This is a genomic window from Tellurirhabdus bombi (genome assembly GCF_021484805.1).
Lineage (GTDB): Bacteria > Bacteroidota > Bacteroidia > Cytophagales > Spirosomataceae > Tellurirhabdus > Tellurirhabdus bombi.
The window spans coordinates 4,093,743-4,151,413 of the sequence record NZ_CP090557.1 but is presented as its reverse complement, the minus strand read 5'-3'; the positions used below and the strand labels follow the sequence as shown (position 1 = coordinate 4,151,413).

Genomic DNA, 57,671 nt, shown 5'->3' with positions numbered 1-57,671 from the left:
TAGTTTCATAAAATTTGTGTGTTTGTGGGAGTTCTATACCTACTAGATGCGGCTCAGAAACGAAAAGTTGCATTGCACCTACTTTCTCTTTGTCCTTGTTGAAGAGGTCATTGCCCACAAATTCCGTATCTTTACGCAATGAATCAAGTGCTTAGTCAACAAACCGAAACGGCTGTGGAGCAACTGCCTGTGATGGAAGCGTTTTACACGCTCCAGGGTGAAGGTGCGCATACGGGCCGGGCGGCGTATTTTATTCGCCTCGGGGGCTGCGACGTAGGTTGCCATTGGTGTGACGTAAAAGAATCGTGGGATGTCAACGCGCATCCCAAACTAGAGTTGTCCGAAATCATTGACGGGGCTTTACAGTATCCGGGCCGCATGGCGGTCATTACGGGTGGAGAACCCCTTATGCATGACCTTACCCAGCTGACGGCTGCCCTTCAGGTAGCAGGCTTTCAAACCAATATAGAAACATCGGGAGTATATCCGGTTACAGGCACCTGGGATTGGATTTGTTTTTCGCCCAAAAAGTTCAAGCAGCCGCATCCAGACATTTACCAGAAAGCCGATGAGCTTAAGGTAATCATTTATAACAAGTCGGATTTTGCTTTTGCCGAGTCATTTGCGGCTCTTGTTCGCCCTGACTGTAAATTGTTTTTGCAAACCGAATGGGGACGTTCAAACGAAATGTTGCCGCTCATCGTTGAATACGTAAAAGCGCATCCGCAATGGCAGGTTTCGTTGCAAACTCACAAATACATGGATATCCCCTAGATGGGATACAAAAAGGAAAGAAAAAAGAGCGGTCAAAAAGAGGACTACGAATTTTGTTGTTCGGCGTTCTTTTTTCTTCCCTTTGTTTTCCGTCCGCTGCTCAGAACAAAAAAGCAGTTGAGCTATATAATAAAGCTGTGCAGGCCTTTGCCCAGCGCCAGGCTGTCGAAACCATCAATTTGCTGAATCAAGCGATTGAGCGGGATACTGGCTATACCGAGGCACACCTGAAGCTGGGGCAGGTGTATGAATTTACCCGGCAACCTGAGCAGGCTTTAGAGGCCTACCAGCGGGCAATTCGGCAACAACCCGACAAACCTTCGTCTGGTTTAGCTTATCAATTTGTCGGCGTTTATCTGTTGAAACGTGGGCAATACTCGCAGGTAATTCCGTATCTGGAACGATTTAGTAAGTTCTTTGCTCCGCATTCGGCGCAGGGCAAACGGGTTGAGCGTTTGTTGCAAACTGCCCGGTTTGGCCAGCAGGCCATTCAAAATCCTTTGTCCGTAAAACCTCAGCCTCTGCCTGCTGCCGTACAGGCGTATCCCTCGCAATATTTTCCGGTATTAACGGCTGATGAACAGACCATTGTCTTCACGGTGCTAAAGCCGGAAGGAGATGAAGATTTAATGACGGCTACCCGGCAGGCCGAAGCCTGGAGCGCCCCGGTTTCGCTGGCAGCCAACATCAACACGGTTCGCAACGAAGGAACGCCTTCGCTCTCCGCCGACGGACGAACGCTGGTTTTCACAGCCTGTAACGAACGGAATGGGTTGGGAAGCTGCGATTTATACATTACCAAAAAAACAGGCAATGCCTGGTCTGATCCCCAAAACCTGGGCGCGGTAATCAATACGAGCGGCTGGGAGTCGCAGCCGGCTTTGTCGGCAGATGGGCGACGGCTTTATTTTGTGTCGGATCGGCCTGGTGGTGTTGGGCGTCGGGACATCTGGTGCAGCGATTTAGGCGACGATGGCGAATGGAAAAAACCGTATAACCTAAAAACAATCAACACGCCCTTTGACGAAGCGTCACCGTTTATTCACGCCAATGGCCGGACCATGTTTTTTGCATCGGATGGATTGGTAGGCATGGGCGGTTATGATTTATTTATGGCCGACAGTACCGCGAATGGTTGGTCCAATCCGCAAAATCTGGGTTATCCCATCAATACCGCCGACGACCAGGCCGCTTTGTTTGTAACCGCAAACGGGACGCGGGCATATTATTCCCACGAAGAAGCAGGCGATAAGCAGCGGTCTAAGCTTTATGTATTTGACTTGCCGGAATCCATTCGGGAAAAAATAAAACCAGTCAGCTACGTGAAAGGCATTATTGCCGATGCAAAGTCGAAAAAGCCACTAAATGCCACCATTGAACTGATCGATCTGGCCACTAATCAGGTGGTAACTCGGGTTAAATCGGATTCGGAAACCGGGCAGTATACCGCCGTTTTGCCATCGGGAGGCGAATATGCGTTGTACGTACAGGTTCCCGGCTACCTGTTTAAAAGCCTGTCCTTTGACTTTACGCAGAAGCGGGAAGGCGAGGCACTGGCTTTGAGTGTGCCCCTGGAACCGATTGTAAGTACTGACAAAGGCGGACCCAAATCAGAAACACTCAATAACATATTTTTTGAGACAGGCCGGTTTGACTTAGCCGAAAAATCACGGACAGAGCTAGAGCGATTGGTGCAATTTCTGCAACAAAATCCGAAAGTGCAGGTCGAAATAGCGGGTCATACCGACGACCGGGGCGACGCGGCTGCCAATCTGGAACTATCGAAAAAAAGAGCGCAGGCCGTGGTAAACTACCTGGCTAAGGCCGGAATCCCCGCAACGCGCATCCGATCGGCGGGCTACGGCGAAACGAAGCCGCTTGTAGCCAACGATACAGACGAAAATCGCCGTCTAAACCGCCGAATTGACTGGCGAATTCTGTGATTGAATTTGATAATGGAGGTATAAAAGTGGATAATATAGGGCCAATGTCTAATAAATAGCTAGCTATCAGCTAATTTGTAGTGCATTATTCCTTGTTCTTTCAGGCTTGGGTAGCTTGGTTTCGCCCGGATTTTTCGCGAACTTTGCCGCTGTTTTTTCTGTATACTAAGTAAACAAAAGGTTTGGTACTCAAAGAATCCATACAGAAATCAGCTCTTTCACAATGACCACCGAAAACGTTAATTGCCTTATCATAGGCTCCGGCCCAGCCGGATACACTGCCGCTATTTATGCCGCACGCGCGGGAATGAAACCTGTCTTGTATCAAGGGGCTCAACCCGGCGGTCAACTTACGATTACAACTGAAGTAGATAATTTTCCTGGTTATCCGGACGGAGTGCAAGGCCCTCAGTTAATGATGGACCTGGAAGCCCAGGCGCGTCGCTTTGGGTCTGATATCCGGTACGGCGTTGTCACGGATGTTGATTTTTCGGGCTATCCGCACAAAGCAATTGTTGACGAACAACACGAAATTACGGCCAATGTAGTCATCATTTCGACGGGTGCATCGGCGAAGTGGCTGGGCTTACCTTCCGAAATGCGCCTGAACGGTCACGGAGTATCTGCCTGCGCGGTTTGTGACGGCTTCTTTTTCCGGGGGCATGATGTGGCCATTGTCGGTGCGGGCGATACGGCTGCTGAGGAAGCTAGTTACCTGGCAAATCTTTGCCGCAAAGTATACATGCTGGTTCGTCGGGGCGAGATGCGTGCCTCTAAATTCATGCAGAACCGCTTAAAATCATTACCCAATGTCGAAATCCTCTGGTATACCGAAACCGAAGAAATTCTGGGTGAGCAGGAGGTAACGGGTATTCGCGTTAAAAACGTAACGACGGGTGAAGAACGGATTATCGATGTAACGGGCTTCTTTGTGGCAATTGGTCATAAACCCAACACCGGCATTTTCAAGCCGTTTATCGAGCTAGACGAAAACGGGTATATCCTGACTGAAAAAGGAAGTTCGCGCACAAATGTACCGGGCGTTTTTGCCTGTGGCGATGCGCAGGACAATATCTATCGTCAGGCCATTACGGCTGCTGGAACGGGTTGTATGGCTGCCTTGGACGCAGAACGTTTTCTGGCTATGAAAGAAGTAGAACTGCATGAAGTGCAGACTGTATAATTTAATAATAACCACCCTGAGAGGTTAGTGAGCCGTGGCCAATGTCCGACGAACAAGAACGGGTTTCCGTTGAAAACCATTTTTCCTTGTTCGTGGGTCATTCATCATGGCTCATCCTTCTTTGTAAATTGAACTGAGGATGAGAACACTGGCAGTCTGGTGGCTGTTGGCCAGCTTTTTATTTTTTGGAAGCATAACAAGTGGGCAGGCGCAGGAGCGCGGAAAATTCAAAAAGAACGTTCGGATAAAACCCAAAAATGATCTGGGTTCACCCACCGCCGAGCAGCCCGAAAAGCCAGAAGAAGAATTTGAACAGGAAACATCGAAGTTACGCTTTAACAGCCAGTTTGAGCCAAAGCAGGAGATAAATCCCGTTGTTAGTGAAGATACCACCGAGATAGATGAGGGTGAGGTCAGCGTTGTCGAAATCGTTGACTCGGTACAGGTTGGAGATGATTGGGTAAAGATTGCCGATTATTATGCGGTTTGGGATTCTCGGGCGATTGACCCCTACGGGATAGATCCGCTCGAATTTGACGAAGTCATCGATCTGAAACTGTATGATCCGGCGCAGAATCGCTACTGGGCAGCTCCAACTACCGACGGTAAAGTCACCTCAATTTTTGGCCCCCGCTGGGGACGCTGGCATAAGGGAATGGACCTGGATCTGGAAACAGGGGATCCGGTGTATGCTGCTTTCGACGGCATTATTCGGATAGTAGGCTGGGATGGAAGTGGGTACGGTCGGTTCATTCTCGTACGTCACTACAATGGGCTGGAGACCTTATACGGACACTTATCCAAAGCGTTGGTGGAGTCGGGACAGTTAATTAAAGCTGGTGATCAGATTGGTTTAGGCGGAAACACAGGGCGGAGTTTTGGCTCACACCTGCATTATGAAACCCGCTACGAAGGGAATCCCTTTAGCCCAACGCATATGTATAACTTCCCGACTAATTCGCTGATCTCAGATCATTTTATCCTGACATCGCATGTTTGGGATTATTTGCGGGGTCGGGGCAGTAATGTATCGGGCTTTAAACCTACTTATAAGCGGACGGTATTGCACAAAGTTCGCTCGGGCGAAACCCTGACCAGCATTGCGCGACGCTATGGCATGACAATCTCCTCACTAGCTAAAAAGAATCATATTTCAACCCGCTCGCGGCTTCGGCCAGGCCAGAAACTGCGGGTTCATTAATTTATTATAGGCATAGCGTTTGCCTTCGCTGTTCGGCTCTGTAGCTACCTCGTATGAAACTAGATATTCTTGTTATTGCTGTTCACCCCGATGATGCCGAATTAGGCTGCTCCGGAACGATTCTTTCGCACATTGCCCAAGGAAAAAAAGTAGGGATTGTTGATCTGACACGCGGAGAATTAGGAACACGCGGAACTCCCGAAATCCGGTTGCAGGAAGCTGATGCGGCCGCGCAGGTTTTGGGATTGTCTGCCCGGGAGAACATGCATTTTCGGGATGGTTTTTTTCGGAATGATGAAGAACACCAGTTAGCCCTTATTGCAGCTATCCGGCGCTATCAACCCGAAATTGTTATCGCAAATGCCGTGCGAGATCGCCATCCTGACCACGGGCGCGCCTCAAGTTTGATTGTTGACTCTTGCTTTTATTCGGGTTTACGGCAAATAAAAACAAAGGAAAAAAACGGCGAAGAGCAGGCTGCATGGCGGCCCAAGCTGGTTTACCATTTCATTCAGGATCGCTACATCAAACCCGATATTGTGGTTGATATTACGGCACACTACGAAAAAAAGCTCGAATCGATTCGAGCTTATAAAAGCCAGTTCTACAATCCCGAGAGTGACGAGCCGGCCAGCTATATCTCTAGTCAGGATTTTTGGGATTTTCTGGATGCCAGAGCGCAGGAGTTTGGCCACATGATTGGCGTTCGGTATGGCGAAGGCTTTACCGTAGAGCGAGTCATTGGTGTACAAAATCTGTTTGATCTGGTTTAAGTGCCTAAACTGCTCGACTAGCAGTTTAGGTATACGAATTCTAAGGGGATAAACGTTCAATAATCCAGAGTCCTTCGCTTGAATTGCGGTAGACAACGCGGTCGTGAAGGCGGCTGGGGCGACCCTGCCAGAATTCGATCTGGGTAGGAGTGACGCGATAGCCGCCCCAGTGTTCAGGGCGTGGAACAGGCTGATTCTCGAACTGTTTTTCTATTTTGTTTTGTTGCTCCTCCAGCTCTTCGCGACTCGAAATAACGGAGCTTTGCCGGGAAGTCCAGGCACCAATCTGGCTGCCACGGGGGCGACTAGCGAAATAGGCATCCGATTCTTCGGGGCTTACTTTTTCAATTGTGCCCTCGATGCGGATCTGTCGCTCCAGTTCGGGCCAGAAAAAAGTAAGGGCAGCGTAAGGGTTGGCGGCAATTTCACTCCCCTTCCGGCTCTGGTAGTTGGTGAAGAACGAAAAGCCCCGCTCGTCTACTCCTTTTATCAACACAATTCGGCCCGAAGGATGGCCATCGGCATCGACCGTGCTGAGGTGCATGGCATTAGGTTCCAGAATGGCCGCATTCATTGCTTCATCGAACCAGCGTTGAAATTGCTGGTACGGATTTGTTAAAACATCTGTTGGGTCTAACCCGTTAAGAGAATACTCTTTTCGGAGGTCAGCAAGTGAAGAATTCATAGGTATTTGTGGAACCGGTTATTTTATTAAATACAGAAAAATCCGCGATATTTATATAGTTTTGCAAAGGTAATCGTTTACAAGCATCGTATGGCGAGCGAAGAACAAGAAATCACCGAACGTGATGATCTAACCCAAGAACCTGCGGATACTATTGAACTGGAAATGGAGGAAACGGCCCAGCCGGTTGACTACAGCCAGTTCTCTAAACAGGATTTTGTGGATTTATTGGACAAGCAACTGACTGCTTTAAAAACTGAAGAAGCGACGGCAACTGAGTACCGCCAGGCTGATGTGGTTTTGAAGGAGGCGCGTCCTTTTTTTGATCAGATAAAAGCATCCGAGCGAAGCAGCGCCCTGGAAAAATACATCCAGGATACTGGTTCAGAAGAAGGGTTTGAATATAAGTACGACGATTTAGTCAGTCAGTTTGACGCGTTGTACAAGCAGATAAAAGACAGGAAAAATCAGTATTTCCAGCAGCTGGAAAAAGCCAAGGATACTAATTTTGCGGTGAAGACGGACTTGCTGCGTCGGTTGCGGGAATTGGTTGAAAACGACGAGAACAACGCGGGCGATCCTAAGTCAAGCTGGAATGGTTTCAAGCAGGTGCAGGATGAATGGAAGGCGGCAGGAAATGTGCCTTCGCCCCATAATGCAACACTGTGGGCAACCTATCATGCTCTGGTGGACCGTTATTATAGCAACCGGAACATCTATTTCGAGCTGAAAGAACTGGACCGGAAGAAAAATCAGCAACTGAAAACAGAGCTGTGTGAGAAGGTAGAGGGTCTGGTTCAGGGAGCAGAAGGCAAACCTGTCACAAAACAGCTGATTGACGAAGCCAACAACCTGTTCGAAGAATACAAGCACATCGGTCCGGCACCCAAAGCGGAGCAGGAAGTGCTCTGGCAGCGTTTCAAGAAAGCTCTTGACACGTTGTATGATCGCCGGCGTGGGCAAAACGAAGAGTTGAAAAAAGAAGGTGCCCAGTTATACGAACAGAAATCAAAACTGTACGAAGAACTGGTTCCGCAAACGTCCTTTACTTCGAATAGCATCAACGACTGGAACGAAAAGACCCGGGAGGTGATGGCGCTTCAGGAGCGTTGGAATGCGTTGCGTGGTGCCATGCCGCGCGAAGAAGGTCGCGAACTAAGCAAAAAATTCTGGGCTGCCCTGAAAACGTTCTTCCACCACAAAGGAGAGTTCTTCAAGCAGCTAGAGGCCAAACGCGATCAAAATCTTAAACTGAAAACTGAGCTTTGCGAGCAGGTGGAAAGCATTCTGGAATCCGGCGAGGAAAGCCAGGAGGCAACCCAGCGTGTCATTGACCTGCAACGCCAGTGGAAGAGCGTCGGCCAAGTGCCAGAGAAATTTAAGGACTCGATCTTTGATCGGTTCAAGTCGGCCTGTGATGCCTTTTTCAATAAGAAACGGGCAAAAAATCAGGAGGTTGAGAAGGAGTTTGAAGAAAACCTGGCTAAGAAGATCGCCCTTTGCGAGCAAATCGAAGCAATGGCAGGGAGTGAAAATCCTGATCTATCCCAACTGAACCAATTTAAGCAGCAATGGGCATCGATAGGTTTTGTGCCTAAAAAAGAGATGCAGGCTATTCAGAAGCGCTACATCAACGCCATTAATTCATTGGTAGGTGCGAGCGGTAAATTATCGCCGAAGGAAAAAGAGCGCCTGACTCTGGAAAATGAAACGGAATTGGTGCGTGACTCTGGATCTTCACGGGATCTACATAAGAAAGAAGGAGATATTCGCCGGAAAATGTCATCATTGGAAAACGACATTGCTGTCTACCGGAACAATATTGAATTTTTTGCTCGTTCAAAAGGCGCTGATAAACTGCGGGCGGAAATCGATAAAAAGATTGCCGTCGCTGAAAAACAACTGGATGATCTGAAGCACCAGCTGAAAGTAATTCGGGAGGCTCAATAGTTGCCCTGAGAAGCAGCCAGTTAGCTTTTTTTAGAAAAAAATATTTAAAAAAGCTTGCTGTGAATATCTAAAACGCATACTTTTGCACCACGATCAAGGAGATAAGCAGCCAGCCAAAAGCTACTGAAGATCTCCAAAAATCAAAAGCCTCCATAGCTCAGCTGGTAGAGCAACTGACTTGTAATCAGTAGGTCGTTGGTTCGATCCCGACTGGGGGCTCTTAAAAATCAAGCACTTAGCAGAAATGTTAAGTGCTTTTTTGTTTTGCCTCGTTCACAAACTCGCCCAGCAATCAACCGTATAAACTAACACCTACTTTGCGGTTTTAATGAAGCTAGAGAAAGCGAAGCAGGCTAGCAACTGTTCATTCATTTTGAGCCTGATTAGCGCGCTTAAAATGAACAGTTGCTTGCCTGCTTTTAACTCGTTAAGAATTATATATGCTTTACCCGGAAAACACCACGTACTGAGGCCGTCGTATAAATAGGGTTCTGGGGGACAGTAAAGTCCAGGTAACTGGCCGGTTGGACTTCAAAATGGCCTACGACTATGTCTCGACCGAGGTATTCGCTCCGTGGTTCAACCGTTAGCGAGCCACCACTGATAGACGCCTGCATACCGTAAACGTGGGTATATTGAACACGTTCATTCGGCTTGTAATGAAAAGCGTTCGTTTCCAAAGTCCAATTGAAGTTTCCGGCTGGTTTTCCCTGCCACAAGACTCCCGCGGTTTCGCCGCCCGACATCGAATTAATTATGTGCCTGTCACCCTGGCTGTTCATGCCAGCCCCTGAGATGGTACGCCATTCGCCACCGTTGATTTGAATGGAAACCCCCATCGGAGCGACATAGATCCGTGAAATGAGAATCCCAATCTCCTTCCCATTTATATTTACGCGTACCGACACTTCAATTGGGTTTTTGTTTGGAATTCGACCGGGAGCCTGATATTGAGCCGTATTCTTTTCCGCTTGTAAATTGCCTTCGCCGATCAGTTGCCATTGGTCAATGTACTTGGGGTTCAGCAATAGGCCGGTTTCATTCACTAACGCTGCTTCTTTGCCTTCTGGAGTTAAGGGGCTGAGGGCGTCCTTCTTGAAATAGTTACGAACAACTAGCGTAACTTTCTCACCGGGGTCGATTACTTTGATTCCAGGTTCTAGCTGTAAGAACGCTACAAAACTCCAGTCGCTAAAATGATTTGTCTGGATGGACACCGTACGGTTTGTGGTAGCTATTTTAGAGTCTCCAACAGCCATCCAGACCCGGTTATCATTCTGGTAGGCGATGCCCAGCGCTTCTGGTAGAGTTCCTTCTAAATCGTCAGCGGTATACTGAACAGTCATCGTAATAGGCTTGGTAAATTGCTGGCCGTGGGGCGTCAGGCGGTAGGCTTCTCCTTTCCCCGCAAAGTTTGTATTATTCAGAGGCTGAAGGCCAATTGTGACGTCGCTTGCTAAGGCTCCCGCCGGAATCTGGACCTTGAAACGCCCGTCGGCTGACTGAATGGTTCCACCACCCGCACCAATGATCTGGCTAATGGCTGCACCGCTGGGTTGTCCAACTTCCGTTGCTGTACCTGTTTGTTCAATGGGCGCCGTATCTGGAGGGGTAACCGGCGTAATAGGGTTTTCGTCCGGTTTACAACTACTAAAAGCGGACGTAAGGAGAGCCATGATAACTAAAGCCCGTTGCGAATTCTTCTTGAAAAAATGCATGGTGTTTGTTTGACTTAAAATGATCTGAAGAAGGTGTCCGGTGTGCCGAACAGTCGCAAAATTGGGCACTGGATGAGGGTATAGGAAGTCAATTTTTATTCAAGCAGCACAGAATTTCACCGAAGCGGTACGAATTCCACGCTAAGCCGCCATGCCTTATTAGCGGGTAAATAATGGCTGGAAAAGCACATGAAAATGGAAAATTCTAGACCGCAGATTGGTACGGACGAAAAGGCATTAAGGCCAGTTCCAGCCTAGATCCCTATCTGATTGCTTAAGACCTAAATTGTGCTGCTTCAGATAAATTCGATTCGGTAATGGGCCGGGGAGGGTACAACTTTGTGTCATCAACAACCTGATCGCAGTCATTCCAGAACCTGTTCAAGCGTTGAGGTTGTGCCCAGATATTAACCCCAATCACTCCTTTAAAAACAGTACCATCATGAAAACAACAAATGCAATGAACACGAAATCAACCGTAGCCCGTACCATTACCAATCCTGTCTTGAGAGATTCAGTTACATTCATCGAAACCAGCCAGGAATCCAACGGAGCCCATACGCTGGTTGATGTAACACTAGCGGCAAAGGGGGGGAATTCACTTCATTACCACGAAGAGTTTTCGGAAGAGTTTACTTGCCTGGAAGGTGAGCTAAGCATTCAGGTAGGTAAGGAGATTATCCGCCTGAAGCCGGGAGAGTCGGCCCTGGCCCCCGCCCGGAGCAAGCACCGCTTTTTCAATCAGACTGCTGAACCATGCCGTTTCCAGTGCCGGATTGAACCGGGCTGTCCCGGCTTCGAACAGACGCTCCAGATTTCTTACGGATTAGCCCGGGATGGCCAGGCGTCGGCGCAGGGGACACCCCAAAATCTGTATGCCCTAGGATACACCGTGATGATCAGTGGCACCTACCTAATAGGCTGGATGGCTACGCTCCAACCGTTACTAAATTGGCTGGGTCGGCAGGCCATCAAAAAAGGAATCGCTGCCGAACTACAACGCCGCTACCGGACCGTTTGGTGAGCTTAAAAGCAGGCTACGCGCTCGTTGTAGCCTGCTAACTTTTTAGTCAAATGCGCAATTTTGGTAGCGTTTTACCTTCTTCATGTATGAAACAGTGGGCGCGGTTCGACCGTTACGACATTCTGGTTTATCTGATCAATTATCCAGCGGTTATTATTGCCAACTACATTGTTTTTGGGCCGGCCTATTTTCTGGATAAATCACTGTTTATACCAACTACACTAATTATTAACGCCTGGGGTCTGGTTGTATTCGTGATGCTGACGCTGTGGATGAAATACATGCGTTTCTGCTATGGCGCTACCGACCAGTTTGGCCAGCGACTCTTGTATTCCATGTTAGCCTATGTGGGTGCAATGATGGTGATGATTTTGCTGCTTTACTGGATCTATGACCAATTAGGTTACCCTTATAAACCCGAAACGATTCCCTGGCTGCTGATGATTGGAATGGCAACGAATGTTATTTCGGCGGGTAGCCATGAGTCCATTTATACGTATAACCAGTTGCGGGAAAGCACCCGGCGTGAATTTGAACTCAAGCAGTTGCACATGCAGCAGCAAATGGATGTCTTGAAGCAGCAGGTTAGTCCGCATTTTCTCTTTAACAGTCTGAATAGCCTGGTTGCTCTCATTGGTGAGAATCCCCGCCAGGCTGAGGTATTTGCGGAGGAGCTAAGTTCGGTTTACCGCTACGTACTCTGGGCTAATGAGCAAAATCTAACCGATTTGAACACGGAATTGGCGTTTATTCGCTCTTATGCACATCTGCTACGTACGCGATACGGTACGGGCTTTCAGATTATCACAGCGGTAGACCAGCGCTTTGGCCATTACCAATTACCGTCCCTGACCTTGCAATTGCTAGTGGAAAATGCAGTTAAGCACAACGTGGTGTTAACCAGTAAACCCCTGAAGGTCGAAATACGTACTGATGCGCTGGCGAACCTGCACGTGTGCAATAATTTACAGAAGAAAAAGCAAGGGGTTGTCTCAAACGGGGTGGGCTTAAGTAATATCATCGCCAAATATGAAATGCTGGGACAGCCGTTTCCTACCATACGTCAGGAAGGCGGCCAGTTCACGGTTGCTTTGCCTTTGATTCCAACCTAAAGGGGCAGATCAGACGCCTTTTTGCTTATTTCAGAAGGCACTTTGCCGCTTCGAAAACAAATCTGTTTGGAACCTTGCCCCAAGGTATTTTATCTTAAAGCCTCAATTCAGAAGTTAGTTAATTGCAGACCCAGTATGAATGTCTTAATTGTTGAAGATGAAGAGTTGGCAGCCCGTCGATTAACCAAGATGCTGGCGGAGATCGATCCGCAGGTACGGGTGGTGCATACGGTTCCAAGTGTGGAAACGGCAGTTGCCTACCTGCAAACTCAACCAGAACTGGATTTGATTTTTATGGATATTGAACTGGCTGATGGACAAAGCTTCGAGATCTTTGAACAAACGCCGGTTACTACACTCGTGGTCTTCACAACTTCCTACGACGAATACGCCATCAAAGCCTTCAAGGTCAATAGCATTGATTACCTGCTCAAGCCCATCAAGCAACCCGAACTGGCGGCGAGTTTGCAGAAACACCACCAGCTCAATCGCAAGCCGGAAGCCGCGCCGGTGCAGGTTGTGGCCATTGATGCCCTGGTGAACCAACTGCGTCAGCAGACGCAGCTGCCGGAATACCGCCGTCGCTTTTTAGTTCGGCATCTCACGCAGTGGCTGCCCATTGAAGTGAGCGAAATCGCGTATTTCCAGGCGGACGAAGGCGTAACGTTGTTTCGCACGCTTACGGGGCAAAAATACAACATCGATTATAAGCTTGATGAGCTGGAAGCCATGCTCGACCCCGCCTTGTTCTTTCGGGCCAACCGACAGTTTCTAACCAATATCAATTCCATTCAGCAGATCCATTCTTATTTTAATCACAAGCTCAAATTAACGCTGCAACCGGCTCCGTCAGGCGAAGTATTGGTCAGCCGGGAGCGGGCCACCGAGTTTAAGAAGTGGATGGGGAAATAGCCCGTCCTTTTCGGCCACAAGGCTGTAATTTCGGCTTATTAGTCCGGCGGAAAGTTGCGAAAATAATCGTCCTAAAAATGTAGGAAATAGCTTTATCCTCGGATTGTTTTCAAAGGTAGAATGCGTCTTGATAAAATACTTATTTTTGACGCTACATTCACCGAAATGGAAACCCCAACGATGAGAACTATTTTAATGTTTATTTCCGGAGTAACGTTTACTCTGGCTGCCTGCGGGCAAACGTCTTCTGAAAAAACAAATGCGCTTAAGGGTGATGGGGCCCCGGTAGAAACCAAAAAGCCCAACTCAGACTATAAATCGGCATTTCCCGGTCAGACAAGAGTGGCGGGTGTAAAAACAAGCACCGCTTACGAAGGCAAAGTACTGACCAGTGACCTGAAAAGTCCTTGGGGTTTAACCAGCCTTCCCGATGGCCGACTCATCATCACCGAGAAAAAAGGCACGATGCGCATCGCAACGGCAGCAGGGAAATTGAGTGAGCCAATCACGGGCATACCCGCCGTCAATTCCGATGGACAGGGCGGCCTTCTGGGGATTCGGGTCGATCCCGCGTTTGAGCAAAATCGCATGATCTATTGGGTGTTTTCAGAAGCCCTTCCCGAAGGAAATCTGACGGCTGTGGCCAAAGGAAAGCTTTCTGCCGACGAGAAGAAGATTGAAGGTGCTACCGTGATTTACCAGGCTACTCCGGCTTACAAAGGGACACTGCACTACGGCGGACGAATCCTCTTCGACAAAGCTGGAAATCTGGTGATCAGTACCGGAGAGCGTTCTGATAAAGTAACCAGACCCCAAGCGCAGGAACTAAATTCCAGTCTGGGAAAAGTAATTCGGATTACCAAGGAAGGTAAACCCGTAGCTGGAAATCCGTTTGAAGGCAAAGCCAACGCTAAACCAGAACTGTATTCATACGGTCACCGGAATGTGCAGGGACTCGCTTTTCATCCAGTAACGGGCGACCTGTGGGAACATGAATTTGGTCCAAGAGGTGGCGATGAACTCAACCGGATTGAGCCAGGCAAGAACTACGGATGGCCTACCATTACGTATGGTATAGAATACAGCGGCGACAAAGTAGGCACGGCCATTCAGCAAAAAGAAGGCCTTGAGCAACCTGTTTATTATTGGGACCCGGTTGTCTCACCAAGCGGAATGACGTTCTACAGCGGGGATAGAATTCCGGAATGGAAAAACAACCTGTTCATTGGTGGCCTTAGTGGGATGCACATTGTGCGGCTAGTGATCGAAAACAATAAGGTAGTCGGTGAAGAGCGCTTACTGGCCGATCAGTACCAGCGTTTCCGGGATGTTACGCAGGGCAAAGATGGCGCCTTATACGCCATTACAGACCAGGGTAGATTATACCGAATTGACAAAAAATAAGGCCTGATTTTCAGCGTTCTCAATGCCGCTTCTGAAAAAGAGAAAACCTAACCTTTAGTTCTCGGTTCTACTTCATCGTTAGTGGAAGGTACTATGAAAGATTCGCTTGACGCCATTTCGCTGCTGGCTATTTTTGAAAAATCGGCCAATTCTTTAGTGATTAAGGCGGACCCGCCCCGTTTTACGATCTTAGCCGTGAGCGATAAATACCTTGAAATTTCGCGGACTAAACGGGAGGATATTATCGGTAAAGGCGTATTTGAAGTTTTCCCTGACAACGAAAGTGACCCAAGTGGTGCATTGAGTGCCTATAAGGCATTCATGAGCGTTATTGAGACAAAAAAACAAGTCGATTTACCCGTTTATAAGTACGATATTCTGGTGCCTGAAACTGGCCTGTTAACGCCGTTTTACTGGTCAAACACCAATGTGCCTATTTTAGGTGGTGATGGACAGGTCGCTTTTATTCTGAACACGACAGCGGATATTACGGATAAAGTCCTGCTTCAGCAGAAAGAGGAGTTGGGTAGAAAGGAACTTGCGCGCTATCAGCAGCGTCTTAATGAACTATTTACCCAAGCGCCCGTTGCTGTTGCTACTTTGATAGGCCCTGAACACGTTGTTGAAGTTGCCAATGAACGCATCCTTGAAATTTGGGGTAAGAAGTCCGAGGATGTGCTGAATAAGCCAATTTTCGAAGGGCTACACGAAGCGAAAGGGCAGGGGCTGGAAGAGTTGTTGACCCGTGTGTATCATACGGGTCAACGATTCGTGGCCTATGACCGGCCCATTACCTTACCACGTAACGGACAGTTAGAGGAAAGGTACGTCGACTTTTTGTATGAACCCCTTCGGGAAGCAGGCGGAACAGTTACGGGCATCAGTGTGGTTGCGATTGATGTTACCGATCAAGTGCATGCCCGGAAGAAAATCGAAGAAAGCCAGGAGCGCCTTAATCTTATTTTAGAAGCGTCTGGCCTGGGGAACTGGGATTTTGATATAGTTCACAAGCGCAGTACGCGTTCGCTGCGTCATGATCAGATTTTTGGCTACGAAAGCCTTCAGCCGAATTGGATACATACAGACTCATTTAACCAGATCTATCTGCCGGATCAGCCAAGAGCCCGTCAGGAATTTGAAAGAGCCTTTAAAACAGGTTCCTTACAGCTGGAAGTGCGAATTGTCTGGCCGGATCAAACGCTACACTGGATCAAAATTTACGGTAAAATCTTCTTTGACCAGCAGCAGAACCCAATCCGGATTGTCGGCACCGTGGCTGATATTGATTTAGAGAAAAAGCAGGCAGAACACCTGGAAGAGCAGGTTACCCAGCGTACCCTTGAGTTGAGTCAGGCCGTTCAGAACCTGCAACGCTCCAACACAAACCTGGAGCAATTCGCCTACGTAGCTTCCCATGACTTGCAGGAACCGCTGCGTAAAATTCAGTCTTTCAGTAATATTCTAGAAAGCCAATACACGGCTGAGTTGAGCGCAGACGTGGTGAGTTTGATCAAGCGGATGGCTTCGGCAGCAGAGCGAATGTCAGGTCTGATACGGGATCTGCTAACCTATTCCCGACTCACGACCCATCAACAGGCTTTTGTGCCTATTTCTTTGGGAGCATTGATCCATCAAGTGCTGGAAAATCTGGAAGTGCAGATTTATCACGAAAAGGCGCATATGCAGATCGACGATTTGCCCACACTTAACGGGGATGTTTTGCAGTTGAGTCAGCTCTTTCAGAATCTAATTTCCAACGCCATTAAGTTTCACCTTCCTGATGTCGTGCCTCAAATACACATTGGCTACCGTTTGGTTTCGGCTACTGAACTGCCGCAGAACCTAAAACCAGCCAGTCAGGCAACGAGCTTTCATCAAATTAGCGTTGCTGATAACGGTATTGGCTTTGATGAAAAGTATCTGGACCGAATTTTTGAGATTTTTCAACGATTGCACGGACGTTCTAATTTCTCTGGAACGGGTATTGGATTGGCAATCTGTCAAAAAGTGGTTATTAATCACGGTGGAGCCATCACGGCAAGCAGCCAACCGGGAAAAGGAGCGACATTTGTTGTGTATCTGCCCGCATAAAAAGAGCCGGTAACGCGGGAATGGTTCCTCTGTTACCAGCTTGTATATCAATAATTGTTTTGAGTAACAATTCCGGTGTTGCCATTACCAGCTTGCTGAAGCTGAACCAGACCATCGATCCCTGTTTGAATAATGGCTAATTGGTTGGAATTTCCTAGTTGGGCAACCGGAGTGCCCGAGCCACCCAAACCACTCACTTCGTGAAAGCTGCCCGATTGGGTAATGGTTGCAGCGTTGTCGTCGCCATACTGTTCAAGCAGGGTAGTCTGGTAGGTATTGTTCTGAGTAACAGTAATATCATTCCCATTTCCGGTTTGTCTCACGCCTGCCAGGTTACCTCCATCGGGACTATCTCCATTCTGGGCAACGCGGATGGAATTGCTGGCACCAAATTGCTCAATCAGGGTCCGGTTCAAATTATTTTGCACACTCACCTGGACAGAATTGCCTGTTCCGTTCTGAAAAATATCAACCAGATTCTCGTCGCCACGAATGGCAACACCTGTGTTAACCTTATCATTAAAGGTGCCTGATGTATTGCCGAATCCTGATTGAGTAACAAAGAGGTCATTGGAACTGCCTTGTAGGCTAGCCGTAAAGACGTTGTCTTCACCGGATTGGTCTAAGCCGACGTTATTGTCATTCATGTTGCCAAACGCATAAACGCCAACAAGATTCAGATAGCTCCAGTTGTTAACGCCTTGCTGGTTTACGTCAACTTTATTGCCATTTCCAAAAAGATCAGCAGTAGACATATTGTAACTTCCGACCTGGTTCATGGTAACAAGATTATTCTCACTATTGTCAATTCCATCAACCGAAGTTGGCCCCGATAAAAATAGGGAGGAAGCGTTTGAGAAGCCCAACTGGGTTTGGGTAGTCGTATTACCAACACCGCCGGCATATAGAAAACTGTAATTGGCCCCCATCGCGGTTGGGTCAGGCGAAGATGGTGCCTGCATGATGGTACTTACATTTTGAAATCCAACCTGGGTAGCATGAGCCGAGTTTCCATAACCATGCTGATCAAGAGTTAAGCGATTGGTCTGGGCAGTCGCTGCGGTGGCCATCATAAAGAAAAGGAAACCCGAAAGATAAATTCTTCTCATAAAACGTCGTAGTGCTGTGAATAGATGATGAGACAATTGCTATCAGCTTTAAGAAAATGCAAAAGATAAATTTTTATTAAGTCTGATTATGCTCTATCTGTAAAGCTGGCTCAATATAGAAAATATTTATACAGACAATATTATATAGGTTATTCCGTCGTGGCATTCCGATTAAATGGGCTTACTTTTATATATTAATGTCTGATAAATAAAAGATTATTATTAGAATAGTTAAAAAATGTTCAATTCTAAGATTGGTTTTTCTTGAAATGATGATCAAAAAAATAGGCAAGCTTTTGGGCTTGCCTAAGAATAATCAAGAGCTAATGTGGCTATTTTTTTACCGCTAACTGAGGGCGCATGCTAAGTGGCTTTTTCAAAATATACTGCGCTACCAGCGGATAATGATCAGAGAAAGTAATGCTCGGCATGGTCTGGCATGATTTTACCTGCCAGTCAGCACTAAAAAATTGCTGGTCAATACGGGCACAATAGGGGTGGCGATTAAGCGTAAAACCAAGCCCTTCACCCGCCTCTTCGAACGCATTTCGGAAACTCAGACTGAGTTTGCCGTACGAGTAGCTAAAAGGAATTTCGTTGAAATCGCCACAGATAATCACGGGATATCGACTCCCAGCTACATATGATTCTACTTCTTTAACTTGTTCGTCCCGCTTCTCAAAGCCTTCTTTCAAGCGTTTGAACGTATCAAGTATTTCAAAGGTAAAAAGATTGAAATCTTCATCTTTCAAGGCATCAATCGCTTGGTTAATGCGTACGCCCATAGACCACAAATGAACATTAACAACCCGAACAGTATCTAGACCATAGGCAATATCAGCGCACAAAAAGCCATTAATATCGGGTCCGTTATCACGAGCCCAGATGCGCCCATATTGATTAACAATTGGATAACGAGAAAAAAGGGCTAAGCCAATTTCTCTATCTGCGTCAAAGCAGGATAATTTAGCTAGCTTATCAGTGTATTGATTTTCAATTTCTTTGTTAGGGGAGTATTCTTGAAAGCAGGCGATGTCAGCTTTTAAATCAGCAAAATTTACATCGTGAGTAGGGTTTTCAAAACATTCACTATTAAAACTTAATACTTTTAAGGCGGGCGCTGTAATCAAATCAGCAGTTCCATTACCGGTTCCAAATATTCGTTTTGCGACAGGTAAAGTAAATAGCACCCAAACAATTCCCGCTGTAGCAATAACCTTTTGCTTTTTATAAAATAGGTATATACAAGCTACAAAGCCTACTACTGTCGCTACTGGTAAACTCATCATCACAAAGCCCGTTACCCAATGACTAAAAACGGGATGGTAAGAGAACGCTACCGTAATAAATAAATAAATAAGGGCAGAATAAGAGTATGGAAACTGACGGTATTTACGAAGGACTAATTGGCTGTATTTAATTAATATACTGCTTGAAAGCTTTAAAAACTCCCCTAGAGCTATAATTAGTTGTTTAAAGTTCATCTATTTATAATTTGGTGAGTTACTTTTTAATCAATATACAACTAGCTATCAATAAAGAGGCTATTTTACTTCAAAGCTACCATTGCCAATATTAAAGCCTTCGGTGTATAGCTCAATTGTATATTTGCCTGGTTTATAGTCAAGGTTTCTACGATAAATAACGTCTACCTTTTGATCATTGTTTTCAAAGTAAACCGGTTGCCTTGCGCTATAACCAATTTCATCTCCATTAAAATAAAGGGTTCCGCCAACACCGTTTTCACTCAAAACGCTACCATTGGGGTCTAAAATACGAACATAAATATCCTTATTGTTTTTGTAAGCAACTGGATTGGAAGGCATAATAAAGGATATTTTCAGCCGATCAATGCGTGAAGCTTTATAAGAACCGCCGCTACGTTCTTTGCCTTTGGAAGACAAGGCTGCTGTTTGTATATTTATGGCCTTCATTGCCGAAGCGAGTGTGACTTTATATTTCAAGTCATCATTCTGAACCGTGTAATCAGCAACAGTTTTTCTAAGGGCTTCTTTCTCCGATTTAAGATCTGTTATCTCATTAATAGCGATTTTCTTTTCTTCTTCCAGAAGACGCGCTTTGCTTAATAAAGAGCCATTCTCTTCTTTAATTTTACGTATATCTTCCGTTTTAGATACTAGAAAATTTTCATAGTCTTTGATTTTATTTTCGTATTTTTTTACTGAAAAATCAAAGTCATATTTAAATCGTTCTTTATCTCTTTCCAATTGCGATTTGATATTCTCTAATTCCGCAATACTGCCCCCCAATTGACGAACTTCTATTATCTTTTCATCCAAAACTTTAGAGATCGAGTCCAATTTTGTTTGAGTGCTGGAAAGCTCTTCAACTTTTGTAGTTAGTGATTTTTGCAGCTCAATGGTCTCATTTCTGGAGCCTAGAAATAAGTAGCTCAGAAGGGATAAAACGCCAACCAAAACGCCTATTGTAACTTTAACTATATCCTGATTTGAACTGGTGCTTTGACTTGTAACTTCCATAATGAGAATGCATCACTGAAGGTACAAAGAACGAGAAGTGAACTTAAGGGGGACTTAAACTGACTTTAAATTTACCTTAAAATGTGGCGGCGCTAGGAAAGATTAACGTGAAAGTGGTGCCTTTTGTAGTAGAGTTAACACCAATCTCACCCCGGTGAATTTGCGTGATCTGTGAAACGATGGCAAGGCCAACACCGTGCCCTTTACTGGCTTGAGCAGTTGCGTTACTGCGGTAGAAAGGTTGAAAAATGAGCGCTAAATCAGCCTTTGGAATCTGGGGGCCCTCATTAAAGATGGAGGTCCGAATTTTGCTCTTCGAGGCAGAAAAGTCAATAATAGCTGTTTTGCGAGGGGAAAACTTGCAGGCATTATCCAACAAGTTCATGAAGAGGACTTTGAGCGAAGCTGGATTGCCCTGGATCAGAAGTGCTTCTTCATCTTCTGGAAAATCGCTGAAATTTATCTCGATCCGGTAATCTTCGTGCCACTTTTGCAACTGCATTTTGGTCTCCCAAAGCAGCTCATCCATTCGAACCGGCTCTAATTTCAGGTGGGAGGAATTGGCTGCCGTGTTTGCTAAGTCCAGCAGCGTATTGGTCAGTTGGATTAGTGTATGCGTATCTTCCTGTAGCGAGTGAAGGCTTTTTTGATAAGCTTCCGGGCTTCGTTTTTGAATAAGAGCAACGTCTATTTGTGAATAAATTTTGGTGAGGGGGTTTTTTAATTCGTGTGAGATGTTCGCAATAAATATCTTTTGGGTCGTTAATGCCTGTTCAATTCGATCTAGCAACTGGTTAAAGGTAGCTACTAATAAACCAATTTCATCGGAGCGATTAGGATGCTCAACCCGTTTTTCTACATTAACCGGTGAGATAGCGTTCACCTGGTGAATAATGGTAGACATAGGTGCCAACGCACGACCTGCAAAAAACCAACCCGAAATTCCCAGTAAAAGGATTCCGGCACCGACCATGACAATCAAGATCTTTTTTAAATCGTCAAGCGCATCCTTACCTGTTTGATCAATACCGCTGACAATGACCCAATTACTTTCCCCTTTATTGGGCAAATGGATGGCCAGAATTTGGTATTCTCCAAAGTGAATATAAGTGGTTTCTTTCCCCGCAGTCAATTGAGGGATGAATTGTTCATGAAAGCGAGAATTAGCAGGATTCGTGGAGAAGATTATTTTTTTTGATGTATCGTTATAAATAGATATTTTTTCGTTGCTAAGTGGATCGTTGTTTGATAAATCAACTAATTTCAAAACGGCTGAATTCGTTGCTTTTAAATCAAAAAGTAGCGCAGTTGTAGTGAGAGCACGGTCTTGAAGGCGCTTGAAAAAACGTTTTTCAAGATACAATTTACTGAAAAAATAAACCCCTACTGAAAAAAATAATAAAATGGCCGTAACTAAAATTACAAATTGGTAAGTGAGCCTTGTACGGATATTTATCATCACGAGATTATTTTCATAACGTACCCCATACCAATTTGAGTATGAAGCAATTTAGGGTTAAAATCTTTGTCTATTTTTTTTCGTAAAAAGTTAACGTAAACCTCAATCACATTGGTGCCTGTATCAAAAGTAACATCCCATATTTTTTCAGCTAATTCAGCTTTGGAGATTACACGGCCTTGGTTGCGCAAAAAGTATTCAAGTAAGCCAAATTCTTTCGCCGTTAATGTAATTTCTTTACCCCCGCGAATCACTGTTTTTGTATCTGGATTTAATTCAAGGTCCGCAATTTTTAAAACATTTTCAGTTTGAATCAAACCTGTATTACGGCGCGTTAACGCGCGCACACGGGCCATCAATTCTCTAAATTCAAAAGGTTTTACTAGATAATCATCTGCACCTGAATCAAGACCCGCAATTTTATCGTCAAGCGTTCCAAGAGCCGTTAACAACAAAATAGGAGAAGAAATATGGGCAGCACGCAACTTCTGGCAAAGTTCAAGCCCATTAATTCCTGGTAAAATTATATCTGAAATGATTAGTGAATAAGAGTATCGGTTGGCGAGCTGAAAGCCCATTTGCCCATCATAGGCTATATCTACCTCCCATTGATGTTCTTCTAATCCCTGTCGAATAAGTTGGACAGTTTTTACTTCATCTTCAATAACTAATATTTTCATAACGAACGACTTTCCTCTGCGCCAAAAATAGGGGATTTACAGCGATTAAGTATGCTAAAGTAGTCTATGGCTACTGATCTCTAATGAATCGAATGAGGCGAAGGGCGCGATAACCAGAAAGTAAGTACCGGTATCTTAGTAGTATACATTCGATAACCAACATCGGTTCCTTCAGCGATTTGATAGCGATTTCACGGGCACACGATAGGGATAAATCTAGCTATGTCGCTTTTATTCAATACGGACCGAACGCCCAATTATACTTTTGCCCTCGGTTATAATTTTGTTTAATCTCACCATTTTCAATCAAATGCGTACTTTATTGATTGGCATTCTTTCCTTAGGGATGCTTTTTGTAATTTCTAGTTGCGATGACCACCGGGAAGTTCCCGCTCCGGGGCAATTGCAAGTGACTGATTTTGCGTCTGGACTGCGTTCTCCGCTTGGAATTACCTTTGATAACAAAGGGCAGGCATGGGTTACAGAAATTGGCGATCCGCAGGTAGGTGGCCGGGTTTCGCTGATAACACCCGACGGGCAACGACATACGGCAATCACTGGATTTAATGCGATCATTGATCCGGCAGAGGGGCCTTCGGGGTTAAATCATTTAGCGTACAAAGATGGCTTTCTGTATATTTTGCATCGCGTTGATAGAAAGCTGTTTAAGGTTAATATTGCTTCATTTAAGCCCGGAGATCAGCCGTTGAATGCAGCACAACTGGAAAGTATTGATATTGGCGCTTATGTGCTCAAGTACCCCTTTACGGAAGATACCAACGATTCGAATCCGTATAACCTTACCTTTGGAACCGACGGAAATAGCTACGTAGCAGATGCCGCTGCCAACGCCATCCTTAAAATAACGCCGTCGGGCAACGTTAGCGTATTTGCCACCATTCCGGGCATTCAGAATCCTACGCCGGTTGGGCCACCAACCATCGAAGCCGTACCAACCGGAATTGTGTTTGATGGCCAAAAATTTCTGGTAACAACCCTGCTAGGTTTTCCTTTCCCGGCTGGTAAAGCGCGCATTTATCAGGTGGATATGGCCGGAAAGGTCTCTCTGTACAAAGAAGGATTTACGAGTCTGGTTGACATTATTCTTGGGTCTGATAAAAATCCGCTTGTTCTTGAATTGGCTGACTTTGGCCAAGGGTTTACTCCAAACACGGGCCGTGTTGTTCGGTCAGCAGGTGGACAAAACACGCCATTGCTAACCGATTTGAACATGCCTACGGCGATTGAACAAACTGCTAAAAAAACCTACTTTGTGGTTAGTATGGGCGACGGGAAAATCAAGAAAGTAACTTACTAAGTGACTCTAAGTTTCTTACCCACAAAGCCCCGTCAATAACTTGGCGGGGCTTTGTGGGTAAGAAACTAAAGTTCTATACAATTACGAAAGTCTTGCAGGGCGGTGTGGCATCTGGAAATACTGCTCCTGGTTCATCCACTGCACACGGGGCACATTGCCCGTAAATTCCTTAAAATCCCGGATGAAATGAGCCTGGTCCGCGTAGCCAAATCGATAACTGACATCCGCCCAGTGCGGTACCGTCTTGGTCTGGCTAATGTATTCGTAGGCACTTCGGAAGCGGATGATCCGGAGATACGTTTTGGGTGAGGGACCAAAATTAGCTTTAAAACTTCGCTGTAGCTGGCGTTCGCTGATGGACAAATGCTCACTCAGGTCCTCAATGGAAAGCCTGCCCTGAGAGTGCCGAATAAGCTTGGTCGCATCGTATAAGTAACTCCGCTCCGAAGGTACATTTTGTAACTGAGCGTGGAGAAAACGTTCGGCAATCTGGACAACGGTAGGTGTATCAGGAATACCCTGGAGTTGATCTATTAAACGAATAATTTTCTTACCTAAGAAAATGTCCAGATCGGTGAAATCGCCAAAAAGCGGAGCGGCGGGGCTTTTGAACAATTGAAGAAGGCCTTCGGGTTTGAGTCGAATGCCGAACAGTCTTGAAGTGCCAACTGATTTCCACTGATAAATATTCCGACAGATACCAACCAGAAAAGCGTGGGGAAGCTGCTGCCAGTTCCCATTATTAATTACGTGGCACCGGTTATCATCCAGATGAATAATGATTTCTAGCATTCCGTAGGGCAGACAACACTGCACGGGCGATTCATCCTGGCTATTTCCCCGAAAGGACTGAAGCCAATAACAGTCAACAAAAGGTTTTAGCGCTACCGAAGGAGTCAATTCCTGGTAGTTTATGAGAAGAGACGACGGATTCATTAGCTGTTGTTAGGGGCATTTTGGGTTGAATTTAACCCCAAAACTAGCCATGACCTTCGCCGGTCATTGAAAAAAACCGACATTTTCGTGAACGGTCAATTGGTTAGCCATTTTCTGCGATTGGAAACAGAAAACTTATTACCAGCGAGTTATAAGGGCCCGAAGCCAGACCGTTCTTTTGCCGTGTTGAGGGCATTTCAACTAGTTAAGCGTATGACCCAGCGTATATTTGGTCACCACTTCTGGTTGAATTTCCTGATCCAGTTGCGCCCGCCGTTGCGTTGCTTTTGCTTGTAACATCAACACTGGAATCCGGTACAGATATGGATGAGCTTTTAATTCGCGTAATAAATCCAGGCTCTCGGCACAGGCTTCTACCAAAATCATGCGCGGTAACAACTCAGTCGGGAGAGCTAATAATTCCGTGAGTAGACTCTGTTTGAGGCGCCGCACGGTTATTTGCGTATTTGGGTAAATAAGCTGAAGGTTCTGGCTAATCTCGGGAACTAGCTTCTCCTTACGTTCAGAGAGAACAAGAATGTTTTTCATAGAGGAAGATCAAAGGGTAACTACATATATCCCATAAACTGGCCATGGTTTTGTCTGTTTTCAGACAAAACCACAATATGAGGGAACGGCCCGCTTTCTTGTCTAATGGCCCAGAGGGGCTTTTTTGCCCGTTGTTTTTAGGGATTATCAACTACGCATTCACGCATTAAGTATACTGGACATTGATACACAACTTACGCCCAGCAACTTGACCCGTAAGCGAACTGAAAACCGAACAAGAAGCGCATTTGGCTCCAAGAAAAGGAGTTTGAAGCCGAGCAGAATCGGTGTCGGCTGGCACACAAAGAAAAGGCCAGAACCGAGCATCATTACGCTCAATCCTGGCCGCACTCACTAGCGTCTTAGCAACTTTCCCCTTCAAACGGTACAACGATTTGAAGGTTGCCCATCTGGGCGAAAAGGCTTTATTGTTTGTCTTGTAAGGAATCCGGTTTAGCTGCTTGCGTCTCTTCTTTGCGTTTTGCCTCTTCTTTGGCGCGTTTCCGGAAATAGCCCCGGAACAAGAAATTATGCTTTAAGGCTTCCAGATTTTCATCCAGTTTTACACTACCACTGTTAAGGTTTCGCAGTGTACCTTTGAGGTTTTTGGCCGCTTCTTCGTCGTTCAGTAGCGTTCCCAGTGTGTTGTTGTTAGACGTAAGTTTCGTACTGGCTTGCTCGAGGTTATTGGCCGTAGCGGTAGCAGCCATCGAAGCTTTTTCAAACTGAGCAGCCGAGGAGCGTAACCGGTAGAATACGGCAGTATCGGTAACAAGGTCGTTGGCCAGGGCCCCTTTGTTATTTAGTTTTTTGGCGTAGTTGGAAAGCGAGCTGGAAACCTGGGCCGTATTTTGGGAAGCAAGCTTTAGATTACTGACGGTCGAGCGAAAATTGTCGGCCAGTAGTGAATCAGTCAGAACGGCCCCAACCGTTCCTTTTCCCTGTTTGATTTTACCGATCAGTTCCTTGAAATCCTTCGTAACCCGAAGCAAATTCTGGTTATTTTCCTGTAAGGTTTCCAGCATTTCATCGGAGCTCAGGGCGGGGCGTGATGCAAGGCGGTCGCCTTCTTCAACCTGTTCAACGGAAGTAGTGCCTCCAAAAATGACCACGATTTTATTACCAATCAAGCCTTCCGAGCTGATCGTAGCCAGTGAGTTTTTTCGGATATAATGCTGAGCTTTGGTTTCAATGCTCATTTGCACATCAACCTGGGAGTTTCCGACAAAGCTCATTTTTTTGACGGTTCCAATTTTAACCCCTGAAAACCAGACGTTATTACCAACCTTGAGGCCACCAACGTCATTAAATACAGCATCAATCCGAATGGTGCTTGTGAAGCGCTTTTGCTGTCCTCCCAAAACCAGGATACCTGTGACGAAAATCACGATACCAAGTAAGACGAATATTCCGACGATGACGGAACGTTTGTTATTTTCTCCACTCATTTTCGTTTTAGTTTTTAGGTTCGCGTTGCTGTGGCTCTGGTTCGCATTGATTGAATTTCGCCAGAAACCCGCACCTGCTTAGTTCATAAAGTTGTAATCATAAAAAGCTTTAACCCGCTCATCTTCCGCTTCGGTAAACACATCTTCAAACGTTCCCTGTCGCTGGAATTTCCCGTCCAGCAACATGGCTACGCGGTCACCGACGGATTTCGCGCACGTTAGGTCATGCGTGATTACAATCGACGACGCATGGTGTTTTTCCTGAACCTCGTTGATCAGGTTATTAATTTCGATGGATGTAATGGGGTCAAGTCCTGCTGTTGGCTCATCGTAGAGCATAATATCAGGTTTCAGAATCAGCGTCCGGGCGATGCCAATGCGTTTGCGCTGGCCACCCGATAATTCAGAAGGCATTTGATTGATCGTCTGGGACAGACCAACGTCTTCCAGGGCTTCTTCTACGGCCTGGTCAATATCGCTGCGGCTTAGGTTGCGGACATTTCGGACCAGCGGGAATTCCAGGTTTTCCCGGATAGTCATACTGTCGTATAAGGCGCTGTTCTGGAACGAAAAACCAATTTTCAGGCGTAGCGCGTCCAGCTCTTTACCCGAAAGTTTATCAACTTGTTTGCCCAGAACGTTAACTGTACCGGCGTCGGGTTTTAGCAAGCCCGCAATAATCTTGATCAATACTGATTTTCCCGTTCCTGAACGACCCAGAACTACGACGTTTTCGCCCTGGTGAACCGTTAAGTCAACGCCCATCAATACATGCAGATCCCCAAACGATTTTTTCAGGTCCCGAATGGCAATAACTTCAACATCTTTATTAATCGGAGTAGCTTTCTTGTTTTCCATGTTTTTAAGTGGCACGTAGGGCGGATACAATCTGTAGGGAGAGTAACTCTTCAATGAAAATCAGAAACATGGAAGTCACAACGGATGCATTGGCTGCTTTTCCCACGCCTTCCGTTCCTTTTGAGGAATTATACCCTTTATAACAACCGACGACACCAATCGTAAAGCCAAACACAAAGGACTTTATGATCGAAGCAAAAACATCCAGGTAGGAAATGGCATTAAAAACCTCTTCTACATACGTAGCGAAGCTGGTCTGTTCATTTAAATTAACGTTGATGTAGGCACCCATCAGTGCCAGAAAAATGGTATAGAGCGTTAGGGTCGGAATCATAAAGGTCGTTGCCAGAATGCGGCTCACAACCAAGAACTTGTAAGGATTCGTGCCCGACACTTCCATCGCGTCAATCTGTTCGGTTACTTTCATGGAACCTAATTCAGCCCCGATGTTGGAACCAACTTTTCCCGAAGCAATCAGGGCCGTGACCAGCGGGGCCAACGCCCGGACAATCGCAATCGAAATCAGGGAAGGAAGCCAGGAGGTAGCGCCAAATTCAGCCAATGAAGGACGCGACTGATTCGTGAAGACAATTCCAGTGATAAAACCCGTTAACGAAATAAGTGGTAGTGATTTATATCCTACCTCATAACATTGTCGGAGAATCTCCCGCCCTTCATAAGGAGGCATAAATACTTCCCTGAAAAACTGGCCGATAAAAGCCGCAACATTGTATAAATCAAGAAATATTTTATCTAACCGGCGAGATACAACCGGTTTTTCAGGAGCAGTATCGCCAGGACTCGTTTTGGAAGAGCTCATTCCCAAGGATGATGGTGTTAGCAAACAACTGTCATTTGAGCAGATGTATCATTATAACTGCAATGTTGACGATGAGTTTGAATTTGTTAGGAAGTAGAATTAAAAGGAACGGAATGTCTGAAATTTGGGTATTATAAATGAAGTAGTTACATTCACTAAAAAACCGCTAACTTTCATTTATTCATTTTGAAATTCACAGAATTTGGCTTCAGCGACCAGTTGCTGGAAGGCATCGAAGCCATAAATTACGAAACGGCCACACCAGTTCAGGAACAGGTAATACCACGTATCATAAACGGCAAGGATTTGATTGTTTCGGCGCAAACCGGAACGGGCAAAACGGCGTCTTATTTGCTTCCCATCCTTCAACGCATTCTGACGGAAGAACCCAGCGACCACGTCAAGGCGCTGGTAATTGTTCCAACCCGCGAACTCGCGATTCAGATTTCTCAGAACCTGGAAGGGTTTTCCTATTTTACGTCCGTAAGTTCCATTGCGGTGTATGGGGGCGGGGACGGAAATACGTACGCCAATGAACGGCAGGCTTTGTCGCACGGGGCGGATATTGTGATCTGTACACCGGGCCGCATGATCAGCCACCTCAACATGGGGTATGCCAAGATCAAACACCTGAAATATCTGGTACTCGACGAAGCCGACCGCATGCTGGATATGGGTTTTCATGAAGACATCATGAAGATCATCTCGTTTTTGCCCAAACAACGGCAAAATCTGCTCTTATCAGCTACCATGCCTCCGAAAATTAGGGAGCTGGCCAAGAAAATTCTGTACGAGCCAGACGAGATTTTTATCTCGATTTCCAAGCCACCCGCCCGGATTGTACAACAGGTCTTTGTTGTTTATCAAACGCAGAAAATAGCCCTTGTGCAGCACCTTTTGAAAATGCATAATTTCCCGTCGGTGCTGATTTTCTGTTCGCGAAAGGAAAATGTAAAGCAACTGGCACGGGAGCTTAAACGCGCTAAATTTTCGGCCGAAGAAATTCACTCAGATCTGGAGCAGAATGACCGTGAGCAGGTTTTGTCACGTTTTCGGAGCCGCCAGTTGAGTATTCTGGTTGCTACCGATATTCTGGCTCGCGGCATTGATATCGACAACATCAGTCTGGTAATTAATTACGACGTACCCCATGATGGGGAGGATTACGTACACCGCGTTGGCCGCACCGCCCGCGCCGAAACGGATGGAATTGCCTATACGTTTGTGGGGGAAACCGAACAACGGAAGTTTGGAGCCATCGAACGCCTGCTGGGTGAACCAGTGCCGCGCGGAATTGTACCCGAAGAATTAGGAGCAACCCCAACGTTTAATCCTGGAGCGGCAAAACGCAGCGTAGGCCGGAAAAATAATTCCGACAAAAAACGGCGCTCGAAAGGACGGAAACCCAAAGGGTCATCCACCAATTCGGCACCGTCGAAACAGCCGCAAGAGTAAGGCTTAAACGCCAGTAGCTACTGCTTTCATTCGTTCAAGACCCGTTTTTGCCACAAGCAGCGGGTCCTGCGCAAAATAGGTTTTGTTGAAAAGCTCCAGAGACAGGATAATCGTTTGTTCGGGGTTTTTCAGCATTTTCAGCATGTTGCGAATCGGAGCGATGCCATCGCCCGGATAAACGCGGTCGGCATCGGTAATGGCTTCGCGCGCCGGCGTTGCGGGGTAGTCGTTGAGGTGAAAAATTTCAATTCCCGGTTTTCCCACAAACTTCAAACTTTCTGGCGGCGACCCACCTTTGTGCAGGTGGTAAACATCCAGCAGAAGCCGTGCAGATGGATGGTGGCTTTCCGTAGCTACGTAAAGAACCTCGCCAACCCGACTCAGGTTTTTCGAAAAACCCCACATTTCCAGGTGGGGTATAACGCCCGTCTGATCACTCATTTCCAGAATAGTCCGGTATCGTTCGGCGGCCTTTTGCAGGTCTAGCGCAGCGCCTTGAGTGGCACCCATCGGCGGAGCGGCAATGCGGCGGCAACCGATCTGCGCCAATAATTCCATTTCCCGTTTGAGCTGGTCAAGGCCTTTAGTGCGGGTCGCTTCATCATCAACAATCCATTGTGCAAAGCCAATCGCATTTTCAACCTGCAATCCCAGATCAGCAAGTAATTTGCGGGCTGTAGCCACGGTACCACCACCCGTCAGGTATTTCTGCAAGCTATCCACCCAAATTTCAACCGAGCGAAATCCGGCTTTAGACGCAACTTCCAACTCTTTAGCGAAACCAAGCTGCTGGCCGCGTATGGTGCTCAGATTGAGGCACAAGGTGAAATCATTTTTCGCTTTTGGGGGAGTGGTCTGGGGAAGCAGGGAACTGCCAGCGACCAGACCGAGAGCAGAAAGAGTTTGACGGCGGTTTAGGGTATTTCCGGACATGGTAATGATTAATAATCCTTATGAAGCGTAAAGATAGTAACAGCGCAAAATTACCCTAACCGGGCATTGCGATTAGCTACTAGCCAACTTTCTCCTTAAAAAACTTCGTGGTGCGTTCCCAGGCTTGCTTGGCGGCCACTTCGCTATAACGGGTGGGAGCGGTATCGTTATTGAACGCGTGTTGCGCTCCCTCGTATACGTACAACTCATAAGGAATTTTCGCTTTTTTGAGCGCCTCTTCGTAAGCCGGTATGCCCGCGTTTACCCGCTCATCCAGACCACCGTAATGAAGCATTACCGCCGCTTTGATCTGCGGAACCTGGGCCGCGTCGGGCTGACGACCGTAATAAGCAACGGCGGCTTTTAAGTCTGGATAGTTGACGGCCAACTGATTCGACATAGCACCGCCCCAGCAAAAACCAACGCTGCCTACTTTGCCATTGCTATCGGATCGGGCTTTTAGGTAATCCAGGCTTTTGGTAAAATTGGCCAGGTTTTTTTGCGTATCCAGCTTGCCAAATAATTCCCGAACCTGCGCCTCTTCAGTGGGTGTCCCCCCAAAAGGAGACAGGGCATCGGGCGCAAGGGCCAGAAAACCAGCCAGTGCCAGCCGTCGGGTCACGTCTTCAATGTGTGGATTGAGTCCTCTATTTTCATGAATAACCACCACAGAGCCGTATTTTCCGTTGGCCTTCGGGCGGGCCAGATAGCCTTTCATGGAGCCTTCGCCGCCCGGATAAGTTACCCGTTCCGTGATGAGTCGGTCGTCCTGCCCGGAGATCGTTTCGGCGTGGGCGTAGTTAATTTCCAGCAGTGGCAACACCGTAAGCGCTGCCCCCATGCTACCGGTTAGCTTTGCCAGCCGTTTCAAAAAATCATCCCGCTTGAGGGGCTTGTGGGTGTATTCATCAAAGAGGTTAATGATGCGCTGATCCATTTCGGTAAAGATTGAGGGAGAAAGTCTGAAAGTACGAAAAAAACAGAGGATCCGTGCATTCTAGCCGTTTTTGATTAGCTGTCGTATTTAATAGCGAATTTATAAGGTAAAATAGTTGCCTAGTCGGTTGACTAACAGAAGAAAAGGTGAGATATTAACACACTAAATCCTTGGCAAATGAAGACGCTAGCGCTACTCATTCTGGTATTGCTGACCACTCCGGCAGTGTGCCAGCTACCCATTCATTACCAAATCAAAGGAAAGCTCACTTCGTCAACCGACCGCAAAGTTTACCTGGCTAAACGGGACGCGGTAATGACCCACGGACGCAAGGCAGTCATGCTGGATTCGTGCGTGTCGAAATGGGGCTATTTTTTCTTTAAGGGTACCATTCCAGAAGCGAATTATTACGCCCTTCTGGTCGAAGGAACGAGCGGCTGGAAACCGTTTATTCTGGATCGGAATCTGATTAGCATAACGATGAATGCCGATTCAGTTTATGACGCTACGATCAGCGGGTCGCCAACCATGGACGATGAAACTTTGCTGGCTAATGAGAGAGAACCTCTAAGAAAACGCCTTGTTGCTGTACTCAAGGCAAGCGAGAAAGCCAGACAACAGGCGGATGCGGCGGGTATGGCCAAGTGGAAGAAAGAGCGGGCGACTATAACCCAGCAGATCAATGACCACACCCTGAATTTCATTAAAAAGCACCCGACTTCCTTCATCAGTCTGTTTGAACTAAACGCCCAACTGGATCAAATTCCCAAATCCATAGCGCTGGATTTGTGGTATAGCCTGGATGCTTCGCTCCAAAGTCATTCGATTGGCAAAAAGATTTTTGAAAAAGTAGGCGACAAGTCGGAGAAACTAACGAAAAGGCAACCCGCTCCGAATTTCACCCAGCCCGATTTAAAGGGAAGACGAATAAGCATAAGTGATTTTCAGGGTAAAGTGGTGCTGGTCGATTTTTGGGCCAGCTGGTGCGAACCGTGTCGGGCGGAACGGCTAAAGTTAAAAAATCTTTATGATCGCTACCGAGACAAAGGCTTTCATATTGTGAGTATATCTTTGGATCAAAATAAGCTTGCCTGGAAAAAAGCACTGAAGAAAGACGGCTCAATCTGGACCGATGTAGTGGATTTGTCGGGCGGTAAACAAACGGTAGCCGAACGGTATGGTAATCAGACGGTTCCTACAAATATACTGATTGACCGAGAAGGAAACGTTATCCGGAAAGGGCTGCACGGCGACGCATTAGACAGCGAACTGGCGGGACTTTTTCGGGGCCATTGAGCAGTAATTCAGAAGTGGCTTACTCTTTTTGAGGCATTGCACAATCCTTATTTGCCATGAACAAGTCGGAGCATTCCTCAAACCGGAGACGTTTTTTAAAGAACCTGGGTGCTGTTGGTACACTGGGCAGTGTATTGCCCCCAGCGGTTTTAGCCGCCCAGCCAACGCTGCAATCGCCCAGCGCCGAAAAAGGCCACGTATTTCTGTCAGAACCTTATTTGCAGCAACCCGCTCCGGATTCGATGACGGTGATGTGGATTGCTAACTTACCTTCTTACAGCTGGGTTGAGTACGGCGAAACAAGCGCGTTGGGCACCAAAGCCCACCGGTCTACCGACGGAATCATTGACGCCTACAACCGAATTAATCAAATTAAGCTAAATCACCTTAAGCCCGCGACAAAGTACTACTACCGCGTTTTTTCAAAGGAGATCGCGGAATTCAAGCCGTATAAATTGACTTACGGTAATACCATCGAAAGCGATACGTATAGCTTTACGACTCCTGCCGTATCGCCTCAGGCCGTGCGTTGTTTGATTATGAATGACGTTCATGACCGCCCCGAGACGATCACGCATTTGCTCAGCCTTAAAGGAAATGACCCTGTCGATTTTGTGTTTTTCAACGGCGACATGTTTGATTACCAAACCGATGAACAGCAAATCATTGACCACATGCTAGCGCCCTGCTCGGCTGGTTTTGCCCGGGAAATTCCCTTTATGTTTGTTCGGGGAAATCACGAAACGCGCGGCAAATACCGGAGCGAACTGCAGCATTACTTTGGCAATCCGCAGGGACGCCAGTACTTTAGTTACACCTGGGGGCCAGTTCATTTTACGGTCATCGATACGGGTGAAGACAAGCCCGATGCTGAACCAGTATACGCAGGCATTGTCGATTTTGACGGCTACCGGGCGGAACAGGCTCGCTGGGTCGATCAGGTCATGCAAAGCAAGGAGTTTAAAAAAGCAACATACCGGGTGGTTCTGATGCACATTCCAACCTTCTATCACAACGGTTGGCACGGGCCTACTCATTGCCAGCAGCTATTCACGCCCTTATTCAATAAACACAAAGTTGACCTGTGCATCAGTGGGCATACGCACAAATACGGCGTTCACGAACCCGTTGCCGGCCAGCATGCGTATCCCATCGTTATTGGTGGAGGTTCGAAGGACGGAAGCCGGACGTTGATCAAACTAAAAGCGGATGCAAAGAGGCTGAATTTAAGCATGCTACGCGATGATGGTCAGGAAGTTGGTGCTTATCAAATCGCAGCAAAACGCTAGACTTCTCTAGTAAACCAAAAAGAAAAGAGATTTATCGCGAAAGAAATTGGAACCGCAAATTTAGGCTGTTTCTTGACGTACGTTGAGTAGTTATGCTTAGGGGATAGCAAAGTGATCTTGGAAAGCGCTGAAGCAGCTAAGTCTTTATGAACGAATGAAAAATAAATCTTCCAAAGTTGACCAAAAATGAAATAGTTTAAAAAGATCAACATAAACTTCCTAAATTAACCGTCTAAACTCTTTGTATTGACTTTTTAGACAGTTTCATGCGTTCCCAAGAATGGTTTGGCCGGACTGGAAAAGACGGCTTTATTTACCGCGCCTGGATGAAAAACCAGGGCTTCCCTCATCATCTTTTTGAAGGTAAACCAGTTATCGGCATCTGCAATACCTGGTCGGAGTTAACTCCCTGCAACGCTCATTTCCGAGAATTAGCCGAAGCGGTCAAGCGGGGCGTCTGGGAAGCGGGCGGGTTTCCGCTCGAATTTCCGGTAATGTCCTTGGGCGAATGCCAGATCAAACCAACGGCCATGCTGTTTCGGAATCTGGCCAGCATGGATGTAGAAGAAAGCATTCGGGGGAATTCCATCGACGGTGTAGTATTGCTGTGTGGCTGCGATAAAACGACGCCCTCGCTGGTGATGGGCGCTTGTAGCGTGGATTTGCCAACGCTGGTTGTATCGGGTGGCCCTATGTTGGCGGGGCGTTACCAGGGCCGTAAAATTGGAACCAGTGACCTTTGGCGCTTTGCCGAAGATTTTAAAACGGGGCAGATGTCTCAGGCGGAATTCGTGGCCGCCGAAGCCTGTATGGCCCGAAGCCAGGGACATTGCGCCGTAATGGGAACCGCTTCTACAATGGCCGCAATGGTTGAGTCGCTGGGGCTGGCTTTGCCCGATAATGCCACCATTCCGGCTGCGGATTCCCGCCGAAAAGTATTGGCCCATTTATCGGGTATGCAGGCCGTTGAACTCGTGAAAGCGAACATCAAACCGTCTGATATTTTAACTCGCCAGGCTTTTGAAAATGCCATCATGGTTAATGCGGCGCTGGGAGGCTCCACCAATTTTATCATTCATATGCTGGCTATCGCCGGGCGCATGGGCGTTGACCTGAATATCGACGACTTTGATCGCTTGTCGGCCCAAATTCCGTTGCTGGCCAATTTGCAGCCATCAGGAGAGCATTTTGTCGAAGATTTGTTCTATGCGGGAGGTTTACCGGCCATTATCCGTGAATTGCGCCAGTTTCTGCACAACGATGCCATGACAATCAACGGACATACAATTGGTGAAAACTGCGCCGAGGCCAAATGCTACGACCCAACCGTAATCGCCAGCGTTGAAAAGCCGTTTAAACCGGAATCGGGCATTGCCGTACTAAAAGGAAATCTCTGTCCGAATGGTGCGGTGCTGAAGCCATCGGCGGCTTCTCCCGAGCTCATGCAGCATACGGGCCGCGCCGTTGTCTTTGAAAATATTGATGATTACAAAGCACGGGTTGATGATCCAGATCTGGATATCGATCCATCCTGCGTGATGGTCCTGAAAAATGTGGGTCCTAGAGGGTATCCCGGCATGCCTGAAGTAGGCAATATGCAGCTACCGGCTAAAATTCTGGCGCAGGGTGTACACGATATGGTCCGAATTTCGGACGGTCGTATGAGCGGTACGGGCTTCGGAACGGTGGTGCTTCACGTATCGCCCGAGGCGGCTGTTGGCGGGAATCTGGCTTTGGTGCGGGACGGTGATTTGATTACGCTGGATGTAGACAAGCGGCTTTTACACCTGCACGTGGATGACGAAGAACTGGCCCGTCGGCTTGCCTCTTTTCAACCCGTTGCGCTGGGCTATGACCGGGGTTATGTAGGGCTGTATATTCGGCATGTCACCCAAGCCCATGAAGGCGCTGATCTTGATTTTCTGCGCGGCGGTTCAGGACCCGTGGTAAAGAGAGATTCGCATTAATTTACATATTATAGATTAATCTATGTCTGTGGTAGAAAAGAGCATTTCGGAACCGGAGTTAACCAGTAGAGAGTCTGTAGTCGATATTAAGAAAAACCGGCTTAAGAATAGAATAATCAGGGAGTTATATAAGTCGGGGACTTCTACGATTGCCCATTTAGCCCGTTTACTGCATGCCAGTGTTCCGTCCATAACTACCCTGATAGAAGAACTGATTGGTGAAAAATGGTTGCTGGAAATAGGGACTGGCGAAGCGCAATTTGGCCGCAAACCCGTGTTATTTGGCTTAAATCCTTACCGGCATTTAATCCTGATATTGGATATCAATACGCACGATACCAAGTTGATTATTTTTAACCTGAATAACCAGATTATCGCTCGTCACGAAGTTAGCCTGCAACTGATTGATAGCACCGCCTACCTAAAGGATTTGTACAAATACACCGAAACCTTTCTGCAGGAAGCAGCGGTGGATGCTTCGGATATTTTGGCCATTGGTGTGGCCATGCCGGGCCTAATCAACCCGGCTCTAGGGGTCAATTACACGTACAAGAAGCTGAATTCTCCCAATATATCGTTTGGGAAGTTACTGGAAGATCATTTCCAAACGCCAATTTACATCATCAATGACACCAAAGCGACCGTTTTAGGCGAACACCGATTTGGGCTGGCTAAAGGCAAAAATTATGTTTTTTCCATCAACATCGATTGGGGCGTTGGGCTTGGTATCCTGCTAAACGGAGAGGTCTTTCAGGGGGCGTCGGGCTTTGCCGGGGAGCTTGGCCACATCCAGTTGAAACCCGATGGGGAGCTATGCCACTGCGGTAAGGTCGGCTGTCTGGATACCCTCGCGTCGGCTTCTTCACTTGTTAAACGCGTGCGGAAAGAATTGGAAGCAGGTCAAGTTACGAAACTGATTGAATACAAGGATAATCTGGATGAGGTGGACGTAGAAAAGGTAATCCAGGCGGCCAAGCAGGGCGATAGCTATTCGATTGATTTGCTCTATGACATTGGTATGGAACTCGGAAAAGGTCTGGCCATTGCGGTGCAGTTGTTTAACCCGGAAATTATTATCATTGACGGAGTACTGGCTAAAGCAGAACGCTTTATTACTAATCCGCTGGAACAGGCCATTCATAAATTCTGCCTGACTGATTTCAAGAATAATTTGACAATTGAGATTTCGCAGATGGCAGAAATGGCAAAACTATACGGAACGCAGGCTTACGTGATGGAGCAGGTGTTGGAAAGTAAATAAGAATCCGCCGATTGACTAAAGAGTGAATGAGTAATATACATACTTTTCAGGGCCAAGTCGCTATTGTAACCGGGGCGGGGCAAGGTATTGGCTTTGCGATTGCCCACGAACTGGCGCGTCATGGAGCTGCCGTTGTCTTGAACGACCTGGATCCGGAATTAACCGAAAAAGCAGTAAATCAGATTGTCAATGCAGAAGCGACGGCTATTAACCCGGGATTGTGCATCGCTTTTTCCGGTGATGCGTCCGATGTTGATTTTCTGGATCAGTTAGTAGAAAAAGCCATAACCACCTTTGGCAAACTAACGCTAGTGGTTGCGAATGCCGGAATTACCATTTTCGGCGACTTTTTCAGTTACAAAGCCACTGATTTTCAACGTGTCGTAGACCTCAACCTGCGGGGTAGTTTTTTTCTGACACAGGCCGCTGCCCGCCAAATGCGAAAGCAGGGAGAAGGGGGCAGTATTGTGTTGATGTCGTCCGTTGTTGGGCATCAGGCGCATCCGGGGCTGACGGCGTATGGCATGACCAAAGCTGCTTTGGAAATGCTCGCCAAAAATTTAGTGATCGATTTATCCCCGCATGGCATCAATATAAACGCCATTGCCCCCGGTGCCACACAGACCGAGCGGACCATTAACGATCCGACCTACATTCCAATTTGGTCTAAAATTACGCCAATGGGCCGCCCTGCAACGGTTTATGACATAGCTAACGCCGCCTTGTTTTTACTTTCACCTGCTTCGCGCCACATTACAGGGCAAAGCCTTGTTGTTGATGGGGGCTGGACTGCCGTGAGTCCGCCGCCCGTTTAAAGAGCGTAAAAATAATTGGCCAAATTACTCAGTAGGGAGTTTTGGTAATTGAGGATACTGTTTGTACAGTTGCTCGAGGCCAGCGTCAACCTGGCTTATTTTCGAGTTGATAAATTGCGTGTGCTTCCAAAGCTGAAGCGAAAGCGCCTGGGACTCTTCAGGGGTTAATTTACTTTCATCTTCGTCAGGACGGGAAGGCATATCTTCGGTCAGATTCACCATTGTTTCTACCAGGATATGATGAAGCTCCTTAAACATCAAACTACTGGCTTCATCAAGGGGTGACTGCTTAACGTACAGATCAATATCGTTGAGCAGATGATAACGATTGTAAAGCTCCTGAGCAGCTTGCCCCCATTTCGCTAATACATCGGACGGAACTTCATTATCGTTTACCGAGGGTGGGATGGATGGATTCATCTTTACCAAATGCATGTTGAATGTTTACCGCTGTTGGGGCAATATCTGTGCCAAACCCAGGCCGATTTCCTTACTAAAATGACTGTGCAAGCCGAAAAAGGTAACATACAAGGGCTATAATAGATGATGCGTAAACAAATGGATTTTCTTTAATTACCCGCAAGAAAGTAAGACTCTAGTGCCTTTTGGAGTAGCCAAAAAATACAAAAAAGAGCTTCTAAGCAGACAAAAAATAAAGGTTAACTAGCTAAAATTAACCTTACTTGTCGTAAATTAAAAGAAATGCAAGAAAAACTTAATAATCGGTTTTCTCCTTTTGGGATACCGGATCAATAAATGGCTGTTATTTAGGAATTGATGTCTGATTATCAAGAGCTAATAAAGCGAAAAAATATTTTATTTTTTTTGAGAATAGACCGCAAAAAGGCGTTTTAGAAGATTTTTTAACAGTTTTGGCTTAACGTTGGTTAGTATATATGAGCGCTTTGCTCAACCCGTAAAGCGGGCATTTCCTATAACCATAGATAAATAAAGCCATGAACGAGACAACACTAAAAGGTCGCTGGAATGAAGTAAAGGGAAAACTGAAACAAGCATACGGTGACTTGACCGATGACGATCTAACCTACGCTGAAGGCCAGGAAGACGAGCTATACGGTCGTTTGCAACAAAAGACAGGCAAAACAAAAGATGAAGTTAGAAAGATGATTGCTGATCTGTAAAACAGAGTCACAATAAACGTTTAAAGGCCTAAGCGGGTACCCGCTTAGGCCTTTAAACGTTTACCCGTAAACGTTATTGAACTTTGGTCCAGGTTTGGGTTTTACCCAACAGAGAAATGCCTATAAAGCCTCTAACGTCAAGCGTATTGGCATTCTTTAACGTCATCTTGCAGCTGTACTCCTTGCCATCTTCAGGATTGTATATTTTGCCTTCATCCCACACGTTATCGCCGTCATAGATAAAGCCTTTCATTACATCCAGCCCCATCAGCGCACGGTTTCGTAATGCAGGGTTAGGATTTTTGGTATCTGTTTTAGGCTTGTTGGTTGCTGGATCGTTGGGGTCTTTCAGCCAGATCAGCTTACCAAAGTATTTGTTACCCTGTTTGTAAATCTGAATATGACCACGCTTGGTTCCGTTAAGCCACGTGCCAACTACGGCATCAGGGTTAGTATTTTTTGGAGTATAAGCGGTTTGAATAGTAACCAGCACAATGGCTGCAACCAACCAGCGAAGAGTCATTAATTGTTTAATTGATTGTTTAAATTTGTACATGGTAACTTTAAGGTGAATAAATACAAAGATGCAAAAAAGTACGAATTAGGTTCAAATACCCCATTTCTCCTGCTTGTATAACCGAAGCGTTAAGGATTTTGATTATTAAAACTAATTTTGTGCCCTGCGCAGTTGTTAGAGTAATTCGCGAAGAAAATGTTTAAACGAGATCCCAATAAAAATTATCCTACTGAAGTAGAGTCACGGATAATTGTTCGCTTTCAGGACTGCGACCCACTTCAGCACCTTAATAATGGTAAGTATTTCGACTATTATTTCAACGCCAGGGAAGACCAGGTGGCCAAACAGTATGGCTTTGATTATGGGCAGTTGTTTCGGGAGTTTAAGACAAGTTGGGTTGTTTATCAGCACCAGATTGCATACGTACGACCTGCCTTAGTGAGCGAGTGGATTCGGATCCGATCACGGGTTATTTTTTATAACGAAGATACCATGGTCACGGAATCATACATGACGGATGATGCTGGCCACCAGTTGAAAAATGTGCTTTGGACCACCTCAAAATACGTGAGCATCGTCACCGGGAAACGCGTTCCGCACGAGCCAGCCGTGACGGAGTTTCTAGAAACGATCTGCGCCCGAAACGTAGATTTTCACAACTTGGATTTTACAAGCCGTATTAAAAGCATTAAAGAAAGTCTGTCTCTATAGGTTCGATAAGGGCTAATAAAATACCTCAGTCTTGTTGCCTTCCAATTTATGGATTACCGGCATGGCCACCGAAATTTGCTCTTCGCCCGTGAGTGGATTTCCGCGTAGATAAAGTTTTTCCAGCCTCGGAAGATTAGTGAAACCTGCCGGAAGCTCCTGTATGCGGTTGTTGCCCATATCCAGGTCTCTCAGGGCTTTTAGGCGCAACAACGATTCTGGAACGTAGCTGAAAGCATTGTTACTGAGGCTAATAAGTTGCAGACGGCGGGCCCGGTAAAGCTTAGTAGGTAAGCTCGCCAGGTAGTTATGGTGCGCATAAAGTTTTTCCAGCCGACGCATTCGGTTCAGGCGCTTGGGGAGTTCGCCTAACTTGTTCTCGGAAACGGCCAGTTGCTGCAACCGGCGCAGGCGGCAAATTTTATCGGGAAGGCTCTGAAGCTTATTATGGTATAAATCCAGAATCTGGAGTTTTTTCAGGCGGCCAATTTCTTCCGGTAGGCTCGATAAACCGGCATTATAGAGGTTTAGATCCCGTAGGCGCTTTAGTTTTAAAAGCGGCTCCATATTTAAACCCGCTGAAAATTGATTGTGTCCCAGCCATAAACTAGTTAGCCGTCGGCAATTGGCAACCGATTCGGGAACCCGGCTTAACTGGTTGTACTGCAGGCTCAGAAAAGTCAAATGATTGTCTTCTGGAATTTGCAAGGTTTCGGCCTTGAGGCGGTTGCCTACTAAATACAAGCGTTTAAGCTTTGGCAATGTAAAAACACCTTCTGGAATTCGGCTAAGCTCATTTCCGCTTAAATCAAGCTCCTGCACATTCGTAAATCGGTAAACAACTTCGGGAACTTCCGTCAATCCCATTTTCATCAGCGAAAGCCTTTTAACTGTGTCGGGTCGGGTCGTGAGCTGTGCCTGTTCCAGGGTCGTAATTGTGTTTGGCTTGAGGGCAACCTTGACTAACTTTTCTTTTTTAAGCGAGATGAAGGTTCTTACTCGAAAAGCGCTCGTTGCCGTAAATGTATATTGATAGGTGCTTAACCAATTGCAGAAGGTCTCCTGAATTTGTGCCGCCTGATTTGCTGTTGGGGCAGTGCCTATAAATTCATACGCTGCCTGATCAATAGCTCCGTTTGGTTTTATATACAGGGACACATAGCAAGCGAAAGAGCTATTCTGAATGAAGGCAAGCTGCTGAAAAACCTTTTGTGCTTCCTTCTGAAATTTTTCGGTCGCTGCCAGTAAACGACGCTCATCAAAACTCATCGCGTAAAACCCGCCGAGTTGTAATTGCCGATTCTTAATTTCCGGAAATAATGCCTGCGATTCCAGGTAGTTCTTCTCCAATTGCTTGCGTTGTGTTTTGTGCTCATCAGGCGTTAGGCAGACCGATTGAGCGAACGAATAACCGGAAATCAAAAGCAGAATGAAAGTCAGGGCAGTTTTCATCGTAGTAAGGAAGTAACGTAAACTTTAGGTAAGTAACTATAAAAATAGTAGAAGCGCAAATTTTCCAAAAAAATTAAACTTGAAAAAGAAACTAACATTTAATTACGAAATATTTCGTAGGTAACTTGACTTCTACAAATTCTTTCGTATATATTTGCTACGAAGTGATTCGTATAAAGAATCAAACTTATTGTTTGCTATTTATTTCATGTAGGTATATGAAGCCAACTGACTCAGAATTAGAGATTTTACAAGTTATTTGGGCCAAGGGTCCCAGCACGGTGCGGCAAGTAAATGAGGAATTAAGTCGAAGCAAAGAGGTGGGTTATACAACGACGCTGAAACTCATGCAGATTATGCACGAGAAAAACTTGCTAAGCCGGACGGAGGAGGGACGCTACCATATTTATACCGCTCTGGTTACCGAAGGGGACACGCGCCAAAACCTGCTTGATCGATTTGTTGAAACTACCTTTCGTGGTTCGGCGGCTCAGCTAGTGATGCAGGCATTAGGTAATTCTAAAACGTCTAAAGAAGAGTTGGACGAGATTCAGAAACTCATTGATCAGCTTAGTAAAAAATCTTCCTGATTAAGTCTAGACATCAAAAATTTTAAGCGACATACTCATGAACTATCTTCCTATCATACCCGACAACATCGTAGCGGCGTTTGGCTGGGCATTGTTCCATTCGCTTTGGCAAGGCTTTATCTTAGTTGCCCTCTGGACGCTGGTCTGGCGAAAGAGGCAGACCGGTACTCGCTATACCTTGAGCGTGGTAACGTTAGCGGTGCAGCTCCTGGCCTTTTTGGTAACATTTGCTATCGTCTATGAACCACGCTTGTCTGTGCCGACTTTTGCCCTCAGTGAGGTAGGTAAGGGTACGCAATTGGTAGGAGTTTCAACGACTAAACTGAACTGGCTGACTCAGTTAGAAGGCATCCTGCCTCATATAGTAACAATCTGGTTCGTTGGTGCAACGGTGCTGGTACTTCGCCTGGCGGGAGGCTGGCTGTTGGTGCAGCGGTGGACAAAGCAAGGAGTTCAGGCAATACCGCCAGTCTGGCAAAACCACCTGGACCGCATGGCACGGGATATGGGAATTTCTCGCTCAGTTCAGTTAGTTGAGTCCGTTCGAGCAGCCGTCCCGATGACAGTCGGCTGGCTCAAACCAGTCATTTTACTACCCGTGGGCCTGTTAACTGGACTTTCAGCGCACCAGATTGAAGCAGTATTGGCGCACGAACTGGCCCATATTCGGCAATATGATTATCTGGTAAATTTACTTCAGTCCTTGGTCGAAGTAGTGTTTTTCTACCACCCGGCAATCTGGTATTTATCGGCTAAAATTCGGGATGAACGCGAGCACCTTTGCGATGAGATAGCGATTCAGGTAACAGGCCGGCCAGTTGAATATGTCCAGACCTTAGCGGCGGTCGAAGCCATGCGGACTGTGCAGCCTAATTTGGCGCTGGCTTTTGGTGGATCTAAACAGCATTTGCTGGATCGGGTAAAGCGTATTTTGGGAGCAGCCGATGAGCCTTCATCGTCTGGTTTAAGCGTGATTGGTCTGATTGTTAGTTTCGTACTGTTGGGTGGACTTGCGATTGGTAAACAGCCTATCTCGGCTCGCTTAGGGATGAATTCAGTCCTGTTTGAAATGCCTCTAACCAGACAGATAGGGCAAGAGAAAGTAAATCCAGACACAACGAGGCCGAGGAGTGAGCAAGAGAAAATTAAAGCGTTGGAAGCCCAAATTGAGCAGCGGGAAGAGTCGATGAAAAAGCTCGAGGCAGAGCTTAAGGTCTTGGAGGATCCAATAGGGAAATGGCAAGAAAAGCTCAGTACTCAAGAAGTCTACCTACCCGAGTATTTGGTAAAAGCCGACTACGTTGTAAATGAAAAAGTATACCAAAAAATAGAACAACTGGCGGCTGAAATAGAGCAAATAGCTGGCCAGCTGGAAAAAGCAAATGGTATGGATCGGCTCAAGTTGCAGGAGAAAATAAAAACTCAGCAAGAACGCATAAATGTAATATCTAAAGGATTAGTCATTCCTACGCAGGGGGTGGAGAAACTACAGCAGTATGTTAAAAAAGAAATTCAGCCATTGAGGGATTCGCTGGCTCTTGTCGTTGATCAATTCTCAAAAGTTTCGGCAGAGCACTGGAAACAGGCAATGGTGTTAGAGCGCTTGCAAAGCAAACTGCATAAGTTAAGAGTCCTGGAAGACGACATAATTGAACCAGTTGACGTGCCAATTCCACCAGCGCCAATAAACCCACCTATACTTGTATCCCCGGTAGCACCCGAAGTTCCCCGATTACCCAAAGCGCCTCAACCAGCTAAACCAAGTAAATCGTTCAAGTCAGTCAAAGCACCAGAACCCGCTTCGTTACCAGACCGCCTACCAACGGAACAGGATTGGCGAAAGGCTGTTTCGGCCACCAAGCCAGTAGCGCCAGCCCAGCTGCCGAAAGTACCCAAAGGAGAAGAAGCAAGCACGCAAATGCCATCTCATAGCAGAAATGTTATTGTGGAGATTATCGATAGCGTTCAGACAGATAAGGGGCAATGGACGTTGGCAGCCCATGAGTTTGCTACTGTCATACTAAAAAAGCGAACAATCTGGAAGCGCGGGCTGGACTATCCCGCTCGTTCAATGCCGGAATAAAGCCAAAAAAAGGCTGCTTGGTTACGTCTAAGTGGCCTTTTGGTTATTTCACCGCCGCCCGGCGCAAACGGTCGTTAACGGCGCGACCCAGACCCTGATCGGGAAGCAATTCGGCGATAATGACATCAATATCCAGCTTGTCGAGTGCGCGCATACTGGCAAACAATTGTGTGGTCGCTTCGGCTAGATCGCCGGTTGGCGACAGCACCCGCTGGTTCTCGGTTGGAATCGAAGCGATCGGAGCCTGAAAAGCCAGCACGCCGATGCGGTTGGGTGCGTATTGATCAAGGGCTTTTTCAATGGGTTGCACTAAAAAGGGCTTTCGGGGTGCGTAGTGGCTGCTGAGCATACCCGGTGCCTTTGGGTTGGACGTCGAATGGCTGCGAACAGTTAATGGACCAACTATACTTTCAAGCGTTTCGAGCGCCATGCCACCCAGGCGATAAATAACTGGACCTTCAGCCGAAAAACCAATGATCGTTGATTCGATTCCCACCTGACAGGCCCCTCCATCAAGAATATACGGAACCTGATCGCCCAGCTGATCGGCAACGTGCTGGGCCGTGGTCGGACTGATGTATCCAAACGGGTTGGCACTGGGAGCGGCTAGCGGAAACGCAAGTGACCGAAGCAGTTCGAGCGTAAGTGGATGATTGGGCACCCGTACAGCAACCGTATCAAGTCCGGAGGTTACCAGATCGGGAATTAGGGGCCGTTTCGGTAACAATAGCGTTAACGGGCCGGGCCAGAATTGATTAGCCAAGCGCTGGGCCAGTTCTGGAATGTCCTGCACAAAGTCGGCGGCTTTCTCCAGAGAATCAGTATGAACAATCAGCGGATCAAAGGAAGGACGGTTCTTTACTGCAAAAATCTTAACAACGGCATTGGTGTCCAGCGCGTTGGCAGCAAGACCATAGACCGTTTCAGTTGGGATTCCGACAACTTCTCCTTTTTCCAGCAGGCGTTTTGCCTGATTAATGTCCGTACCGATTTGCGTCATGGATGCAAAGATAACGCAAACGAGAAAAATACGCGTACCATTCACCAGAACCCAAATTAGGCCTGTAAAGACGTACTCTGAATAGACGCCAATTTTAAAAGCACCATTGCTTAATATTCTTCATCAACACGCTGGAAATATTTGATAATTCATAGTAGTTTTAGAACGATTATGCATTATTAGCATGATTGATTGTTTCTAATCACTTAACCTATGGATGTATTTCAAATTAAGAAAGCTCCGGTAGTCTATGATATTGTCATTGTTGGGTCGGGAGCTGGGGGCGGTATGGCAGCCTATATGCTGTCGAAAGCAGGGGCAAAAGTAGCCTTGCTAGAGGCAGGGGGCTATTACGATCCTGCTGATCCAAAGTATATTACTCAGTTGAAGTGGTCGTATGAGTCGCATCGGCGTGGGGCAGGGACAACCCGCCCTTTCGGTGATTTTGACGCGGCTTACGGTGGTTGGGAGCTGGAAGGGGAGCCATACACGGCTAAGCCAGGAACCGAATTTCACTGGTTCCGGTCACGGATGCTCGGCGGACGGACCAACCACTGGGGACGTATTTCGCTGCGGTTTGCTCCGGATGATTTCAGACGTAAATCCATGACAGGAATCGGAGAAGACTGGCCAATTGGCTACGATGACATTTCTCCGTATTATGATAAAGTAGACCGGCTGATTGGAATTTTCGGCTCTAAAGAGGGCATGAAGAACGAACCGGATGGCATTTTCCTGCCGCCGCCCAAGCCTCGTTTGCATGAATTAATGATTAAAAAAGCGGCAACGAGCATTGGTATTCCGGTGATTCCGTCGCGGCTTTCTATCCTGACGAAGCCCATCAACAATGAACGGGGCGCTTGCTTCTACTGCTCGCAATGTGGTCGGGGTTGCCAGGCTTACGCCGACTTCTCGTCCTCTTCAGTACTGGTTATTCCGGCGATAAAAACAGGCAATGTCAACCTCATTACGAACGCCATGGTGCGCGAAGTCCTGACAGATCCAGCGACGGGATTGGCAACGGGCGTGAGCTATGTTGATACGCAGACATTGCAGGAAATGGAGGTAAAGGCGAAAGTGGTGGTGCTGGGCGCATCCGCCTGCGAATCGGCTCGTTTGTTGCTGAATTCGAAGTCGGCTCGTTTCTCCAATGGCTTAGCCAATACAAGCGGCGTGGTCGGAAAATACCTGAACGATTCGACGGGAGCCTCGCGCTCTGGATTTATTCCGTCCCTGATGGATCGCAAGCGCTACAACGAAGATGGCGTTGGCGGGATGCACGTTTTCACGCCCTGGTGGCTGGATAACAAAAAGCTGGATTTCCCCCGTGGTTACCACATTGAATACGGTGGCGGAATGGGAATGCCGATGTATGGTTTTGGCTTTGGCATGGAAGGACGCAACAATTTAGTGCCGGGTCGGGATGGAAAACCTAAAGCTGCGGGTGGTTACGGAGCCGGTTTGAAAGACGATTTCCGGCGGTTCTACGGAGCTGGTATTGGCATGGCTGGCCGGGGTGAACCAGTTCCTCTGGAAAGTAACTATTGCGAAATCGATCCGACTAAAGTGGATAAATACGGTATCCCGGTATTGCGCTTTAATTACAAATGGTCGGATTACGAAGTGAAGCAGGCTAAGCACATGCAGGATACGTTCGAGGAGATCATGCACGCCATGGGAGCCATACCGCTGGGATCAAAACCTGGTCCTGAAAACAATTATGGCCTCGAAGCGCCGGGTAAAATTATCCATGAGGTCGGTACGGCCCGGATGGGAAATGATCCTAAAAACTCGGTTCTGAACAAATTCCAGCAGGCACACGATGTGAAAAACCTGTTTATTGTGGATGCCGCGCCGTTCCCTTCGCAGGGTGACAAAAACGTAACTTGGACTATTCTGGCCTGTTCGATGCGTACGTCAGACTATATCGTTGAGCAGGTAAAGCAGAAAAATATTTAAACCCAGAAAAATAAGGCTTATGAAACGCAGAGATTCTCTCAAAGCTTTAACCTTCACCAGCTTAGGTTTTGCTGGGTTAAATCCTCAGATTGCCGCAGCGGAAAAAATAATAACGCCACCGGGACCTACTCCGCTAAAAATTCCGGGTGGTCGGCAGAAATTCGAAGCGGAACGGGATGCTAAATTGCTGGCTGAGAAGTTCTTTACTCCGCAAGAGTTGCAAACGGTAGCTGTGCTGTCGGACATCATTATTCCTGCCGACGAACGGTCGGGAAGTGCGACGCAGGCGGGGGTTCCGGCATTTATCGAGTTCATGATGAAAGACCAGCCTACCTGGCAAACGCCCATGCGGGGTGGACTTCGCTGGCTTGATAACCAATGCGTTAAACGTTTCGGTAAAAAATTCGTGCAGGCAACCAGAGCGCAGCAGATCGAAATGGTTGACGACATTGCGTATCCGGAGAAAGTAAAACCCGGAATGAGTCAGGGCGTTTCTTTCTTCAACATGATGCGGGGCTTTGTCGCTTCTGGTTTTTTTACCAGCCAGATGGGAATTAAAGACCTTGGCTACATGGGAAATACCCCCAACCAATGGGAGGGAGTCCCGGAAGACGTGTTGAAACAATACGGCCTGAGTTACGATAAATAGATAAAAAAAGACAAACAGAGGGTTTTTGAAACAGTTGTTTTCGGAAGCCCTCTGTTTTTTTATGACCAAAGCCAACCATGACCTCACGAAGAATTTTCCTGCAACAAGCTAGCCTGAGTGCCGTTACTTTAGCGGCAAGCCCTTTATTTTCACCGCTTACACTAGCTCAGTCTCCCAAAAAGGACCGTTTGGGCGTAGCATTGGTTGGCCTTGGTTATTACAGCACGGATTTGCTGGCGCCTGCCCTGCAACAAACCAAAAAATGTTATTTGGCAGGAATCGTTACGGGCACGCCTTCCAAAGCAGAGCAGTGGATGAAGAAATACAACATCCCCGAAAAAAACGTCTACAATTATCAGAACTTCGATCAGATTGCAAACAATCCGGATATTGATGTAGTCTACGTGGTTCTGCCGCCTTCCATGCACCGGGAGTATGTTGTACGGGCGGCTAAGGCGGGAAAGCACGTCTGGGTTGAGAAACCAATGGCTGTGACGGAAAAGGAATGCCAGGATATGATCAACGCTTGTCAGCAAGCTAAACGAACGTTAGCTGTTGGCTACCGGCTGCAACACGATCCAAATACGCAGGAATACGTGAAGTTGTTGCGGGATGGCAAGATTGGAAAGATCAAGCTGGTTAGCTGCGCGGCGGGTTACTACGACGCCCGTACCGATCATTGGAAGCAGAAGAAAGAAATGGGCGGTGGGGTGATGTACGATATGGGCGTGTATGTTTTGCAGGGTGCTCGATTAGCGACGGGAGAAGAACCGATTGCCGTGACTGCTCAACAGTATACGACCCGACCCGAGGTCTATAAAAATGGTCTTGATGAAACGACCATGGCGCAGCTAGTCTTCCCAAGCGGAGCGCGGGCTGCCGTGCAAACCAGCTATGGCATGAACATGAATTATCTGTACGTAACAGGTGAAAAAGGGTCGCTGCGCATGGAGCCCTGGCAGGGGTATTCCGGGGTCAAGGGAGAAACATCGAATGGGATTAAAATTGATCATCCTTACCAAATGCCCTGGCAGCAGGCCAAGCAAATGGACGATGATGCTGAGGCAATTATGAGCAATAAACCCGTCATTGCGCCCGGCGAAGAAGGAATGCGGGACATTCGCATTGTCGAAGCCATTTACAAAGCGGCTAAGAGTGGCCAATCCGTGAAATTGACCTAGCTTACAGAACTGCCTGTTCCAACGTTTTTAAATTCTTTTTGGCTTCATCGTCATCGGGCTTCAGAGCAACCGCCCGGTGCAGGTCAGTGTTAGACCAGGGTGTAGGTAAACAAACAACCCCGACGAAAGCCGGGGCGTTGGGCAAAATACACGCACGGTAAATTTAATATGGTGAGAAAGTCGTAAAGCATAACTCAGGCAAGCGCCTCAGTTACTTATCTAAAAGAGCCGTTTTAGGAAACAAAGTCACACTTCATCAGAAAATAAAAATCTTGTAAACATATCTGTTGGCTAGAAGGTTAGTCGAGAAGCCTTATCATTAAAAACAAGAACTATGACGGGACAAAAAAAGCCCCTTTCTGAGGTACTCGGAGTCGGGCAGATTGAGCCGGAAATAAGCGCATCAAATCTGATCAATGTAGGCTCGACAGAGCGACTCCTTTCGGCGGCTGGCGGAGCCTTATTGTTTACATACGGACTGCGTCAAGGGTCGTTAAGTGGGTTATTCTTAGCGGCTGTTGGGGGTGGACTTATCTTCCGGGGCGCATCGGGATATTGTCCGTATAACAACGCCATTGGCCGCAATACCGCAGAAGATGAAAAAGTGGTGGATGCCATCGAAATAACCAAAAGTTTGACGATCAACAAGCCCCGTGCCGAGGTATATAGTTATTGGCGAAAGCTGGAGAATTTGCCGATTTTCATGGAGCACCTGGCCGAGGTAAATGAGATTGCGCCAAAACGCTCACACTGGAAAGCGAAGATACCGGGGGCTGGTTTTGCGGGCTCGCTAGGCACAATCGAATGGGAAGCCCTTATCATCGATGAAGTCGAAAACGAGCGGCTAATCTGGAAATCTGTAGAAGGTGCATCGGTCAATAATGCGGGCGAAGTCCGGTTTGCCGATGGCCCCGACGGAAGTACGCAACTAAGCGCGGTGATTCAATACCGGCCACCAGCCGGTGCTCTGGGCGAAACCGTGTCGAAGCTCTTTAATCCAGCGTTTAAAGCAATGATTACCAACGATTTACTGCGGTTCAAGCAGCTAATGGAAACAGGGTCAATTGCCCATATTACGGGTTGAAAAAGTATATTTATTGAGGTTTTGAAAAGGCCCGCAGGAAATCTCTGCGGGCCTTTTAGTTAAAAAGAGTAAAAAAAACGACCCATCGATAGGGGGGAAGCAGGCTTTTACTGTCAGGAAAGCAAATACAATCCGAACAGTAAACAGCAACTATCATGGACGTAAAGCAACTAGAGCAGGAACTGCTCCCTCTGACAACCTATGCCGTTCCGGTGATTCTGATTTCCGTAGTCCTCGAATGGTGGATAACCCGGCATGATGAGGAACACCGCTACCACGCCCGCGATTTCTGGGCTTCTCTGGGAATCGGAGCCGGGAGCCTGGTGATCAATGCGATTTTAAAAACGAGCGTTTTTGCCTTTGGACTCTTCTTTTACCACCTGATTCCCTGGCGGATTGAAACCGCCTGGTGGACCTGGATTCTGGGGTATTTACTTATTGACCTCTGCAATTATTTTGCACACTTCATTGCCCATAAACAGCGCGTTTGGTGGGCTACTCACGTGACGCATCATTCCTCCGAGCACCTCAATTTCACCACCGCCTTTCGTAATTCCTGGACGCAACATCTTAAGCTAATTTTTTTCATTCCGGCCTGGGCGTCGGGTATTGATCCGATTGTGTTATTTACCTGTTACCAGATTGACTTACTGTACCAATTCTGGATTCACACGGAAGTGATTCGCAAGATGCCACGCTGGTTTGAAGCCATTTTTGTGACGCCTTCTCACCACCGGGTGCACCACGGCTCCAACCCCCGCTTCATTGACAAGAATTTTGGCTCTTCGCTCATTATCTGGGACCGATTGTTTGGGACATTTCAGGAAGAAGACGAAGTGCCTGAATACGGTCTGACGAAGCCTATTGAGTCTTTTAATCCGGTTTACCTAAATTTTCACGTCTGGATTGACATCTGGCGGGATGTGCGGCAGGCAAAATCGGTCCGGGCTGCTTTATCTGTACTGTTCGGGCCTCCCTGATCAAAAAAGCCCAACGAAAACTAGTTTCGTTGGGCTTTTTTGATCTTGTATTTTTATTAGGCAACTGCCTCGTACAATGTGTCCCGTTGCGCCTTCACGCGTTCGTCGGTCAGGTATTCATCGTACGTCATCAGCTTATCCAAGTGAGCATTTGGCGTGATTTCGATAATGCGATTAGCAATTGTCTGCACAAACTGGTGGTCATGCGAGGTAAAGAGAATCGGACCTTTAAAATCGATCAAGCCGTTGTTCAGGGCCGTAATGGACTCCAGATCAAGGTGGTTGGTCGGCTCATCCAGAATGAGAAGATTAGACGATGAAAGCATCATTTTTGATAGCATACACCGTACTTTTTCTCCCCCCGATAATACGGTCGATTTCTTCAGTGATTCTTCGCCGGAGAATAGCATCCGACCCAGGAAGCCCCGAATAAAGCTCTCGTCTTTTTCTTCCGAATATTGACGCAGCCAGTCAACCAGATTCAGGTCATTCTGGAAGAATTTATCTTTAGCTGTATCATTAGGGAAATAAGAGGGCGTGATGGTAACACCCCATTTAAATTCACCCGAATCAGCTTGTTTGTCACCATTCAGAATATCAAACAGTGCCGTTACGGCCAGACCATCGCGACTAAAGAAGAATATTTTATCCCCTTTCCGCATGGTGAACGAGAGGTTCTCAAAAAGTTTCGTTCCGTCTTCGCCCGTATACGTCAAGTTTTCAACCGTCAGGATCTGGTCACCCGGTTCACGTTCCGGCTTGAAGTTGATGTACGGATATTTCCGCGATGAAGGGGCAATATCGTCGAGGGTCAGTTTGTCCAGCAATTTCGCCCGGCTGGTAGCCTGCTTTGACTTAGAAGCATTGGCCGAGAAACGACGAATAAATTCCTCAAGTTCTTTCCGCTTGTCTTCCGTGCGCTTGTTTTGATCCTGGCGTTGTTTCAGCGCCAATTGGCTTGATTCATACCAGAACGTATAGTTTCCGGTATACACCTTCACCTTACCAAAATCAATGTCGATAATGTGCGTACAAACCTGATCCAAGAAGTGGCGGTCGTGGGAAACCACAATCACCGTATTTTGGAAATTAGCCAGGAAGTTTTCCAGCCAGATGCTCGATTCAACGTCCAGGTTGTTGGTTGGCTCATCCAAAAGCAGGATGTCAGGGTTACCGAAAAGTGCCTGCGCCAGCAAGACACGCACTTTCTCCGAACCGTTCAGATCAGCCATGAGGCTGTAATGAATGTCTTCCTTAATGCCAAGCCCGCTCAGCAAGGAGGCTGCGTCGGATTCTGCATCCCAGCCGTTCATCTCGGCAAACTCCGCTTCCAGTTCGGCGGCTCGTTCGCCGTCAGCATCGGTAAAGTCGGTTTTGGCGTATAGCGTGTCCTTTTCCTGCATAATGTTCCACAGGCGTTCATTACCCATGATAACCGTTTGCAGAACCGGAAATTCATCGAAAGCGAACTGATTCTGTTTCAGAACCGACATCCGCTCACCCGGAGAAATAGACACCGATCCACTCTGGGGATCAATTTCGCCAGCCAGAATTTTCAGGAAAGTAGATTTTCCCGCGCCGTTAGCGCCGATAACGCCGTAGCAGTTTCCCGGCGTGAATTTGATATTTACGTCATCAAACAGCGTCCGTTTGCCATACCGCAATGAGACGTTTTGTACTGAAACCATTGCTTAATTCTTTCTTAAATGTAAACCAGATTTCCGGCGAACCGTTTTTCCGGTTCAGTTCGGGTGCAAAGATATGCTTTTTTGGGCAGAAAAGGGAGTTTTCAGCCCATCCATAACATAACCCAGAAATGGCTTAAAGTTGTTCCCTGATCGTATGTGAGTTTATTATTTATCCGAAAGCGAGGGGTTTATGCCTTTCCATTTTACGGCCTCATTTGACAAAAGCCAGGTTTTTCCCTTGTCGTTATTTCCCTGGAAAAAAAGGTACGTTTTACCCTTGGTATCGGCAAAAATATGCGGATGGCCCGACTCGCTGGCATTCCATTCGCCAGGAGCGCCGTTTTTCAGAAAAGGCTCCTGCTGCATGCGCTCCCAATGCAGACCGTCCTTGCTGCGGGCAATGCCGATTTGCTGCGGCCAGTTGTTGTAAGCGCCGGCGTAAAACATCACCAACTCACCATTGCGTTCAATCAGGGAAGGCGCTTCGATGCATTCTCCTTCCCAGGGAAGCTCGGGTTTGAGAATAGGTCCATCCGTTGACAGCATCTTCCAGTCCTCGCGGTTAAAATTGGTATTGGCTGGTGCAGCGGCCACCCCAATCATCTGAATTTTGTAGGCCGGGTCACGCGTTGCAAAATAAAGAAGATACTGATCGTTAAAACGATATACTTCCGCATCGATGGCGCGGCCACAGTTCCAGTTGCCGGTAGGGCGGAAAATCGGGTTGGTCGGATTGCGGGTAAAATGAATGCCGTCTTCCGACCAGGCATGGCAAATGGCATCTTTAGGCCCATTGCCGTAGGTCTGGTAGAAAAGGTGAACTTTCCCGTCTTTCACTAAAGCCCCCGGTGCGCAGATTCCTGACTTTTCGTACTCGGCAGCGGCGGGGATTTCGTCAATTTTCTCCCAATCCACTAGGTTTTTGCTTTGCGCGACACCAATCCCCCAACCGTGTTTTACGCCTTGCGCATCGGTATAAGCCGGAACCGAATAATACATCAGGTAGCGATTCTTGAAATGAACCACGTGGGGGTCTTTGGCATACGGACGATTCAGACGCGATTTATCGCCGAACATCATCTTAGGTTTGGGCTTTGGTAACGTACTGCGTAGCCCGCAGCCAATTGATACGATCAAGAATGAAAAACAAACGAGTAAAAAGCGGGAAAGCATAGGCAGGTAGTTTTTCAAAAAAAGCGGACGATAATTGATTTCTACTAAAAAGAAAGTGAGCAACCAAACCGAATCGCTCAATGAGCGGGTTTCGATCTGGTTGCTCACAACTATTTACGTCAGGCCTTGCTTAGTTGTCGCCGGGGCCACCGCCACCAGGACCGCCGGGGCGACCACCGCCGGGAAAACCGCCCCGTTCCCGGAAACGCTCCCGGAAGTTTTCGCGGTTATTTTCACCTTCCTGGTTGTTATTTCTGCTGCCGCCTTTAAACTGCCGTAGCGTATACGTAAAGGTTAGCATAAAATAGCGTTGCAGAACAAGCGACTGAGTCGTCTGGAAATAGGTATCGGTCAGGTTCTGGCTGATGCTTGAGTTTTGCTTCAGCAAGTCAAATACCGCCAGTTTTAGCTCACCACGCTGGTTTTTCAGGAATTTTTTACCAAAAGCGGCATTCCAGAGCGTAAATCGTTGGTTGAAATTGCCTTCAAACGATTTGTAGTATTGGTTGTTAATATCCGTCTGGAACAGGAAGCCAGGGCCAAAAATCCAGTTAAGTCGGGCAGACGTAGTTTGCGAGAAATAACTGCTGTTCGATCGAGACTGAATCGTATTATTGATATCGTTGTAGTTCATGAAATACGATACCGAGAAATCAATCTTCTGGCTGATGTTACTATTCAACGAAATTCCTTGTGTAAAGGTCGATCCTTTTGAATAGTTAATCTGATTGTTGATCTGGCTTGGCGTACGGCTGTAATTATACCCAAAATTAACGCTCAGGTTGGTTTTGATAAAGGTGAGCGGCATACTATACGTCACAAAAGACCGCATGGTATAAAAACCATTCAGGTTGATTGGGCGCGACAGCTGCACCCCCCGGCCAATAATCGAATCGTTCGGAAGGGTAGCCGTTCCGTCGCTGATCAGAGTTGAGTTACCAATGTAATTGTTGGTGACGCTACCGCCCAGCAAGAAGAAAAGGCTCCGCGACTTCTGGGGTTTCGTAAAGGTGTATCGCGCGAATAGGTTGTGGTTATACGATTGTTTTAGGTCCGGGTTACCAGCCGTCAGGAAGAGCGGATTGGTGTTGTCGATCACGTTTTGCAACTGAGTTACCGAAGGGGCCTGGGTGTTCGTTCGGTAGAAAACCCGGACTCGGTTATCGGTATTAATCCGGTAATCCAGGTTGGCCGAAGGTAAGAAGTTGTCGAACGTAGCCCGAACGTTATTCTGGCGCGGATAGGTCTGCTCACTAATCAAATCGGCGCGTTGGTACGACAGGTCGGCGTTGAAACCGATTTTCTGATTGCGAAGGTTGTACCCGATAGCCGCCCGGTTGGTCAGGTAATCGTTCTGGAAATTGTTAGACAGCAACAGATTTGGGCGATCGTATTGGTTTGTCTCAAAATTAAACTGCCGCGTATCTCGCTCCGAATCGCTGTATTGGTACGAAGTGTTGTATGTAAACTGTAACTGGCTAACTTTATTCAGCGGCTCTGTGTACGACAAATTTCCCGAGAACTGATAGGTCGGATTGGTCGAGATCGTGCGTTGCTGAATTACTTCGGCGTAGGTAGTATCACCAAAATACTCGTTTTCCGAGAATTGAAAATTCGTGTTCCGGCGGTTAGACAGGTTGGTTCCCAGGTTAGCCGAAAAACTCCGTCCTTGTTTTTCAAAGCGGTGCCGGAAAAGAATGTTGTTTCCAAACGTATAACCGCGCCCATTAGAATTGTACCGGCTAGCCGTTGTATTCAGTGGCACACTATCTGGCAAGGTAGTCGCAGCATCTACCGTTCGGTTGGAGTTGTTGTTCTGGAAACTAATTCGGGGTGTAATCAGGATCGAGTTGCGCTTGTTGATGTTGTATTCGATGCGGGCGTCGATCCGGTGGTTGTAGTTGTCGCTTAGACTTCCGCTGTTCGATTTGTAAAACTGCCTGTTATTGCCCGGTAAAAAATATTCCCGATAGTCGAATTGTGAATTGCGATTGTTGCTGTTATTGAAAAAATAGCTTCCCCGGAAGGTTACTTTTTTCCCCCAGTCGTCCGAGAAGTTCAAGCCAATGGAGTTTGTCCGGCTAATACCGCTTTGCTGACCAATCTGGAAGTTCCCACCCCCGCCACCAAAGCCGCCGCCGCCTCCACCGCCGCCGCGTCCGCCACCCCCACCAGGGCGTCCGCCTCCGCCTCCACCGCCGCTATTAACGCCAAGCAGGTCCTGGGAAGAGAAGTTTTGCTGATTAACGTTATTGCTCAAACCGACAATCGACAAGCGGCGCGCACCTTTAAAAAAGTTAATGTTTCCACCGGCAGAATAGGCATCGTTGGTTCCGTAGCCACCGTACACCCGGCCAAACGTGCCCGTTTGCCGGTCACCCCGCGTAACGATGTTGATGGTTTTTGTGGTATTGCCGTCGTTGAAGCCCGTAAACTGCGACTGATCGCTCAAACGGTCGAATACTTCGATTTTGTCGATGACTTCGGCGGGTAAATTTCGAAGCGCTACGGATGGATCATCCCCGAAAAAAGGCTTCCCATCCACCAGTACCTGCTGCACGTTTTCGCCCTGGGTTTTGACGGTTCCGTTTTCGATGGTGATGCCGGGAAGCTTCCGAACAAGGTCTTCGGTGGTAGCGTCCTGATTCACTTTGTAAGCACTGGCATTAAACTGGAGTGTATCGCCTTTCTGCTGCGCGCCGGGCGTTTGGCCCACAATGGTCACTTCCTTGAGCGTCTTTGCGTTTTCCTGAAGCACCAGACTGCCCAGATCCTCAATCGATTGCTGAACGTTGACCGTACGCGAAAAATCCAGAAAGCCCAGGTAAGACGCCCGGATCTGGTAAGCTTGTTGATTTAAACCTGTAAAAAGAAATACGCCCGCCGTATCCGTAATCATGTATTGCTTGACGGTCGTATCTGTTTGGGAAATCAACGTGATTGGTACACCAATCAAGGCCTGATTCGCTTTGTCAGTAAATTTCCCGGTTAATTGGTTCGTCTGTGCCAGCAATGGCAATGAACTCAGCCAAAAGCCTGCCCATAAAAGGTAACGGGCAGACTT

The 57,671-nt window shown here is 47.1% G+C and carries 49 protein-coding genes and 1 tRNA gene (2 of these 50 cut by a window edge); 28 read left to right on the top strand and 22 right to left on the bottom strand.

The window, feature by feature from the left end; all coding sequences use genetic code 11:
* A protein-coding gene (locus L0Y31_RS17540) for a head GIN domain-containing protein (RefSeq protein WP_234734384.1) crosses the window boundary here: on the bottom strand, positions 1-9 show its 5' portion. Its footprint begins 678 nt before the window's first position; 9 of the gene's 687 nt are visible here — the first part of the coding sequence; its start codon is at positions 7-9; its stop codon lies off the left edge, out of view.
* A 129-nt stretch (positions 10-138) separates the two neighbouring features.
* On the opposite strand from L0Y31_RS17540, the gene L0Y31_RS17535 reads away from it, so the two are divergent.
* The 5 genes from L0Y31_RS17535 (at position 139) to bshB1 (ending at position 5,874) form a co-directional block, all read left to right on the top strand.
* Entirely contained in the window at positions 139-774 is a 636-nt protein-coding gene (locus L0Y31_RS17535; RefSeq protein WP_234734383.1) for a 7-carboxy-7-deazaguanine synthase QueE, read from the top strand.
* A gap of 137 nt (positions 775-911) precedes the next feature.
* Entirely contained in the window at positions 912-2,717 is a 1,806-nt protein-coding gene (locus L0Y31_RS17530; protein ID WP_310587106.1) for an OmpA family protein, read from the top strand.
* Between the two features lie 223 nt (positions 2,718-2,940).
* The gene (gene trxB, locus L0Y31_RS17525; RefSeq protein ID WP_234734381.1) at positions 2,941-3,900 is read left to right on the top strand and encodes a thioredoxin-disulfide reductase; all 960 of its coding nucleotides are present in this window, start codon (positions 2,941-2,943) and stop codon (positions 3,898-3,900) included.
* Between the two features lie 139 nt (positions 3,901-4,039).
* Positions 4,040-5,101: a M23 family metallopeptidase gene (locus L0Y31_RS17520; protein ID WP_234734380.1), complete on the top strand. Its 1,062-nt coding sequence runs from the start codon at positions 4,040-4,042 to the stop codon at positions 5,099-5,101.
* A gap of 53 nt (positions 5,102-5,154) precedes the next feature.
* Positions 5,155-5,874 carry a bacillithiol biosynthesis deacetylase BshB1 gene (gene bshB1 / locus L0Y31_RS17515; RefSeq protein ID WP_234734379.1) on the top strand — a complete coding sequence of 240 codons (720 nt, stop codon included), beginning with the start codon at positions 5,155-5,157 and terminating at the stop codon, positions 5,872-5,874.
* 40 nt (positions 5,875-5,914) lie between these two features.
* On the opposite strand, the gene pdxH is transcribed toward bshB1, so the two are convergent.
* Entirely contained in the window at positions 5,915-6,559 is a 645-nt protein-coding gene (gene pdxH / locus L0Y31_RS17510; RefSeq protein WP_234734378.1) for a pyridoxamine 5'-phosphate oxidase, read from the bottom strand.
* 90 nt (positions 6,560-6,649) lie between these two features.
* Here pdxH and L0Y31_RS17505 point away from each other — a divergent pair, with 90 nt between their 5' ends.
* Both L0Y31_RS17505 and L0Y31_RS17500 read left to right on the top strand, forming a co-directional pair.
* The gene (locus L0Y31_RS17505) at positions 6,650-8,509 is read left to right on the top strand and encodes a DUF349 domain-containing protein (RefSeq protein ID WP_234734377.1); all 1,860 of its coding nucleotides are present in this window, start codon (positions 6,650-6,652) and stop codon (positions 8,507-8,509) included.
* A 146-nt stretch (positions 8,510-8,655) separates the two neighbouring features.
* Positions 8,656-8,728 (top strand) — tRNA-Thr (locus L0Y31_RS17500).
* A gap of 215 nt (positions 8,729-8,943) precedes the next feature.
* Here the strand turns inward: L0Y31_RS17500 and L0Y31_RS17495 are convergent.
* Entirely contained in the window at positions 8,944-10,185 is a 1,242-nt protein-coding gene (locus L0Y31_RS17495) for a hypothetical protein (RefSeq protein WP_234734376.1), read from the bottom strand.
* Positions 10,186-10,669: 484 nt separating this feature from the next.
* Here L0Y31_RS17495 and L0Y31_RS17490 point away from each other — a divergent pair, with 484 nt between their 5' ends.
* From L0Y31_RS17490 to L0Y31_RS17470, 5 genes are all read left to right on the top strand, one after another.
* The gene (locus tag L0Y31_RS17490) at positions 10,670-11,251 is read left to right on the top strand and encodes a cupin domain-containing protein (RefSeq protein ID WP_234734375.1); all 582 of its coding nucleotides are present in this window, start codon (positions 10,670-10,672) and stop codon (positions 11,249-11,251) included.
* Between the two features lie 86 nt (positions 11,252-11,337).
* Positions 11,338-12,363 (top strand): sensor histidine kinase, encoded by a 1,026-nt coding sequence (locus L0Y31_RS17485; protein ID WP_234734374.1) that lies wholly within the window; start codon positions 11,338-11,340, stop codon positions 12,361-12,363.
* A 135-nt stretch (positions 12,364-12,498) separates the two neighbouring features.
* Positions 12,499-13,275, top strand: a complete 777-nt coding sequence (locus tag L0Y31_RS17480; protein ID WP_234734373.1) for a LytR/AlgR family response regulator transcription factor — start codon at positions 12,499-12,501, stop codon at positions 13,273-13,275.
* A 180-nt stretch (positions 13,276-13,455) separates the two neighbouring features.
* Complete coding sequence (locus L0Y31_RS17475; RefSeq protein ID WP_234734372.1) at positions 13,456-14,679, top strand: PQQ-dependent sugar dehydrogenase; 1,224 nt, start codon at positions 13,456-13,458, stop codon at positions 14,677-14,679.
* Between the two features lie 93 nt (positions 14,680-14,772).
* Positions 14,773-16,770, top strand: a complete 1,998-nt coding sequence (locus L0Y31_RS17470) for a PAS domain-containing sensor histidine kinase (protein WP_234734371.1) — start codon at positions 14,773-14,775, stop codon at positions 16,768-16,770.
* A 47-nt stretch (positions 16,771-16,817) separates the two neighbouring features.
* Here the strand turns inward: L0Y31_RS17470 and L0Y31_RS17465 are convergent, their stop codons facing one another.
* The 5 genes from L0Y31_RS17465 to L0Y31_RS17445 all read right to left on the bottom strand — a co-directional run bounded on the left by L0Y31_RS17465 (position 16,818) and on the right by L0Y31_RS17445 (position 22,519).
* On the bottom strand, positions 16,818-17,879 hold the full coding sequence (locus L0Y31_RS17465; protein ID WP_234734370.1) for a hypothetical protein: 1,062 nt from the start codon (positions 17,877-17,879) through the stop codon (positions 16,818-16,820).
* A gap of 332 nt (positions 17,880-18,211) precedes the next feature.
* Positions 18,212-19,363, bottom strand: a complete 1,152-nt coding sequence (locus L0Y31_RS17460) for an endonuclease/exonuclease/phosphatase family protein (protein WP_234734369.1) — start codon at positions 19,361-19,363, stop codon at positions 18,212-18,214.
* A gap of 60 nt (positions 19,364-19,423) precedes the next feature.
* Positions 19,424-20,380: a hypothetical protein gene (locus tag L0Y31_RS17455; RefSeq protein ID WP_234734368.1), complete on the bottom strand. Its 957-nt coding sequence runs from the start codon at positions 20,378-20,380 to the stop codon at positions 19,424-19,426.
* Between the two features lie 76 nt (positions 20,381-20,456).
* Positions 20,457-21,839, bottom strand: coding sequence for a sensor histidine kinase (locus tag L0Y31_RS17450; RefSeq protein ID WP_234734367.1), 1,383 nt, complete (start codon positions 21,837-21,839; stop codon positions 20,457-20,459).
* The gene (locus L0Y31_RS17445) at positions 21,839-22,519 is read right to left on the bottom strand and encodes a response regulator transcription factor (protein WP_234734366.1); all 681 of its coding nucleotides are present in this window, start codon (positions 22,517-22,519) and stop codon (positions 21,839-21,841) included. The genes L0Y31_RS17450 and L0Y31_RS17445 overlap by 1 nt, the downstream gene beginning before the upstream one ends.
* A 310-nt stretch (positions 22,520-22,829) precedes the next feature.
* Here L0Y31_RS17445 and L0Y31_RS17440 point away from each other — a divergent pair, with 310 nt between their 5' ends.
* Positions 22,830-23,837: a ScyD/ScyE family protein gene (locus L0Y31_RS17440; RefSeq protein ID WP_234734365.1), complete on the top strand. Its 1,008-nt coding sequence runs from the start codon at positions 22,830-22,832 to the stop codon at positions 23,835-23,837.
* An 81-nt stretch (positions 23,838-23,918) separates the two neighbouring features.
* Here L0Y31_RS17440 and L0Y31_RS17435 read toward each other — a convergent pair whose 3' ends face one another.
* From L0Y31_RS17435 to L0Y31_RS17415, 5 genes are all read right to left on the bottom strand, one after another.
* Positions 23,919-24,773, bottom strand: coding sequence for a helix-turn-helix transcriptional regulator (locus tag L0Y31_RS17435; RefSeq protein WP_234734364.1), 855 nt, complete (start codon positions 24,771-24,773; stop codon positions 23,919-23,921).
* 201 nt (positions 24,774-24,974) lie between these two features.
* On the bottom strand, positions 24,975-25,322 hold the full coding sequence (locus L0Y31_RS17430) for a hypothetical protein (RefSeq protein ID WP_234734363.1): 348 nt from the start codon (positions 25,320-25,322) through the stop codon (positions 24,975-24,977).
* Positions 25,323-25,747: 425 nt separating this feature from the next.
* Positions 25,748-26,770, bottom strand: a complete 1,023-nt coding sequence (locus L0Y31_RS17425; RefSeq protein WP_234734362.1) for an MlaD family protein — start codon at positions 26,768-26,770, stop codon at positions 25,748-25,750.
* Positions 26,771-26,848: 78 nt separating this feature from the next.
* The gene (locus tag L0Y31_RS17420; RefSeq protein ID WP_234734361.1) at positions 26,849-27,628 is read right to left on the bottom strand and encodes an ABC transporter ATP-binding protein; all 780 of its coding nucleotides are present in this window, start codon (positions 27,626-27,628) and stop codon (positions 26,849-26,851) included.
* 4 nt (positions 27,629-27,632) lie between these two features.
* Positions 27,633-28,448: an MlaE family ABC transporter permease gene (locus L0Y31_RS17415; RefSeq protein ID WP_234734360.1), complete on the bottom strand. Its 816-nt coding sequence runs from the start codon at positions 28,446-28,448 to the stop codon at positions 27,633-27,635.
* 186 nt (positions 28,449-28,634) lie between these two features.
* On the opposite strand from L0Y31_RS17415, the gene L0Y31_RS17410 reads away from it, so the two are divergent.
* The gene (locus L0Y31_RS17410) at positions 28,635-29,903 is read left to right on the top strand and encodes a DEAD/DEAH box helicase (RefSeq protein ID WP_234734359.1); all 1,269 of its coding nucleotides are present in this window, start codon (positions 28,635-28,637) and stop codon (positions 29,901-29,903) included.
* Between the two features lie 3 nt (positions 29,904-29,906).
* Here L0Y31_RS17410 and L0Y31_RS17405 read toward each other — a convergent pair whose 3' ends face one another.
* Both L0Y31_RS17405 and L0Y31_RS17400 read right to left on the bottom strand, forming a co-directional pair.
* On the bottom strand, positions 29,907-30,836 hold the full coding sequence (locus tag L0Y31_RS17405) for a sugar phosphate isomerase/epimerase family protein (protein WP_234734358.1): 930 nt from the start codon (positions 30,834-30,836) through the stop codon (positions 29,907-29,909).
* 79 nt (positions 30,837-30,915) lie between these two features.
* Positions 30,916-31,773, bottom strand: a complete 858-nt coding sequence (locus L0Y31_RS17400) for a dienelactone hydrolase family protein (protein ID WP_234734357.1) — start codon at positions 31,771-31,773, stop codon at positions 30,916-30,918.
* 177 nt (positions 31,774-31,950) lie between these two features.
* Between L0Y31_RS17400 and L0Y31_RS17395 the strand changes: the two genes are divergently transcribed.
* The 5 genes from L0Y31_RS17395 to L0Y31_RS17375 all read left to right on the top strand — a co-directional run bounded on the left by L0Y31_RS17395 (position 31,951) and on the right by L0Y31_RS17375 (position 38,401).
* Positions 31,951-33,069: a TlpA disulfide reductase family protein gene (locus tag L0Y31_RS17395; RefSeq protein WP_234734356.1), complete on the top strand. Its 1,119-nt coding sequence runs from the start codon at positions 31,951-31,953 to the stop codon at positions 33,067-33,069.
* 56 nt (positions 33,070-33,125) lie between these two features.
* Positions 33,126-34,358, top strand: coding sequence for a purple acid phosphatase family protein (locus tag L0Y31_RS17390; protein WP_234734355.1), 1,233 nt, complete (start codon positions 33,126-33,128; stop codon positions 34,356-34,358).
* 266 nt (positions 34,359-34,624) lie between these two features.
* Positions 34,625-36,325 (top strand): IlvD/Edd family dehydratase, encoded by a 1,701-nt coding sequence (locus L0Y31_RS17385; RefSeq protein WP_234734354.1) that lies wholly within the window; start codon positions 34,625-34,627, stop codon positions 36,323-36,325.
* A gap of 22 nt (positions 36,326-36,347) precedes the next feature.
* Positions 36,348-37,586 (top strand): ROK family protein, encoded by a 1,239-nt coding sequence (locus L0Y31_RS17380; protein ID WP_234734353.1) that lies wholly within the window; start codon positions 36,348-36,350, stop codon positions 37,584-37,586.
* Between the two features lie 26 nt (positions 37,587-37,612).
* Positions 37,613-38,401, top strand: coding sequence for an SDR family NAD(P)-dependent oxidoreductase (locus L0Y31_RS17375; protein WP_234734352.1), 789 nt, complete (start codon positions 37,613-37,615; stop codon positions 38,399-38,401).
* 24 nt (positions 38,402-38,425) lie between these two features.
* Here the strand turns inward: L0Y31_RS17375 and L0Y31_RS17370 are convergent, their stop codons facing one another.
* Positions 38,426-38,821 (bottom strand): hypothetical protein, encoded by a 396-nt coding sequence (locus L0Y31_RS17370; protein ID WP_234734351.1) that lies wholly within the window; start codon positions 38,819-38,821, stop codon positions 38,426-38,428.
* Positions 38,822-39,357: 536 nt separating this feature from the next.
* Here L0Y31_RS17370 and L0Y31_RS17365 point away from each other — a divergent pair.
* On the top strand, positions 39,358-39,543 hold the full coding sequence (locus L0Y31_RS17365; protein WP_234734350.1) for a CsbD family protein: 186 nt from the start codon (positions 39,358-39,360) through the stop codon (positions 39,541-39,543).
* Positions 39,544-39,616: 73 nt separating this feature from the next.
* Here L0Y31_RS17365 and L0Y31_RS17360 read toward each other — a convergent pair whose 3' ends face one another.
* Positions 39,617-40,066, bottom strand: coding sequence for a DUF2147 domain-containing protein (locus L0Y31_RS17360; RefSeq protein ID WP_234734349.1), 450 nt, complete (start codon positions 40,064-40,066; stop codon positions 39,617-39,619).
* 189 nt (positions 40,067-40,255) lie between these two features.
* Between L0Y31_RS17360 and L0Y31_RS17355 the strand changes: the two genes are divergently transcribed.
* Entirely contained in the window at positions 40,256-40,771 is a 516-nt protein-coding gene (locus L0Y31_RS17355; RefSeq protein ID WP_234734348.1) for an acyl-CoA thioesterase, read from the top strand.
* A 12-nt stretch (positions 40,772-40,783) separates the two neighbouring features.
* On the opposite strand, the gene L0Y31_RS17350 is transcribed toward L0Y31_RS17355, so the two are convergent.
* Positions 40,784-42,220, bottom strand: a complete 1,437-nt coding sequence (locus L0Y31_RS17350) for a leucine-rich repeat domain-containing protein (protein ID WP_234734347.1) — start codon at positions 42,218-42,220, stop codon at positions 40,784-40,786.
* Between the two features lie 218 nt (positions 42,221-42,438).
* On the opposite strand from L0Y31_RS17350, the gene L0Y31_RS17345 reads away from it, so the two are divergent.
* A complete protein-coding gene (locus L0Y31_RS17345; RefSeq protein WP_234734346.1) occupies positions 42,439-42,810 on the top strand; it encodes a BlaI/MecI/CopY family transcriptional regulator in 372 nt (123 codons plus the stop codon).
* 37 nt (positions 42,811-42,847) lie between these two features.
* On the top strand, positions 42,848-44,893 hold the full coding sequence (locus L0Y31_RS17340; RefSeq protein WP_234734345.1) for a M56 family metallopeptidase: 2,046 nt from the start codon (positions 42,848-42,850) through the stop codon (positions 44,891-44,893).
* A 43-nt stretch (positions 44,894-44,936) separates the two neighbouring features.
* On the opposite strand, the gene L0Y31_RS17335 is transcribed toward L0Y31_RS17340, so the two are convergent.
* A complete protein-coding gene (locus tag L0Y31_RS17335) occupies positions 44,937-45,893 on the bottom strand; it encodes an L-threonylcarbamoyladenylate synthase (RefSeq protein WP_234734344.1) in 957 nt (318 codons plus the stop codon).
* Between the two features lie 213 nt (positions 45,894-46,106).
* Between L0Y31_RS17335 and L0Y31_RS17330 the strand changes: the two genes are divergently transcribed.
* The 5 genes from L0Y31_RS17330 to L0Y31_RS17310 all read left to right on the top strand — a co-directional run bounded on the left by L0Y31_RS17330 (position 46,107) and on the right by L0Y31_RS17310 (position 51,746).
* The gene (locus L0Y31_RS17330) at positions 46,107-47,852 is read left to right on the top strand and encodes a GMC family oxidoreductase (protein WP_234734343.1); all 1,746 of its coding nucleotides are present in this window, start codon (positions 46,107-46,109) and stop codon (positions 47,850-47,852) included.
* Between the two features lie 19 nt (positions 47,853-47,871).
* Positions 47,872-48,501, top strand: a complete 630-nt coding sequence (locus tag L0Y31_RS17325) for a gluconate 2-dehydrogenase subunit 3 family protein (RefSeq protein WP_234734342.1) — start codon at positions 47,872-47,874, stop codon at positions 48,499-48,501.
* A 77-nt stretch (positions 48,502-48,578) separates the two neighbouring features.
* Positions 48,579-49,682, top strand: coding sequence for a Gfo/Idh/MocA family protein (locus tag L0Y31_RS17320; protein ID WP_234734341.1), 1,104 nt, complete (start codon positions 48,579-48,581; stop codon positions 49,680-49,682).
* A 334-nt stretch (positions 49,683-50,016) separates the two neighbouring features.
* Positions 50,017-50,766: a YgaP-like transmembrane domain gene (locus L0Y31_RS17315; RefSeq protein WP_234734340.1), complete on the top strand. Its 750-nt coding sequence runs from the start codon at positions 50,017-50,019 to the stop codon at positions 50,764-50,766.
* A gap of 155 nt (positions 50,767-50,921) precedes the next feature.
* Entirely contained in the window at positions 50,922-51,746 is an 825-nt protein-coding gene (locus L0Y31_RS17310; RefSeq protein WP_234734339.1) for a sterol desaturase family protein, read from the top strand.
* A 56-nt stretch (positions 51,747-51,802) separates the two neighbouring features.
* Here the strand turns inward: L0Y31_RS17310 and L0Y31_RS17305 are convergent, their stop codons facing one another.
* From L0Y31_RS17305 to L0Y31_RS17295, 3 genes are all read right to left on the bottom strand, one after another.
* The gene (locus L0Y31_RS17305) at positions 51,803-53,434 is read right to left on the bottom strand and encodes an ABC-F family ATP-binding cassette domain-containing protein (protein ID WP_234734338.1); all 1,632 of its coding nucleotides are present in this window, start codon (positions 53,432-53,434) and stop codon (positions 51,803-51,805) included.
* 165 nt (positions 53,435-53,599) lie between these two features.
* Positions 53,600-54,715, bottom strand: coding sequence for a family 43 glycosylhydrolase (locus L0Y31_RS17300; RefSeq protein WP_234734337.1), 1,116 nt, complete (start codon positions 54,713-54,715; stop codon positions 53,600-53,602).
* 22 nt (positions 54,716-54,737) lie between these two features.
* Positions 54,738-57,671, bottom strand: partial view of a TonB-dependent receptor gene (locus L0Y31_RS17295; protein ID WP_234734336.1) — the 3' portion only. Its footprint extends 54 nt past the window's final position; 2,934 of the gene's 2,988 nt are visible here — the last part of the coding sequence; its start codon lies off the right edge, out of view — the gene reads right to left on this strand; it ends in the stop codon at positions 54,738-54,740.

What these genes read in the sequence shown, in the direction of transcription:
- L0Y31_RS17325 (WP_234734342.1), top strand. Translation starts at nt 47,872, where the DNA reads ATGAAACGCAGAGATTCTCTCAAAGCTTTAACCTTCACCAGCTTAGGT.
- L0Y31_RS17305 (WP_234734338.1), bottom strand. Translation starts at nt 53,434, where the DNA reads ATGGTTTCAGTACAAAACGTCTCATTGCGGTATGGCAAACGGACGCTG.
- L0Y31_RS17475 (WP_234734372.1), top strand. Translation starts at nt 13,456, where the DNA reads ATGAGAACTATTTTAATGTTTATTTCCGGAGTAACGTTTACTCTGGCT.
- L0Y31_RS17495 (WP_234734376.1), bottom strand. Translation starts at nt 10,185, where the DNA reads ATGGCTCTCCTTACGTCCGCTTTTAGTAGTTGTAAACCGGACGAAAAC.
- L0Y31_RS17385 (WP_234734354.1), top strand. Translation starts at nt 34,625, where the DNA reads ATGCGTTCCCAAGAATGGTTTGGCCGGACTGGAAAAGACGGCTTTATT.
- bshB1 (WP_234734379.1), top strand. Translation starts at nt 5,155, where the DNA reads ATGAAACTAGATATTCTTGTTATTGCTGTTCACCCCGATGATGCCGAA.
- L0Y31_RS17360 (WP_234734349.1), bottom strand. Translation starts at nt 40,066, where the DNA reads ATGACTCTTCGCTGGTTGGTTGCAGCCATTGTGCTGGTTACTATTCAA.
- L0Y31_RS17425 (WP_234734362.1), bottom strand. Translation starts at nt 26,770, where the DNA reads ATGAGTGGAGAAAATAACAAACGTTCCGTCATCGTCGGAATATTCGTC.
- L0Y31_RS17320 (WP_234734341.1), top strand. Translation starts at nt 48,579, where the DNA reads ATGACCTCACGAAGAATTTTCCTGCAACAAGCTAGCCTGAGTGCCGTT.
- L0Y31_RS17345 (WP_234734346.1), top strand. Translation starts at nt 42,439, where the DNA reads ATGAAGCCAACTGACTCAGAATTAGAGATTTTACAAGTTATTTGGGCC.
- L0Y31_RS17485 (WP_234734374.1), top strand. Translation starts at nt 11,338, where the DNA reads ATGAAACAGTGGGCGCGGTTCGACCGTTACGACATTCTGGTTTATCTG.
- L0Y31_RS17435 (WP_234734364.1), bottom strand. Translation starts at nt 24,773, where the DNA reads ATGAATCCGTCGTCTCTTCTCATAAACTACCAGGAATTGACTCCTTCG.
- L0Y31_RS17490 (WP_234734375.1), top strand. Translation starts at nt 10,670, where the DNA reads ATGAAAACAACAAATGCAATGAACACGAAATCAACCGTAGCCCGTACC.
- L0Y31_RS17390 (WP_234734355.1), top strand. Translation starts at nt 33,126, where the DNA reads ATGAACAAGTCGGAGCATTCCTCAAACCGGAGACGTTTTTTAAAGAAC.
- L0Y31_RS17505 (WP_234734377.1), top strand. Translation starts at nt 6,650, where the DNA reads ATGGCGAGCGAAGAACAAGAAATCACCGAACGTGATGATCTAACCCAA.
- L0Y31_RS17460 (WP_234734369.1), bottom strand. Translation starts at nt 19,363, where the DNA reads ATGAACTTTAAACAACTAATTATAGCTCTAGGGGAGTTTTTAAAGCTT.
- L0Y31_RS17400 (WP_234734357.1), bottom strand. Translation starts at nt 31,773, where the DNA reads ATGGATCAGCGCATCATTAACCTCTTTGATGAATACACCCACAAGCCC.
- L0Y31_RS17480 (WP_234734373.1), top strand. Translation starts at nt 12,499, where the DNA reads ATGAATGTCTTAATTGTTGAAGATGAAGAGTTGGCAGCCCGTCGATTA.
- L0Y31_RS17450 (WP_234734367.1), bottom strand. Translation starts at nt 21,839, where the DNA reads ATGATAAATATCCGTACAAGGCTCACTTACCAATTTGTAATTTTAGTT.
- L0Y31_RS17535 (WP_234734383.1), top strand. Translation starts at nt 139, where the DNA reads ATGAATCAAGTGCTTAGTCAACAAACCGAAACGGCTGTGGAGCAACTG.
- L0Y31_RS17520 (WP_234734380.1), top strand. Translation starts at nt 4,040, where the DNA reads ATGAGAACACTGGCAGTCTGGTGGCTGTTGGCCAGCTTTTTATTTTTT.
- L0Y31_RS17370 (WP_234734351.1), bottom strand. Translation starts at nt 38,821, where the DNA reads ATGAATCCATCCATCCCACCCTCGGTAAACGATAATGAAGTTCCGTCC.
- L0Y31_RS17430 (WP_234734363.1), bottom strand. Translation starts at nt 25,322, where the DNA reads ATGAAAAACATTCTTGTTCTCTCTGAACGTAAGGAGAAGCTAGTTCCC.
- L0Y31_RS17330 (WP_234734343.1), top strand. Translation starts at nt 46,107, where the DNA reads ATGGATGTATTTCAAATTAAGAAAGCTCCGGTAGTCTATGATATTGTC.
- L0Y31_RS17335 (WP_234734344.1), bottom strand. Translation starts at nt 45,893, where the DNA reads ATGACGCAAATCGGTACGGACATTAATCAGGCAAAACGCCTGCTGGAA.
- L0Y31_RS17470 (WP_234734371.1), top strand. Translation starts at nt 14,773, where the DNA reads ATGAAAGATTCGCTTGACGCCATTTCGCTGCTGGCTATTTTTGAAAAA.
- L0Y31_RS17455 (WP_234734368.1), bottom strand. Translation starts at nt 20,380, where the DNA reads ATGGAAGTTACAAGTCAAAGCACCAGTTCAAATCAGGATATAGTTAAA.
- L0Y31_RS17465 (WP_234734370.1), bottom strand. Translation starts at nt 17,879, where the DNA reads ATGAGAAGAATTTATCTTTCGGGTTTCCTTTTCTTTATGATGGCCACC.
- L0Y31_RS17420 (WP_234734361.1), bottom strand. Translation starts at nt 27,628, where the DNA reads ATGGAAAACAAGAAAGCTACTCCGATTAATAAAGATGTTGAAGTTATT.
- L0Y31_RS17395 (WP_234734356.1), top strand. Translation starts at nt 31,951, where the DNA reads ATGAAGACGCTAGCGCTACTCATTCTGGTATTGCTGACCACTCCGGCA.
- L0Y31_RS17445 (WP_234734366.1), bottom strand. Translation starts at nt 22,519, where the DNA reads ATGAAAATATTAGTTATTGAAGATGAAGTAAAAACTGTCCAACTTATT.
- L0Y31_RS17405 (WP_234734358.1), bottom strand. Translation starts at nt 30,836, where the DNA reads ATGTCCGGAAATACCCTAAACCGCCGTCAAACTCTTTCTGCTCTCGGT.
- L0Y31_RS17350 (WP_234734347.1), bottom strand. Translation starts at nt 42,220, where the DNA reads ATGAAAACTGCCCTGACTTTCATTCTGCTTTTGATTTCCGGTTATTCG.
- L0Y31_RS17315 (WP_234734340.1), top strand. Translation starts at nt 50,017, where the DNA reads ATGACGGGACAAAAAAAGCCCCTTTCTGAGGTACTCGGAGTCGGGCAG.
- L0Y31_RS17340 (WP_234734345.1), top strand. Translation starts at nt 42,848, where the DNA reads ATGAACTATCTTCCTATCATACCCGACAACATCGTAGCGGCGTTTGGC.
- L0Y31_RS17310 (WP_234734339.1), top strand. Translation starts at nt 50,922, where the DNA reads ATGGACGTAAAGCAACTAGAGCAGGAACTGCTCCCTCTGACAACCTAT.
- L0Y31_RS17365 (WP_234734350.1), top strand. Translation starts at nt 39,358, where the DNA reads ATGAACGAGACAACACTAAAAGGTCGCTGGAATGAAGTAAAGGGAAAA.
- L0Y31_RS17415 (WP_234734360.1), bottom strand. Translation starts at nt 28,448, where the DNA reads ATGAGCTCTTCCAAAACGAGTCCTGGCGATACTGCTCCTGAAAAACCG.
- pdxH (WP_234734378.1), bottom strand. Translation starts at nt 6,559, where the DNA reads ATGAATTCTTCACTTGCTGACCTCCGAAAAGAGTATTCTCTTAACGGG.
- L0Y31_RS17380 (WP_234734353.1), top strand. Translation starts at nt 36,348, where the DNA reads ATGTCTGTGGTAGAAAAGAGCATTTCGGAACCGGAGTTAACCAGTAGA.
- L0Y31_RS17375 (WP_234734352.1), top strand. Translation starts at nt 37,613, where the DNA reads ATGAGTAATATACATACTTTTCAGGGCCAAGTCGCTATTGTAACCGGG.
- trxB (WP_234734381.1), top strand. Translation starts at nt 2,941, where the DNA reads ATGACCACCGAAAACGTTAATTGCCTTATCATAGGCTCCGGCCCAGCC.
- L0Y31_RS17440 (WP_234734365.1), top strand. Translation starts at nt 22,830, where the DNA reads ATGCGTACTTTATTGATTGGCATTCTTTCCTTAGGGATGCTTTTTGTA.
- L0Y31_RS17355 (WP_234734348.1), top strand. Translation starts at nt 40,256, where the DNA reads ATGTTTAAACGAGATCCCAATAAAAATTATCCTACTGAAGTAGAGTCA.